Annotated in this window: 53 protein-coding genes and 1 pseudogene (2 of these 54 running past the window's edge); 40 read left to right on the top strand and 14 right to left on the bottom strand. The window is 37.4% G+C overall.

Annotated features, from left to right (window positions below; genetic code table 11):
* On the top strand, positions 1-88 hold the 3' portion of the coding sequence (locus tag ABNX05_RS06515) for a potassium channel family protein (protein WP_079559812.1). Its footprint begins 575 nt before the window's first position; 88 of the gene's 663 nt are visible here — the last part of the coding sequence; its start codon lies beyond the left edge, outside the window; the stop codon is at positions 86-88.
* 5 nt (positions 89-93) lie between these two features.
* Positions 94-573: a hypothetical protein gene (locus ABNX05_RS06510; RefSeq protein WP_349658995.1), complete on the top strand. Its 480-nt coding sequence runs from the start codon at positions 94-96 to the stop codon at positions 571-573.
* 217 nt (positions 574-790) lie between these two features.
* On the opposite strand, the gene ABNX05_RS06505 is transcribed toward ABNX05_RS06510, so the two are convergent.
* Positions 791-2,053 (bottom strand): dicarboxylate/amino acid:cation symporter, encoded by a 1,263-nt coding sequence (locus ABNX05_RS06505; RefSeq protein WP_349658994.1) that lies wholly within the window; start codon positions 2,051-2,053, stop codon positions 791-793.
* Between the two features lie 414 nt (positions 2,054-2,467).
* Between ABNX05_RS06505 and ABNX05_RS06500 the strand changes: the two genes are divergently transcribed.
* From ABNX05_RS06500 to ABNX05_RS06475, 6 genes and pseudogenes are all read left to right on the top strand, one after another.
* Complete coding sequence (locus ABNX05_RS06500) at positions 2,468-4,069, top strand: ATP-binding protein (protein ID WP_349658993.1); 1,602 nt, start codon at positions 2,468-2,470, stop codon at positions 4,067-4,069.
* Positions 4,070-4,774 (top strand): response regulator, encoded by a 705-nt coding sequence (locus tag ABNX05_RS06495; RefSeq protein ID WP_349658992.1) that lies wholly within the window; start codon positions 4,070-4,072, stop codon positions 4,772-4,774.
* A 269-nt stretch (positions 4,775-5,043) separates the two neighbouring features.
* Positions 5,044-5,829: an alpha/beta fold hydrolase gene (locus tag ABNX05_RS06490; protein ID WP_349658991.1), complete on the top strand. Its 786-nt coding sequence runs from the start codon at positions 5,044-5,046 to the stop codon at positions 5,827-5,829.
* A 102-nt stretch (positions 5,830-5,931) separates the two neighbouring features.
* The gene (locus ABNX05_RS06485) at positions 5,932-6,897 is read left to right on the top strand and encodes a S66 family peptidase (protein WP_349658990.1); all 966 of its coding nucleotides are present in this window, start codon (positions 5,932-5,934) and stop codon (positions 6,895-6,897) included.
* Between the two features lie 333 nt (positions 6,898-7,230).
* On the top strand, positions 7,231-7,728 hold the full coding sequence (locus tag ABNX05_RS06480; RefSeq protein WP_349658989.1) for a GNAT family N-acetyltransferase: 498 nt from the start codon (positions 7,231-7,233) through the stop codon (positions 7,726-7,728).
* Between the two features lie 21 nt (positions 7,729-7,749).
* Positions 7,750-8,094, top strand: a pseudogene (locus ABNX05_RS06475) (LD-carboxypeptidase); the annotation flags it as partial.
* Positions 8,095-8,168: 74 nt separating this feature from the next.
* On the opposite strand, the gene ABNX05_RS06470 reads toward ABNX05_RS06475, so the two are convergent.
* Both ABNX05_RS06470 and ABNX05_RS06465 read right to left on the bottom strand, forming a co-directional pair.
* On the bottom strand, positions 8,169-8,729 hold the full coding sequence (locus ABNX05_RS06470) for a GNAT family N-acetyltransferase (protein WP_349658988.1): 561 nt from the start codon (positions 8,727-8,729) through the stop codon (positions 8,169-8,171).
* Between the two features lie 359 nt (positions 8,730-9,088).
* Positions 9,089-12,178, bottom strand: a complete 3,090-nt coding sequence (locus ABNX05_RS06465) for an efflux RND transporter permease subunit (protein WP_349658987.1) — start codon at positions 12,176-12,178, stop codon at positions 9,089-9,091.
* A 99-nt stretch (positions 12,179-12,277) separates the two neighbouring features.
* Here ABNX05_RS06465 and ABNX05_RS06460 point away from each other — a divergent pair, with 99 nt between their 5' ends.
* Positions 12,278-13,111, top strand: a complete 834-nt coding sequence (locus ABNX05_RS06460; RefSeq protein ID WP_349658986.1) for a TetR/AcrR family transcriptional regulator — start codon at positions 12,278-12,280, stop codon at positions 13,109-13,111.
* A gap of 211 nt (positions 13,112-13,322) precedes the next feature.
* Here ABNX05_RS06460 and rnjA read toward each other — a convergent pair whose 3' ends face one another.
* Together rnjA and ABNX05_RS06450 are read right to left on the bottom strand one after the other, a co-directional pair.
* A complete protein-coding gene (gene rnjA / locus ABNX05_RS06455) occupies positions 13,323-14,990 on the bottom strand; it encodes a ribonuclease J1 (RefSeq protein ID WP_349658985.1) in 1,668 nt (555 codons plus the stop codon).
* A 5-nt stretch (positions 14,991-14,995) separates the two neighbouring features.
* Positions 14,996-15,205 carry a DNA-dependent RNA polymerase subunit epsilon gene (locus ABNX05_RS06450; protein ID WP_349658984.1) on the bottom strand — a complete coding sequence of 70 codons (210 nt, stop codon included), beginning with the start codon at positions 15,203-15,205 and terminating at the stop codon, positions 14,996-14,998.
* Positions 15,206-15,653: 448 nt separating this feature from the next.
* On the opposite strand from ABNX05_RS06450, the gene ABNX05_RS06445 reads away from it, so the two are divergent.
* Entirely contained in the window at positions 15,654-16,424 is a 771-nt protein-coding gene (locus ABNX05_RS06445) for a Cof-type HAD-IIB family hydrolase (protein ID WP_349658983.1), read from the top strand.
* A gap of 68 nt (positions 16,425-16,492) precedes the next feature.
* On the opposite strand, the gene ABNX05_RS06440 is transcribed toward ABNX05_RS06445, so the two are convergent.
* Complete coding sequence (locus tag ABNX05_RS06440) at positions 16,493-17,266, bottom strand: DeoR/GlpR family DNA-binding transcription regulator (RefSeq protein ID WP_349658982.1); 774 nt, start codon at positions 17,264-17,266, stop codon at positions 16,493-16,495.
* Between the two features lie 146 nt (positions 17,267-17,412).
* Here ABNX05_RS06440 and ABNX05_RS06435 point away from each other — a divergent pair, with 146 nt between their 5' ends.
* Genes ABNX05_RS06435 through phnX form a run of 5 tightly spaced genes read left to right on the top strand, consistent with a single transcriptional unit; the run spans position 17,413 to position 22,682 of the window.
* A complete protein-coding gene (locus tag ABNX05_RS06435) occupies positions 17,413-18,165 on the top strand; it encodes an ABC transporter ATP-binding protein (RefSeq protein ID WP_349658981.1) in 753 nt (250 codons plus the stop codon).
* Positions 18,158-19,822, top strand: a complete 1,665-nt coding sequence (locus tag ABNX05_RS06430; protein ID WP_349658980.1) for an ABC transporter permease subunit — start codon at positions 18,158-18,160, stop codon at positions 19,820-19,822. The genes ABNX05_RS06435 and ABNX05_RS06430 overlap by 8 nt, the downstream gene beginning before the upstream one ends.
* The gene (locus ABNX05_RS06425; RefSeq protein WP_349658979.1) at positions 19,785-20,768 is read left to right on the top strand and encodes an extracellular solute-binding protein; all 984 of its coding nucleotides are present in this window, start codon (positions 19,785-19,787) and stop codon (positions 20,766-20,768) included. The genes ABNX05_RS06430 and ABNX05_RS06425 overlap by 38 nt, the downstream gene beginning before the upstream one ends.
* A gap of 16 nt (positions 20,769-20,784) precedes the next feature.
* On the top strand, positions 20,785-21,879 hold the full coding sequence (gene phnW / locus ABNX05_RS06420; RefSeq protein WP_349658978.1) for a 2-aminoethylphosphonate--pyruvate transaminase: 1,095 nt from the start codon (positions 20,785-20,787) through the stop codon (positions 21,877-21,879).
* Positions 21,876-22,682: a phosphonoacetaldehyde hydrolase gene (gene phnX, locus ABNX05_RS06415; RefSeq protein WP_349658977.1), complete on the top strand. Its 807-nt coding sequence runs from the start codon at positions 21,876-21,878 to the stop codon at positions 22,680-22,682. The genes phnW and phnX overlap by 4 nt, the downstream gene beginning before the upstream one ends.
* A gap of 124 nt (positions 22,683-22,806) precedes the next feature.
* Here phnX and def read toward each other — a convergent pair whose 3' ends face one another.
* Positions 22,807-23,364 (bottom strand): peptide deformylase, encoded by a 558-nt coding sequence (def, locus tag ABNX05_RS06410; protein ID WP_349658976.1) that lies wholly within the window; start codon positions 23,362-23,364, stop codon positions 22,807-22,809.
* Between the two features lie 393 nt (positions 23,365-23,757).
* Between def and pdhA the strand changes: the two genes are divergently transcribed.
* The 8 genes from pdhA to ABNX05_RS06370 all read left to right on the top strand — a co-directional run bounded on the left by pdhA (position 23,758) and on the right by ABNX05_RS06370 (position 32,929).
* Positions 23,758-24,873: a pyruvate dehydrogenase (acetyl-transferring) E1 component subunit alpha gene (gene pdhA / locus ABNX05_RS06405; protein WP_079559703.1), complete on the top strand. Its 1,116-nt coding sequence runs from the start codon at positions 23,758-23,760 to the stop codon at positions 24,871-24,873.
* Between the two features lie 3 nt (positions 24,874-24,876).
* Positions 24,877-25,854, top strand: a complete 978-nt coding sequence (locus ABNX05_RS06400; protein ID WP_079559704.1) for an alpha-ketoacid dehydrogenase subunit beta — start codon at positions 24,877-24,879, stop codon at positions 25,852-25,854.
* A gap of 47 nt (positions 25,855-25,901) precedes the next feature.
* Positions 25,902-27,245 (top strand): dihydrolipoamide acetyltransferase family protein, encoded by a 1,344-nt coding sequence (locus tag ABNX05_RS06395; protein ID WP_349658975.1) that lies wholly within the window; start codon positions 25,902-25,904, stop codon positions 27,243-27,245.
* A 5-nt stretch (positions 27,246-27,250) separates the two neighbouring features.
* Positions 27,251-28,666 (top strand): dihydrolipoyl dehydrogenase, encoded by a 1,416-nt coding sequence (gene lpdA / locus ABNX05_RS06390; protein ID WP_053483451.1) that lies wholly within the window; start codon positions 27,251-27,253, stop codon positions 28,664-28,666.
* A gap of 236 nt (positions 28,667-28,902) precedes the next feature.
* A complete protein-coding gene (locus ABNX05_RS06385; protein WP_349658974.1) occupies positions 28,903-29,685 on the top strand; it encodes an SDR family NAD(P)-dependent oxidoreductase in 783 nt (260 codons plus the stop codon).
* Positions 29,686-30,091: 406 nt separating this feature from the next.
* The gene (locus ABNX05_RS06380; protein ID WP_349658973.1) at positions 30,092-31,597 is read left to right on the top strand and encodes a DUF3993 domain-containing protein; all 1,506 of its coding nucleotides are present in this window, start codon (positions 30,092-30,094) and stop codon (positions 31,595-31,597) included.
* A 218-nt stretch (positions 31,598-31,815) separates the two neighbouring features.
* Positions 31,816-32,259, top strand: coding sequence for a CidA/LrgA family protein (locus ABNX05_RS06375; RefSeq protein ID WP_349658972.1), 444 nt, complete (start codon positions 31,816-31,818; stop codon positions 32,257-32,259).
* On the top strand, positions 32,252-32,929 hold the full coding sequence (locus ABNX05_RS06370) for an LrgB family protein (RefSeq protein WP_349658971.1): 678 nt from the start codon (positions 32,252-32,254) through the stop codon (positions 32,927-32,929). Before ABNX05_RS06375 ends, ABNX05_RS06370 begins: the two co-directional genes overlap by 8 nt.
* 36 nt (positions 32,930-32,965) lie before the next feature.
* Here ABNX05_RS06370 and ABNX05_RS06365 read toward each other — a convergent pair whose 3' ends face one another.
* Complete coding sequence (locus ABNX05_RS06365; RefSeq protein WP_349658970.1) at positions 32,966-33,562, bottom strand: class I SAM-dependent methyltransferase; 597 nt, start codon at positions 33,560-33,562, stop codon at positions 32,966-32,968.
* 173 nt (positions 33,563-33,735) lie between these two features.
* Here ABNX05_RS06365 and ABNX05_RS06360 point away from each other — a divergent pair, with 173 nt between their 5' ends.
* Positions 33,736-34,071 carry a helix-turn-helix transcriptional regulator gene (locus ABNX05_RS06360; RefSeq protein ID WP_349658969.1) on the top strand — a complete coding sequence of 112 codons (336 nt, stop codon included), beginning with the start codon at positions 33,736-33,738 and terminating at the stop codon, positions 34,069-34,071.
* Between the two features lie 38 nt (positions 34,072-34,109).
* Here the strand turns inward: ABNX05_RS06360 and ABNX05_RS06355 are convergent, their stop codons facing one another.
* Positions 34,110-35,579, bottom strand: coding sequence for an aminotransferase class I/II-fold pyridoxal phosphate-dependent enzyme (locus tag ABNX05_RS06355; RefSeq protein ID WP_349658968.1), 1,470 nt, complete (start codon positions 35,577-35,579; stop codon positions 34,110-34,112).
* A gap of 151 nt (positions 35,580-35,730) precedes the next feature.
* On the opposite strand from ABNX05_RS06355, the gene ABNX05_RS06350 reads away from it, so the two are divergent.
* Together ABNX05_RS06350 and ABNX05_RS06345 are read left to right on the top strand one after the other, a co-directional pair.
* Positions 35,731-36,687, top strand: a complete 957-nt coding sequence (locus tag ABNX05_RS06350) for an NAD(P)H-dependent flavin oxidoreductase (protein ID WP_349658967.1) — start codon at positions 35,731-35,733, stop codon at positions 36,685-36,687.
* A gap of 253 nt (positions 36,688-36,940) precedes the next feature.
* Positions 36,941-37,228, top strand: a complete 288-nt coding sequence (locus ABNX05_RS06345; RefSeq protein ID WP_079559718.1) for a UPF0223 family protein — start codon at positions 36,941-36,943, stop codon at positions 37,226-37,228.
* 803 nt (positions 37,229-38,031) lie between these two features.
* On the opposite strand, the gene ABNX05_RS06340 is transcribed toward ABNX05_RS06345, so the two are convergent.
* Entirely contained in the window at positions 38,032-38,658 is a 627-nt protein-coding gene (locus ABNX05_RS06340; RefSeq protein ID WP_349658966.1) for a YktB family protein, read from the bottom strand.
* Between the two features lie 120 nt (positions 38,659-38,778).
* Here ABNX05_RS06340 and ABNX05_RS06335 point away from each other — a divergent pair, with 120 nt between their 5' ends.
* Positions 38,779-38,976, top strand: coding sequence for a YkzI domain-containing protein (locus ABNX05_RS06335; protein WP_079559720.1), 198 nt, complete (start codon positions 38,779-38,781; stop codon positions 38,974-38,976).
* Positions 38,977-39,204: 228 nt separating this feature from the next.
* On the top strand, positions 39,205-39,999 hold the full coding sequence (locus ABNX05_RS06330; protein WP_349658965.1) for an inositol monophosphatase family protein: 795 nt from the start codon (positions 39,205-39,207) through the stop codon (positions 39,997-39,999).
* A 57-nt stretch (positions 40,000-40,056) separates the two neighbouring features.
* Here the strand turns inward: ABNX05_RS06330 and ABNX05_RS06325 are convergent, their stop codons facing one another.
* Positions 40,057-40,242 (bottom strand): DUF5325 family protein, encoded by a 186-nt coding sequence (locus tag ABNX05_RS06325; protein WP_079559722.1) that lies wholly within the window; start codon positions 40,240-40,242, stop codon positions 40,057-40,059.
* Between the two features lie 138 nt (positions 40,243-40,380).
* On the opposite strand from ABNX05_RS06325, the gene typA reads away from it, so the two are divergent.
* From typA to ABNX05_RS06300, 5 genes are all read left to right on the top strand, one after another.
* Positions 40,381-42,225 (top strand): translational GTPase TypA, encoded by a 1,845-nt coding sequence (gene typA / locus ABNX05_RS06320; RefSeq protein WP_349658964.1) that lies wholly within the window; start codon positions 40,381-40,383, stop codon positions 42,223-42,225.
* A 33-nt stretch (positions 42,226-42,258) separates the two neighbouring features.
* On the top strand, positions 42,259-42,657 hold the full coding sequence (locus tag ABNX05_RS06315; protein ID WP_349658963.1) for a YlaH-like family protein: 399 nt from the start codon (positions 42,259-42,261) through the stop codon (positions 42,655-42,657).
* Between the two features lie 260 nt (positions 42,658-42,917).
* On the top strand, positions 42,918-43,910 hold the full coding sequence (locus ABNX05_RS06310) for an ABC transporter substrate-binding protein (RefSeq protein ID WP_349658962.1): 993 nt from the start codon (positions 42,918-42,920) through the stop codon (positions 43,908-43,910).
* A 1-nt stretch (position 43,911) separates the two neighbouring features.
* Positions 43,912-44,679 carry an ABC transporter ATP-binding protein gene (locus tag ABNX05_RS06305; RefSeq protein WP_349658961.1) on the top strand — a complete coding sequence of 256 codons (768 nt, stop codon included), beginning with the start codon at positions 43,912-43,914 and terminating at the stop codon, positions 44,677-44,679.
* Positions 44,672-45,466: an ABC transporter permease gene (locus ABNX05_RS06300; protein WP_349658960.1), complete on the top strand. Its 795-nt coding sequence runs from the start codon at positions 44,672-44,674 to the stop codon at positions 45,464-45,466. The genes ABNX05_RS06305 and ABNX05_RS06300 overlap by 8 nt, the downstream gene beginning before the upstream one ends.
* A gap of 51 nt (positions 45,467-45,517) precedes the next feature.
* Here the strand turns inward: ABNX05_RS06300 and ABNX05_RS06295 are convergent, their stop codons facing one another.
* Together ABNX05_RS06295 and ABNX05_RS06290 are read right to left on the bottom strand one after the other, a co-directional pair.
* Positions 45,518-45,721 (bottom strand): YlaI family protein, encoded by a 204-nt coding sequence (locus tag ABNX05_RS06295; protein WP_349658959.1) that lies wholly within the window; start codon positions 45,719-45,721, stop codon positions 45,518-45,520.
* An 11-nt stretch (positions 45,722-45,732) separates the two neighbouring features.
* A complete protein-coding gene (locus tag ABNX05_RS06290) occupies positions 45,733-46,233 on the bottom strand; it encodes a peptidyl-prolyl cis-trans isomerase (RefSeq protein WP_349658958.1) in 501 nt (166 codons plus the stop codon).
* A gap of 182 nt (positions 46,234-46,415) precedes the next feature.
* Between ABNX05_RS06290 and ABNX05_RS06285 the strand changes: the two genes are divergently transcribed.
* The 3 genes from ABNX05_RS06285 to pyc are packed head-to-tail and all read left to right on the top strand — an operon-like array spanning position 46,416 to position 51,388.
* Positions 46,416-46,697, top strand: coding sequence for an Fpa/YlaN family protein (locus ABNX05_RS06285; RefSeq protein ID WP_079559730.1), 282 nt, complete (start codon positions 46,416-46,418; stop codon positions 46,695-46,697).
* A 59-nt stretch (positions 46,698-46,756) separates the two neighbouring features.
* Positions 46,757-47,941: an FtsW/RodA/SpoVE family cell cycle protein gene (locus ABNX05_RS06280; RefSeq protein WP_349658957.1), complete on the top strand. Its 1,185-nt coding sequence runs from the start codon at positions 46,757-46,759 to the stop codon at positions 47,939-47,941.
* 12 nt (positions 47,942-47,953) lie between these two features.
* Positions 47,954-51,388, top strand: a complete 3,435-nt coding sequence (gene pyc / locus ABNX05_RS06275; RefSeq protein ID WP_349658956.1) for a pyruvate carboxylase — start codon at positions 47,954-47,956, stop codon at positions 51,386-51,388.
* Positions 51,389-51,638: 250 nt separating this feature from the next.
* On the opposite strand, the gene ABNX05_RS06270 is transcribed toward pyc, so the two are convergent.
* Entirely contained in the window at positions 51,639-52,562 is a 924-nt protein-coding gene (locus tag ABNX05_RS06270; protein ID WP_349658955.1) for a COX15/CtaA family protein, read from the bottom strand.
* A 335-nt stretch (positions 52,563-52,897) separates the two neighbouring features.
* Between ABNX05_RS06270 and cyoE the strand changes: the two genes are divergently transcribed.
* The 4 genes from cyoE to ABNX05_RS06250 form a co-directional block, all read left to right on the top strand.
* Positions 52,898-53,815, top strand: a complete 918-nt coding sequence (cyoE, locus tag ABNX05_RS06265; RefSeq protein ID WP_079559734.1) for a heme o synthase — start codon at positions 52,898-52,900, stop codon at positions 53,813-53,815.
* A 100-nt stretch (positions 53,816-53,915) separates the two neighbouring features.
* Positions 53,916-55,004: a cytochrome c oxidase subunit II gene (gene coxB / locus ABNX05_RS06260; protein ID WP_349658954.1), complete on the top strand. Its 1,089-nt coding sequence runs from the start codon at positions 53,916-53,918 to the stop codon at positions 55,002-55,004.
* Positions 55,005-55,234: 230 nt separating this feature from the next.
* Positions 55,235-57,118 carry a cytochrome c oxidase subunit I gene (gene ctaD, locus ABNX05_RS06255; RefSeq protein WP_197141718.1) on the top strand — a complete coding sequence of 628 codons (1,884 nt, stop codon included), beginning with the start codon at positions 55,235-55,237 and terminating at the stop codon, positions 57,116-57,118.
* Positions 57,118-57,671 carry the 5' portion of a cytochrome c oxidase subunit 3 gene (locus ABNX05_RS06250; RefSeq protein ID WP_197141720.1) on the top strand. 73 nt of this gene lie beyond the right edge of the window, so the window shows 554 of its 627 coding nt (coding positions 1-554); the start codon lies at positions 57,118-57,120; its stop codon lies off the right edge, out of view. Before ctaD ends, ABNX05_RS06250 begins: the two co-directional genes overlap by 1 nt.

The raw sequence follows: 57,671 nt of genomic DNA, 5'->3' as shown, positions 1-57,671 counted from the left end.
TGATAAAATTTTGCTAGGAGATATTATGCTTGTCATTGGGGCTGATGTAGATATTAACCGCTTTGTGAAAAAAGCATTGAATGGGTAATGAACATGAATAAAAGAAGATTGAAACTAGTTATATTTGCTGCAATTATTTTGATTGGCGCTTTTACATTGCAGTCACGCGAAAAAAATGAGAAAGAAGCTATTTCTCACATTTTAGATCATGTAACAGAAATTAATGCAATCGAGCTATTTAAAGGAGAGCAATCTGTTTTTAAAGCAACAGGTCAAGATGCAACAGCCTACATTGAAAACTACCCTCTAAGCCATGTTAAGAAATTAAGCAAAAAAGAACGAGCTGTATTTGAAGAAAAACCACTCTATCATATTGTCTATGAAATAAAAGGAGAGCCATTATATGAGGTGGATATTTTAAAGGTCGCGATTAGCTCTGAGCTAAATGAGGAATTACAGCAAATGGTTTTTAATGTTGGAGATCAGCAATATTTGATCTATTGGGTAAATGAGAAAAAAGCACTTGAGCAATCAACAAATACGCAACGCTTGCTTGAACAATATGTTAAATAAAAGGGGTAGTGAAACAGCAACACGCTGTCATCACTACCCTTTTTTTAGAAACTATAGACTAACTTTGGTTAACCTAGAACATAGTCGGCGTCTAGGCTAAAGCGCTACATCCTCGAGGTCACTTCGATCCAACGGGCAAAAGTGGTGGAGCGTTTACTTTTGCTTCGGGCTCTCCAGCGCTTGTCAGATGTAAACGAGCGCTTTAGCGCATTTGTTCTTAAGACACAATTGTAGTTTTTCCTTGAAGTGCACGTTCTTGCATCTCTACATCAAACTCTTTTTCAGATTTCGATACGACTACACAAGCTACACCGTTACCAATTAAATTTGTTACGGCGCGTGCTTCAGACATGAATCGGTCAACACCAATTAGTAGCGCGATCCCTTCGACTGGAATCATTGGGAAAGCAGCAAGTGTCGCTGCTAATGTAATAAAACCAGAACCTGTTACACCGGCAGCTCCTTTAGATGTAATCATTAAAATTCCGAGTAGTGTAATGATTTGAATCCATGTTAAGTCCATTCCGTATGCTTGTGCAATAAATAATGCAGCCATTGAAAGGTAGATGGAAGTTCCATCAAGATTGAAGGAATAACCGGTTGGTACTACTAATCCAACAACTTGCTTAGAGCAACCAAAGTTCTCCAATTTACGCATCATAGATGGCAAGGCAGATTCAGATGATGAAGTACCAATTACTAAGAAAATTTCTTCTTTAATATAAGCGATAAATTTAAAAATATTAAAGCCGAAGAATTTTGCAATCGCGCCTAAAACAAAGACTACGAATAAGAACATAGTAATATAGACGGCAGCCATTAAAAGACCTAAGTTGCTTAAAGATTTCAAACCAAAATTACCAATCGTATAGGCCATTGCACCAAAGGCACCGATTGGAGAAATTTTCATCACCATACTTACGATTTTGAAGAAAATTTCTGCCACTTGTTCAAAAAATGTAATGACCGGTTTTGCAGGTGCACCAATAGAAGCAGCAGCTAAACCGAATAATATTGCAGAGAATAACACAGGAAGTAATTGCCCTGCTGCAAGTGCACCTACAACGTTTTCAGGAATGATGCTAGAGATGAAAGCACCTAAACCTTGCTCACTTTCTGAAGCAGCAGTTGTAAATTTTGAGATATCAGCTTCGGAAGCACCTGACGTATCTAATCCAGTACCTGGGCTTACGATTAATGCAACAGCAATCCCGATTGCTAAGGCAATCGTAGAGACAATTTCGAAATACAGTAACGCCTTTCCTCCGATTTTTCCGACCTTTTTCATATCTCCCATACTACCGATTCCGATTACAACTGTTAAGAAGATAATAGGGGCGATTAACATTTTAATTAACTTAATGAATAAGTCTGCCAGGATTTTAAGACTTGCACCAAACTCAGGGAAGATGGCTCCAACAATAACCCCCAAAATGATCGCAGCTATAACCTGAACAGTCAAATTTTTCAGTAATTTCATTTTATGCTACCTCGTTTCTTAATTTTCTCTTTGATATCGTTTTCACTAGAATTATCATAACGAATCCTTTTGAAAAAAAGAGATTTAGAAAATAAGAAACATATCGTTCATTAAGTACATTCATCCATATTTTCAATGAAACGTAGTGTTTTCAATGGCTCAACCTGTTATGATACTGTGTGGTTAATTTACCTTTGTTATAATACAATAATAATTAGTGACAGAAAATTTTGTTTTATACCAATTTTTTGTAATTTCGTTCATTAAGTTCATGACTTTCTCCTACGTATGTCAACTAAAGTGTTGTCAAAAGATTTTTTTGAAGATAATCTTAAAAGCATATCATTTGAAGAAGTGAGATTGACTAAAGACTTTTATAGTGCCAATGCAGATTTGGAAAGAGGAGGATTTCAAATGATGAAAATGCCTGTAAACGGCAAAATTTTGTTAGTAACATTTTTAATCATTGCATTCTCCTTTTTACTTGGTGGCATTTTTGTACTCGGTAACCTTTTAACGGAGCAAGAAAAGGAGTTTGGCCAGCGTGCTATGCTCGTTGCACGGACTGTATCAAATGTGCCAGAAATCAGTAAACATTTGAAAGATGACAATATGAAAGATGCTGCGAAAAATGTTAATAAAATTGTAGATGGAATTCGTGTTGTTAATAAAGCAGAGTATATTGTTGTAATGAATAAGGATCGTATTAAACTATCTCACCCAGTCAGTAAAGAAATAGGAAAGCGTAGTGAATCACAGGATTTAAATGCTGCTTTTAGTGAGCATTATTATGTATCGAAGGCGCAAGGGGAAGCCGGTGTAATGATTCGGGCGTTTGTCCCTATTATTGATGAAAAAAAAGAACAAGTAGGCATTGTTGTTGTAGGGTATTCACTGCCCACTTTTATAGAAATGCTGCAAAATTATGAGCATGAAATTTTTATTACGATTCTGATATCACTTGTTTTTAGTATTTGGGGGGCTTATACACTTGGCCGACATATTAAAAAGCAAATGTTTGGGCTTGAACCTCATGAGATTGCGAAGATGTATGTGGAACGAACAGAAACGTTCAATGCTATGCATGAAGGCATTATAGCGGTCGATAAAGAAATGAATATTACAATTTTTAATGAAAAAGCAGCTGATATATTAGGCGTTACTACAAAGATAGAGGATTGTATTGGGGAAAATATTTATGATGTTTTGCCAGACACACGATTGCCTGAAATTGTTGAAACAGCAAATCCTGTATACAATCAAGAGCTCTATATTAATCATCATAGTATTTTGAGTAATCGTGTCCCGATTATAGTAAATGGTGAATTAGTCGGAGCAGTTGCTATGTTTAAAGATTTAACAGCGGTGAAAAAGCTTGCGGAAGAGGTGACGGGTGTTAAAGCTTTTGTTCAAGCACTCCGTGTACAAACACATGAGCATAAAAATAAGCTACATACGATTGCAGGTCTTCTGCAATTGGGACATACAAAGCAAGCGCTTGAATACGTTACAGCTACTACCGAAAATGAAGCCTCTTTAACGAAGTTTTTAAATGAACGCTTTCATAATGAAAATATTTCAGGATTATTGCTAAGTAAAGTTAGCTATGGCAAGGAATTAGGCATACAAGTAGAAATCGATCGAAAAAGTCATTTTAAACGCTTTCCACCATTATTAGATCACCACGATTTTGTTGTCTTATTAGGAAATTTAATTGAAAATGCCTTTGAAGCGCTAAATGTACTTTCAAAAGATGATAAATATGTAGCGATTTCTGTAGATGAGCATGACGGTGTTTTAGCAATTGCTGTTTCTGATAATGGAATTGGGATGTCTGAAGAGGTGCAATCTCGTATGTTTGAAAATGGATTTTCTACAAAGGCAAGCGAGAATCGCGGTATTGGCTTGCATTTAATAGATGAAATTGTAAGAAAAGGTAATGGTGATATTGAAGTTGTGAGTGAATTTATGAAAGGGACAAGTTTCTTAATCTTATTGGAGTTAGGAGAAGAGTAGATGGATGTAATGAACGTGTTATTAATTGAGGACGATCCGATGGTACGAGAAGTGAATAGACAATTTATAGAGCGAATCAGAGGATTCTCGTTAATAGGCTATGCTAGTAATGGGATAGAAGGGATTGAGAGGATTAAACAATTAAACCCCGACCTAGTCTTTATGGATATTTTTATGCCCGAGCAAGATGGCATCATTACGTTAGGAAAAATTCGAGAAGAACATCTTCCCGTTGATGTTATTGCTGTAACTGCTGCGAATGATATGCCTACTGTGCAGCGAATTTTACACTTAGGCGTCTATGATTATATTATGAAACCTTTTACATTTGAACGAATTGAGCAAACTTTAAAGAATTATCAATCCTATAAAAAGAAAATAAGTGGTATGGAAGATCTAACACAGCATGATGTGGATCATCTAATGCAGCAACGTATACCTGAACAAATAGCTGTTCCCCCAATCACTGAGACAATTGTAATAGAAGAGCTACCAAAGGGTTTTAACCGGGCAACATTAGGCAAAGTGCTTGCCTATATTCAAGAAAGTAACGAAGCGGTATCAGCGGAGGAAGTGTCTACATATATTGGGACAGCGCGCGTAACGGCTCGACGTTACTTAGACTTTTTAGAAAAACAAAATTTATTAAAGGTAGATATACAATACGGAAGTGTTGGACGTCCTATCCATCGATATTATATTTAACTTATTTCAGCGAGTGTCCAAACACCCGCTGAAATAGAGGAACTTATGCTAAGAACTTCTCATCCTGTGAAGACGCTATCACAAGACGTGATGCTTTTGCGAATCCCCAAAGTGTCGCCGAGTCGGAACGTGTTTTAACAATTATCATCAATATTTTGGTTATTAGTCATTGATTTTCCATTAATGCTTTGTAATAATAAAGAAAATTTTAGTTGTATAATTACCTGAATTTTTCGAAAAAAGGACGAGCGTTATGATGGTAAAGGATCATGAAAAAATATATTCAATACAATGCATTTCAAAATGAAGAGGTAATAATTGCGATACCTGCGCTTGGTGAACGTAAAGAAATGTTTGCAGCATTAGCCAGCGCCCTTCCAGAAGCCCATGTTGTAGCAATCGATTTACCGGGGCATAATGGTCGACTAGACAGTGATTTTTCATTTCAAACGTTTATCAATACGATAAAGGAAATTATGGAGCATATAAATATTACTAAAGCTCATTTTCTTGGGAATTCAATAGGTACATGGATTGTTCAAAAGTTTTATACAGACTATCCAGATTCGGTTAAATCATTAATATTGTTAGACGGTGGGTATTATTTTATAGGAGAATATCAACTTGATGATAAAGCAGAAATACAATTACCTATCATTGAACGATTAGAAGATTTACAGGAAGCTATTACTGAAGAGGTAAGTAACATGGTGAATTTATCAACTGAAAATAAAGAATATTTGAGTAATTATTTCTTGCATAATTTCGTTGAAAAAAATAATATTTTTTACCATCACAGCGATGTAAGAGCTTTAAATGATTTGTCAAAAGCAATTGAAATAAATAATTACTGTATAGAAAATGAAATTCCATTGTCGGTGTTATTACTGTTGGCTGATGACCATCCAGATAGTTTGTTACATAAGAAGTTAAATGGGTTTCAAGAAAGACAACCAAATGCACAAGTTGAGATTATTCCTAATAGCTATCATTTTTTGCCCCTTACCAATCCTAGTGAGGTAGCTGAGCGGATTAGAAAGGAAATCTTTCATTAATTTGTTCAAACTTTTTCAAAGCCATAAACTGCTTAAAGCACTATAAGAAAAAGGTGAGAGATCAATAATAAAAATTTGAAACTTATTAGAGGAGGGAGCAGTTTGCGTATTCCGAATAAATTGACAGTAGGTGATGAGATACGTGTTATCGCACCTAGTCTTAGTGCGGCAATCATCACAGTAGAAGGCGCTGAACAAACAAAGAAAAAGCTTGAAGAGTTAGGCTTTCGTGTATCTTTTGGTCGACATATTTTTGAATGCGATCTACAGCATTCATCATCAATTGAGCATAGAGTTGCAGACATTCATGATGCCTTTCGTGATGAGGGTGTAAAAGCTGTATTAACAGTTATTGGTGGTTTTAACTGTAATGAAGTATTACCTTATTTAGACTACGACATGATAGCAAATAACCCAAAAATCCTTTGTGGTTTCAGTGATATCACAGCTTTAGCAACAGCTATTACAAAAAAATGTGGATTTGTTACGTATTCTGGTCCTCATTTTTCTAGCTTTCAAATGGAAGAGGCACAAGACTATCAGTTATCCTATTTCCAAAAATGCTTAATGACTAATACATCATATACGATCAAGGCGTCAAGCGTTTGGAGTGATGATGCGTGGTATTTAGATCAACATAATCGTCATTTTGAAGCAGCTAGCTGGAAGGTGTATTCTGACGGAGAAGGAAGTGGACAATTATTTGGTGGGAATTTATGTACGTTAAATTTACTTCAAGGCACACCGTATATGCCTGATTTATCGAACAGTATTTTATTTGTAGAGGATGATGAAATAGTTAATCCAGAAATATTTGCCCGTGATTTCACCTCGTTATTGCAAGCTACTAGCAATATTAAAGGTATTGCGATAGGGCGTTTCCAAAGAGCTTCGAATATGACAGAGGAGCAGTTACATTTTATTTTAGATAAGCATCCCGAGTTAAAAAGCATCCCAGTTATCTATGATGTTGATTTTGGACATACACAGCCAATTTTTACGTTTCCTATCGGAGGTGAAGTTCAAATGGACACGGAAAACTTGATGATACAATTCATTCAATTTTAACTTCTTTCAGCAAATATTTTTTGTAGCGACAGGTACAGATGATGAATACGGTTTTAAGTCACTTTGCAGCAGGTGTCCCAACATCCACTGAAAGAAGTTAAAGCCTCCGGCGGATGTCACGGAATCGGAAAGGAGTTCTTAGGGGATGTTAGCCTAAAAACATCGCATCCATGCGATAACGGCTAACTGACCTGCATCGGTAAAAACGCCACGTCCTGTGGCATTACCGAAATGACCGACATCGTGTCGGCCCTCGTGCAGGCCTAAGCACAAAGCCGATTCCGGACGCAATTATGCCGAGGCATAATTGATAAAGAAAGGGGCTCGATAAAGATGTTAATAAGAGAGGCTGTACGAGAAGATACCGAGCAGGTCATAGCTGTCATAAAAAATGCGGAAGAATCTAATTTTATGTTATTCAAGCCAGGTGAACGAAAGTTAGAGACTGAACAGTTTACTAAATTTATCGAGAATATGAACAATAACAGCCATTCAGCTTTATTTATTGCTGAAATTGAAAAGGCTATAGTTGGTTATTTAATTGTTCAAGGTAATCAAACGCCATCTAGAGTTTCGCATCGAGCCTATATAGTCGTAGGTATCCATAGTGATTATAGAGGACGAAAAATAGGTACTGCATTATTTAGTCACCTCGACGATTGGGCAAAAGAAAAGGGTATGCATCGCCTGGAACTAACAGTAATGGCAAATAACACGGCAGGCATAGCTTTATATAAAAAAATGGGGTTTGAAATTGAGGGGACTAAAAGACATTCTTTATATGTTGATGGGGAATATATAGATGAATATTACATGTCAAAAATATTGTAACAAAAAAGGAGGAGTTCCTATATGAATCCTATAAGCATCAGAAGCGGTATCAATATTGGTGTTTTTTCTCCATTATCGCCAGCATCCGTCAGTTCACTTTCTCGATATAAGCGAGGAAAAGCTTTTTTTGAACAAAGAAATATAAACTTAATTGAAGGAAGTCTAACTGGTAAATCTGATAGTTATCGCTCTGGAACTCCAAAAGAGCGTGCCGAAGAATTAAATGAATTACTACGAAATCCAAACGTCCACATCATAATGTCTACAATCGGTGGTACAAATTCGAATAGTATGCTTCCGTATATCGATTATGAGGCGTTTCAAAGCAATCCAAAAATCGTTGTTGGTTATTCTGATACAACGGCCAAAAAAGTCTATTGTATTGAGGAATGGTTGTAAGTTAAATAAGCCCTGCTGATTTTTGCAGGGCTTAATCCAATTTATGAATTAATATAGTCATCATCTGTAATAGCATACATTTTAATATTTTGGTGAAGTCCTTTAACAAACATACTTTTTCGTAATATACCTTCGAAAAGCATACCCGATTTTTCCATTACTTTTTGGGAAGCGATATTGTCCTCAAAACAGCGTGCTTGTATTCGAATCATTTTTAATTCGTTAAATCCGTAGTCTATTAATTTTTTTACTGCTTCGGTCGTAATCCCTTGATTCCAATATTCTTCAGAAAGAACATAGCCAATTTCCGCACATTTATGCTGGTCATTAACAGAAACAAAGTCGATAGTGCCAATAAATTTCTGCTCATATTCAATGCCCCATAATAGATGATTACCTTGTTCATACCCATTTAAAACTAATTCAACAAACACTTTTGTTTCGTCTAAACTCTTATGAGGACTCCATGTAACAAAGCGTGCAACGTTTTCGCTAGAAGTGTAATTAAACATTGCTTCTAAATCATTTAATGAAATAGGTCGTAATGTTAATCTTGCAGTTTTTAAAACTGGTGGTGCTTGTATAAAAATGTTCTCGCTCATAAAACTCCTCCTTAAAAGCATTTTAATGTATTTAATTATAACAAGATTTTTGAATTTTCATTAAAATTTTTATTTGAGATCGAGAGGGGATGTTATTTTGTTAGAACGTATTTCATGTAGAAAAGTTGATCTTCGTTCCGGCTGGGTGGCTCTTTGCGGCTCATCTGACGCTTTGCTCTGCGCGAAAGTGACGCGGCAGAAACAAATGTTTTCAGTGCGAAAGCGAAGCGGCAGCAAAAAAGCGCCCAGCTGTAACGGAAATCAACCCTACGTTATGCAATGGGTTATAGCCAAAAGGTTTCTTCAAAATATAGAAAAAAGGGCCCCCTTTAAAGGAGAGCCCATTTTACATTTATTTGTTAATTTTCTTCAGTGTCTTTGCGGTTTTTCTTTAACATTTTAGATAGCATTTCATACACGATTGGTACAACTACTAATGTTAATAATGTTGAAGATAGTAAACCACCAATTACGGTAATCGCCAGGTCTTTTGAAATTAAGCCGCTGCCACCGTTACCGATTGCCATTGGAATCATCGCACCGATTGTTGCGATAGCAGTCATTAAGATTGGACGTAAACGAGTTGCCCCTGCCTCTAAAATAGCCTCGCGCATAGCAAGTCCGTCACGTTCCATATGGATAATGCGGTCTACTAATACGATGGCGTTTGTTACAACGATACCTATTAGCATTAATAGTCCCATCATAACAGAAACAGAAATAGTTTGATTTGTGACGTACAAGCCGACAAATGCACCAATTACTGCGAATGGTAGTGAGAACAGAATAGCGAATGGTGCTAAACCTTCACCGAATGTTACTACTAGAATGAAGTAAACGATCGCGATTGCAGCTAACATAGCAATTCCAAGTTGTGTGAATGTTTCTTGCATATCTGCTGCAACACCTGCAACGCCAGTCGTTACACCTTTAGGTAAATCTAATTTATCGATTTCTTTATCAGCAGCAGAAGTTGCTTTTGAAATATCGTCACCGATAAGCGTACCAGAAACTTTTGCGAAATATTCACCTTTTGAGCGAGATAATGTGTTTAACGTAGTGCCTTCTTCTACTTTTACTAACTCACCGATTGTCATTGTTGTGCCTAAAGCTGTTTGGATTTTAGTAGCTAATACATCATCAATTGATTTAGCTGCAGCTTTTTCTTCACGTTGTACAATAACATCGATATCTTCACCATCATACTGAACTTTAGTTAAAACTTCAGGTGATGTATTTTCATTTAAAGCCATTACAATTTGAGCAGTAGTTAAACCGTATTGTAGAACATTCTTTTGATCTACTTTTAAGGTATGCTCAACAAATGGATCTTCATTATCAGACTTAATTTCTTCTAATCCATCAACTTCTTTTAATGCGCCTTCCACTTGTTTCACGGCTTTGCGAAGCTTATCTAGATTTTCACTATATAATGTGTAACTCACTTCATTTGAAGATCCTGACATTGATGAGAAGTTTTGAGATTTCCATTCACCTGATTGACCGATGTTCGTTACATAGTCTTCTACTTCTTCACGTGCTTTAGGGAAGTCCTTCATATCTGGATCGAAGATGAGGTACATTAAGGCACCGCCAGCACCGCCACCCATCATCATTGCTGAAGGATCAACATGTTTAGGGTCATTGATAGAAACTTGCAAAATATCTACGTCTTTGCGTTTCATTAATTCTTTTTCTACTTTTGCGACATTTGCTTCTGTATCTTTCATTAGCTCGCCTGTAGCAGGAGTATACGTTAAGTACATAACCTTTTCTTCTTGAGAGCCCATGAAACTGAAGCCGATAAGTGGTGTTAAAGCAAGAGAACCAACAAGCAATACAATCGCAATAACTGATGTAATGATTTTATGGTTTAATGCTTTCGCTAATACACCTTTATACCAAAGAGCTAGTTTACCAACTTCTTTATGTTGACTTTCTTTTTTCTCACCGTATATTTTTTTACGGAATAGGAAGTGAGATAAAGCTGGAACGATTGTAATCGCCACTATTAATGAAGCACCTAGCGCAAATGACATTGTTAACGCAAATGGCATGAATAATTCACCAACCATACCGCCTACAAACATTAGTGGGGCGAATACGGCCACAGTTACTAATGTAGAAGAAAGTATTGGTTTGAACATTTCAATTGTCGCTTCACGAATAAGAGCACGACCTGTTAGTTTTTCTTCTTTTAAATGGATACGTCTATAAATATTTTCAACAACTACAATGGAGTCATCGATGACACGACCAATTGCTACGGTAATCGCACCGAGAGTCATAATGTTTAATGTGATATCCATCCAGTTTAATAGTAGTAATGCCATGAATACTGAAACTGGGATAGAAATAATCGAAATAATTGTTGATTTGAAATCACGTAAAAATAGTAAAATAATTAATACGGCAATGGCACCACCGAATACTGCTTTTTCAATCATTGTGAAGACTGAATCTTCAATTGGTTTACCTTGGTCAAGTGAAATATCCACTTTTAAGCCGTCTAATGATTTTTCTTCGTCTTTCATTAAATCTTTCACTGCATTTACGACTTTTACCGTATTTGCATCTTGAGCTTTAACGATTTGAATCGCAATCGCATCTTCGCCATTTGTACGGGATACAGATTGTACTTTACCTTCGACCTCAATCGTTGCAATATCGCCTAAGCGAACGAATGGTGAAGGATTTGTAGCTGAAGGTGTAACTGGGATCAATAAGTCTTTTAACTGATCGATAGATTGTACTTTACCATCTACTGATACGGCTTGTTCGCCAACAGTAAATTGATATAAACCAAGTGATAGCGACATATCACTTGCTTGAATCATTTGCTTGACAGAATCCTCTGTTAAGCCGAGAGCAGCCATTTTCGCTTGATCATATTTAAATGATATTTCATTAATGTGCTGGCCGTTAATAGTTGCTGAAGCAACGCCATCAATTTTTTCGATTTTAGGAAGTAAAATGTCTTCTACTGTTGACGTTAAATCAACAATATCTTCCTTAGAGCTACTAATTGATAAAGCGACAACTGGCATCATATTCATGCTAATTGCCATAACTGTCGGCTTTTGAGCACCTTCAGGTAATTTGATAGATTCTAAAGCGGACTCTAATTGGCGTTTTTTCTCATCCATATCAATGCCGTAGTCGTATTCAACTTGAACTTGTGCTACGTTTGAAGAGGAGTTTGAGTAAACAGCCTTTACATCTTCTAAGCTTTCTACTGCCTTTTCAAATGGCATGGAAAGCTCATTCATAACCTGTTCAGGTGTTGCGCCAGGATAAACACCCATTACAATTAAATATGGTATAGAAATATCAGGTATGGATTCCATTTTCATTTTTGTACCTGAATAAATACCAGAGACAGTGATGATAATTGTTAATAACCACACTGCCAATTTGTTTTTCAATACGAAATTAACTAAACCTTTCACCTTCACACCTACCCTTTATTGACTAACTTGATTCAGTTATTTATACTAATGACTAATCGGTCATTTGTCAACGAAATACATTAGGAGAGATTTAAAAGTATGTTAAAAAAGCAACTTATTATGGAGAAAGCGTTGGAACTTTTCTCAGAACAAGGCTTTGAAGCTACATCTGTACAGCAAATTACAGAACGATGTGGGATTTCAAAAGGTGCATTTTATTTATCTTTCAAAACAAAAGACGAGCTTATAATTTCCATGGTAGAGAACTATCTACAACAGTTTGTTATGGATGTTGACCAAGTAGTCAGAAGCTCGCTTAGTAAAGATATCAAATTAGTTGAGTTTTATAAAAGTATTTTTCAAGCATTTAAAAACCATGCTGCACCTGCCCGTGTGTTTTTTAATGAGAAAGTACTTCTTTCAAAAAAAGAGTTGTTTCAGAAAATAATTGCGTATGATGTCGAAATGTCTAAGTCGATTATCTATATGCTGGAGCAGTTATATCAAGATGAACTCCACGAGACAAAATATGATGTCATGTATTGTATTAAAGGGTTTATGAAAAGTTATTCGGAACTTTTTATTTTTTCTGATATATCACTCGATTTAGAGCTATTGGCTAAATCTCTAGCTGAAAAGACGGAAATTATTGCACGGCATACGACGATTCCGTTTATAACCGAAGAGCTTATTCAATTAACAGCAAAACCTTGTAATGAGGAAGTTTCACAGGAATCTTTACTAGAATTAATCGAACAACATCTAGACGGATTAGAAGACTCTATAGAACGCGAGTCTCTTGAGTTATTAAAACTTCAAGTCGAAAATACAACCTATAGTAAAGCGATTTTAAAAGGTTTGATTGAAAATATACGCTTGCAGCCAGACCATAGATGGGTTGCTTATGTAATAGCTAAATACTTTAATGTTTAGGCATGGAATAGGATTGGTCACTTTAAAGTGTGAACAATCCTGTTTTTATTGAAATTAAGTGGTCGTACGAAAAATTGAAGTGTTAGTGGCGCTAATGTAATAGTCTAGGGAGTAAAATTGAGTTGTTATTACTATATACGAAAAAAAAGCAAAGAGGTTTCAGAAAAATGGAAAAAAACTACGCAAATTTGCGTAGTTTTTTGTGAGGAGGTTAAACCTCCATAATAATTGGTAAAATCATAGGTCGACGTTTTGTTTTTTCAAATAAATATGGTCCTAATACGTCAGTAATTTCATTTTTCAGCTCAGTCCATTGAGGAGTTTTGCTTTGAATTGTTTCGTTCAGGTGACGGTTTAGCATTTTTTGTGCTTCATTAATCATCGTACCTGACTCGCGCATGTAAACAAAGCCTCGCGAAATAATGTCTGGGCCAGAAACGATTTTTTGATTTTCCATATCCACACTTACAACAACGATCACTAAACCTTCTTCTGAAAGGATGCGTCGATCACGTAAGACGATATTGCCGATATCTCCAATACCATTGCCATCAATATAAACGTCTCCTGAAGGGATGCGACCTGCTACATGTGCTTCGTTGGCACTTAATGCTAGCACGTCACCATTCTCCATAACGAATGTATTTTCAAGTGGAACATCACAATCTTCTGCTAGATGAGTATGCATTTTCAACATACGGAATTCACCGTGAATCGGCATAAAGAATTTAGGTTTCATTAAGCGTAGCATTAGTTTTTGTTCCTCTTGAGAACCGTGACCAGACGTATGGATATTATTAAGTGCACCATGAATAACTTCTGCACCTGCACGGAAAAGTAAGTTGATAATTTTGTTTACACTTACCGTATTTCCTGGTACTGGCGAAGAAGAGAAGACAACTGTGTCACCAGGTTGGATTTGGATTTGACGATGTGTGCCATTTGCTATACGAGAAAGGGCCGCCATCGGTTCACCTTGAGAGCCTGTACATAATATCATTACTTCATTTGCAGGAAGACGATTAATGCTTTGGGCATCAATAAATGTATCCTTTGGTGCATTAATATAGCCTAGTTCACGACCGATTGTAATGGCATTGTCCATCGAACGTCCGAAGACAGCAATTTTTCTTCCGTATTTTATAGCAGCATCTGTTGCTTGCTGTAAACGGTGAATGTTGGATGCGAAAGTTGCAAAAATGATACGACTATCAACCTTACGGAAAATTTCGTCGATACTTTTTCCAACTGTACGCTCTGACATAGTGAAATTCGGCTTTTCTGCATTTGTACTATCTGAAAGTAAGCATAGTACTCCGTCGCGTCCGATTTCAGCCATTTTTGTTAAGTTGGCTGGCTCGCCTACAGGTGTAAAATCAAACTTAAAGTCACCTGTATGCACGATGTTACCTGGTGGTGTTTTTACAACAATCCCGTAAGCATCTGGAATACTATGTGTTGTTCTAAAGAAGCTAACAGATGTTTTTCTGAACTTAATAACATCTTCTTCTTTAATTTCGATTAGCTTTGTTGTACGTAGTAAGCCATGCTCGTCTAACTTATTGCGAAGTAAGCCAAGTGCAAGCTTACCACCGTAGACAGGGACATTTACTTGACGTAATAAGTAGGGAATACCACCAATATGGTCTTCATGTCCATGGGTAATGAATAATCCTTTAATCTTGTCGACGTTGCGTACTAAATACGTATAGTCCGGAATAACATAGTCAATACCGAGTAAGTCGTCTTCTGGGAATTTAATGCCGGCATCAATTAAAATGATTTCATCTTGAAATTGAACGCCGTAAGTGTTTTTGCCGATTTCGCCCAGTCCGCCGAGCGCGAAAACAGCTGCTTGGTCATTTTTAACAAACTTCATGTTTGTTAAATTTCCTCTAAGACGAAGTTCGGACTTGCTTGTTCGTAAGCTAAATAGTTACCTTCAAGCAGTTGGATGAACTCGATGTTGTAGTTTCGGTCTTTTAGCTTTTCACGTACTTCGCGGTCTGAAGCAGCTTCAAGGTATAGACTTTTAGTATTTTCGCGAACTGGAATTTCATTTGCTTTTTGTTGGTAATAAACTTTGTAAATCATAGTTTGCTCTCCTTTTATTGCGTACATTTTTTTGCAGCTTTGACTAATACCACGCACGTACTACAAGAAAAAACAACGAATTTCTAGTATACTAATGGCGAAATTAGGCGTTTGAAGTTCTTGTATCTCAGTATTTTAATCCAGACGTAATTACAACAAGTTGCAATTGAATAAAGCAATGAGACAGTGGTTGCACATAGCCAAATAAATGCATTTCCTTTATATTATCACGCAGTTACTCTAAAATAAAGAAAAGCCCTTCAAATAATGAAGGGCAAATGTTAGGCAATTGATTTTTTTCCGAGTATGCCGCGAAGTTGCTTCAACAATTTGCGTTTGAGTTTCTTCAGCATGGCACATCACTCCTTAGGATCATTATAATGAAAAATCATACCTCTGTAAAGTCGTTGGCCTTTGCAGAATAATACATAATGAAGGGGACTATAAGATGAAGAAAATATTATTTTTTGATGTAGATGGTACGCTTTATAATAGTGAGAAAATATTACCTGCTTCAGCGAAAGAAGCGCTTTTTGAGGCTCGTCGAAATGGCTATGAGCTAGCGATTGCAACTGGCCGTGCGCCATTTATGATTCAGACCTTACTAGAAGAGTTGGATATTAATACGTATGTGACATTTAATGGGCAATATGTTGTTTATCGTGGTGAGGTTGTCTATACAAATGGTGTTGAGAAAGACGAGCTAGCCAAAATCATTGCCTTTGGTGAAGAACGGAACGAACCTGTAGTATTTTTAGATGACAAGCAAATGATTGCATCTGTTGAAAATAACGATATGGTGGCAGAAAGCTTAAATACTTTAAAATACCAGTATCCAAATTTAGACTCAACTTATTATATGCAGAACGATGTATATCAAACACTTATTTTTATGGAAGAAAAAGATGAACATTTATATCGTGAAGCATTTCCTAACGTGCAGTTTATACGCTGGCATCGCTATTCTTGTGATATTTTACCGAAGGGAGGCTCGAAGGCTACTGGTATTGAAAAGGTTCTTGAGAAAATGGGGCTGACACTAAATGATGCCATTGCTTTTGGAGATGGTATGAATGATATAGAAATGCTACAGGCTGTTGGGACAGGTGTGGCAATGGGGAATGGGCATGAGAGAGTAAAGGCTGTTGCTACCCATATTGCAGAACATGTAGATGAGGATGGCCTTGCTAAAATGATGCGCCAATTAAATATCATCTAAAGAAATTAAAGAGAAGCAACTAGTTGGAGGTATTAACTACAGCTAGTTGCTTTTGTATTTCATAAATTTCATTCAGTATCTATGTTTGTACTTACTATTTTTAACTGTACACCTTTATCCGTGAAATGATTGATCGTTTCTTTAGAGAGTCCACGATCTGTAATAATCATATTTACCGCATCTGCTGGACAAACTTGAATAGCGACATCTTTGTCAAATTTCGAAGAATCAGCTGCTACATACACAGTTTGAGAAATATTAATAATTTGTTTTCGGGTGATAGCCTCTTCTAAATTGAAATCTGAAATTCCTTTTTCAATCGACACCCCACTAGCACAAATAAAAGCTTTATTAATATTTAAATGATCGAAGCGGAAGAGGAAATCATTAGACGTTACAGATTTTTCAGAATGACGAACTTTACCGCCGATAATGATCACTTCAATATTGGAGCCTATTAAATCAAAGGCTACGGGAAGTGAGTTTGTAATAACGGTTAACTTCTCTTTTTCTAATAAAAAAGGTGTCATTTGATATGTGGTCGTTCCACTATCTAAAAAAATACACTCCCCATCTTGTACTAAAGAAGCGCAAGCTTTTGCGATTGCGATCTTTTCTGGTAGCTGTTCATGGAATCGGTTATCCATCAATCCCTCGGCAGGTTCCATATATTTAACACCACCATAAAACTTCTCCATTTTCTTATCTTGCACAAGCTGATGAATATCACGACGTATTGTTTCCATTGATACATTAAACTCTTTTGTTAGCGTTACTAATTTTACTACCTTATGTTTTCGGACAAATTGCAAAATATGCTGTTGCCTTTCTATTGTATACATTGCACATCACCTCTATTAAATGAAATCAAAATGATCGTAACTTTGTCAACAATTAGTCTATATTTACTCAATATTTACACAAATCCGCAATTCGCTTTACAAATTGTCCCTATACTGAGGTTAAGAACTAAAGAGAGGTGACCAATTTGTTAGAACTAAAAGATATCTCGAAAAACTATAAAAATAAAAAAGTTTTGATGAATATAAATTTAAACATTCAATCGGGTGAAATAGTTTCGTTACTAGGGCCGAGTGGTTGTGGAAAAACAACTTTACTCAATATTATTCTAGGTCTTACTCAACAAACGAATGGACAGCTTTTTTACAACGGACAAGATATATCGAAACAATCTATGCAAGATCGAGGGTTTAATATTGTTTTTCAGGACTTTGCGTTGTTTCCTCATTTAAATGCTTATGACAACATCGTCTATGGTTTGAAAAATAAAAAAGAAGGAATGTCAAAAAAAGAGGTTCAGGAATATATAGACTTTTTAGAACTGACCCCACATTTACATAAAAAGATTCATGAGTTATCGGGCGGGCAAAAACAGCGTGTTTCTATAGCTAGAACACTTGTGATGCAGCCTAAAATTTTATTGTTGGATGAACCGTTAAGTGCGCTAGATGGCGTGATAAAGGAATCGATTAAAGAACGGATTCAATCCATTGCTCGCCAATTTAATTTAACGACAATCATTGTCACGCACGATCCAGAGGAAGCTCTTACGCTATCAGATAAAGTGCTAATTATTAATGAGGGAACTGTTTCGCAATTTGGAACGCCGCAAGAAATAGTAAATACACCAGAAAACCAATTTGTTGAAGATTTTATATTAAGACAGCTTCATATAAAACGTCATAACATTTATCAGCTATTTGGAGAATCGTATGCTTAAAACAAATAAAATAATGAAATTGATTTTTCTTCCGATTATTTTCTTTTTTGTTTTCTTTTTAATTGTTCCGTTACTGTATATGTTTTGGCAATCTTTAAAAAAGGGGAAGGCTATCACCATTCAAAACTATGTGGAAACATTGCAAAATGTGGAGATTCGTGATGCGTTTTTCAATAGTTTTCAAGTCTCTTTAATAGCAGCTTTAATCACGACCATTTTGGCTTTTTTATTGGCCTATGCTGTTCATTTTACAACGATGCATCGCTTTACGAAAAAGCTTGTCCAAATGGGTATTACATTACCAATGCTATTACCGACCATAACATATGGCTTTGTACTGATTTATACCTTTGGCAATCAAGGGATTATTACGAAGATACTTGGTCAGCCCTTGTTTACAGTCTATGGATTTAACGGTTTATTAATTGGTTATGTGCTGTATACATTGCCTGTTGCCTTTATATTAATGCAAAATTCTATGCAATATATTGATAAAAGGTTTCTGCTAGTTTCCATGCTGATGCATGATCGACCATACCGAAGATTTTATCATACAGTATTTCGTCCGATGCAAGGGACGATTGGTGGGGCATTCATACTATCGTTTGTGTTAAGTTTTACAGATTTCGGGATACCAGCGTCAGTTGGTGGTAGCTACAAAGTTATTGCTACTGAGCTATATCAAGCGATGCTTGGTTCCATTGTACATTTTGAGAGAGGTGCTGTGATTTCGATTTTAATGTTAGTACCTGCAGTGCTTGGAGTTGTTATGTTAACGATTTTGGAACGATTTAATTTTCAGTATAAGCAAGTTTCTAAAAGTGACCTCGTTGTCCATCGTTTCCGTGATGTAATGTTTACTGTTTTCTCGTTTGTTTGTGTAGGTGCGGTATTAATCATGTTTTCAACAATATTTATAGTACCTTTTACGAAAGGTTATCCATATGATTTCAGTTTTACATTCGAGCATGTGAAAAACGTACTAGCTGAACAGGGCTTGAAGCAAGTCTATATGAACTCGCTAATAGTGGCTGTTTTGACAGCTGTTTTAGGTGTGGCTGTAGCGTTTGTGTCCGCTCTATTAAATGTACGAACACCACTTAAAGGAAGGAAAAGCATAGATTTTGCTTCAATGGTTACGAATACTGTGCCAGGCATGGTACTTGGTCTTTCTTACTTGTTCTTCTTTAATGGGAGTTCCTTAAAAGGGACATTCCTCATCATTATTGCGTGTAATGTCGTTCACTTCTTTACAACACCATATTTAATGGCGAAAAATTCATTGCAAAAAATGGATCCGACATGGGAAGTAACAGCAGAGCTATTAAAAGATTCGTGGTTGAAAACGGTTATTCGCGTTATTTTACCGAATATTAGACCTACGATTTATCAAATGTTCAGCTATTATTTTTTAAACGCCATGGTGACTGTTAGCGGGGTAATTTTCCTTGTTAGCACGAAAACGATGCTTGTATCGACACGTATAAAAGAACTTCAACATTTCGCGAAGTATACAGACATTTTTGTTCTATCGATTTTTATTTTATGTACAAACCTCATTGTGAAATTAGGTTGTGATTATATAGCAATACCTAAAGAAAAAACAAAGGAGCATAAAGATGAAAAAATCAACAGTAATGATGTTAGGTACAGTTAGCTCAGCAATTGTTTTGGCAGCATGTGGAGGAGCGGAAGCAGGTTCGAAAGATCAAGTCATTATTTATTCAAACGCGGATGATGAAGCGATTGACGTTATGGAAGCAACATTAGATAACAAGGGGTATAAAGGTAAATATTTAATCCAATCATTCGGAACGTCTGAACTGGGCGGGAAAATAATGGCGGAGGGGAAAGACATTGAAGCAGATGTCGTAACAACGGCTTCTTATTTTATTGAAAGTGCGCAAAAGTCCAAGTCCATGTTTGTAGATTTATCTTCTGATTTAAAGCCTTTAGATGATGGTTCTACATTTGCATTACCGATTTTAGGGAATATCGGCTCGATTTTTATTAATACGGATTTATTAAAACAAAAAGATTTGCCAGTTCCAACATCTGTTAAGGATTTAACAAACCCTGCCTATAAAGATTTATTGTCGTTTCCTAATATTCATGACTCGTCAACAGCTTGGTTGTTAGTGCAGGCTATTATTAATGAGTATGGAGAAAAAGAGGGCAAACAAATATTAGCTGATTTAATCAAAAATGCTGGACCGCATATCGAAAGCTCAGGCTCTGGGCCTATTAAAAAAGTAAAAACGGGCGAAGTGGCTGTAGGGTTTGGTCTGCGTATTCAGGCTATCAATGCTAAAAAAGAAGGGCTACCGATTGATTATATCGATCCAATAGAAGGTAACTTTACATTAACAGAATCAGTGGCTGTAGTAGATAAAGAGGGGGATGAAGCGTTAGCGCATGAAATAGCCAAAGTAATCGCAACGGAGGCCCGCCCTGATTTATTGAAGCAATATCCTGTAGCTCTTTATGAAGGTGAGCAAGTAAATGATGAGCATGTACCTAAATATTTGAAGAAGTGGGATACGACATTAACGGTAGATCTATTAGAAAAACATCAAGCTTTCTTTAAAGAAGCGCAAAAATAAGGAGATATTAATTTTTATGAACAACTATAAATTGTTAACGCCAGGACCTTTAACGACAACTGCTACCGTAAAACAAGAGATGCTAAAAGATCGTTGCACTTGGGATGATGATTATAAAAGTGTCACACAAACAATACGTAAGCAGCTTTTAGAGTTAGCGCAAGTGACAGAAACAGATTATGCAACTGTTCTTATGCAGGGAAGTGGCAGTTTTGTTGTGGAATCAGTGTTAACAACGGCTGTTGGAGAGGAAGATAAAGTCCTTATTATCACAAATGGTGCTTACGGTGAACGCATTGTTGAAATGGCAAAAGTGCTTAAACTACAGCACGCGGTCTATAGTGTTCCTTATAATGAACCGCCGTCACCACTCGAAGTGAAAGTGCTGTTGGAAAATGATGCAACAATAACACATGTTGCTATTGTACATTGTGAGACGACAACGGGCATTTTAAATCCTATTCACGAAATAGGAAGCGTTGTAAAAGGGTTGGATAAAACGTTTATCGTTGATGCGATGAGTAGCTTCGGTGGCGTACCGATGGATTTAAAAGCATTAGGGATTGATTATTTAATTAGCAGTGCTAATAAATGTATCCAAGGGGTACCTGGGTTTGGGTTTGTTATCGCAAAGATTAAGGAATTAGAAAAGTGTAAAGAGCAAGCTAGAAGTGTTGCATTAGATTTATATAATCAGTGGGAAGTGATGAAACTCGATGGAAAATGGCGTTTTACATCCCCTACACATGTAGTGGCAGCTTTTGCGAAGGCATTAGAGGAACTTGTGGAAGAAGGTGGAATTCGTGCTCGTTACGAACGATATGCGAATAATAATCGTATACTTCGTACTCAATTGCAAGCACTTGGTTTTAACGCTTATATTTCAGAGGGGTTACAATCACCTATTATTACGACATTTTTATTCCCTTATGAAGGGTTCTCCTTCGATCATTTCTATAATGCGATGAAAAAAGCAGGATTTGTCATTTATCCAGGGAAACTAACAGATGTGGATACATTCCGAATTGGCAATATTGGAGACATTCATGAAGATGATATGAAGTCATTGTGTAAGGTTATCGAAAATTATATGGTGGTGATAAAAAAATGAAGATTGAAGCGATTATTTTAGATTGGGCAGGTACAACTGTTGATTTTGGTTGCTTTGCTCCTGTGAATGTTTTTCTTACAGTTTTTGAAGATGCGGGAATCAAAGTTACGCTAGAGGAAGCACGTAAACCGATGGGCATGTTGAAAATAGATCATATTCGTACAATGCTTGAAATGCCAAGAATTCGTGAGGTATGGAACGAAAAGTATGGACGAGATTTTACGGAAGAGGATGTCCACGCTTTATATATGCAGTTTGAATCAAAGTTAATGGAATCTTTAGCGACTTACACGGATCCGATTCAGTATGTGACAGAAACGATACAACAATTAAAAGAAGAGGGTATTCGGATCGGTTCTACGACGGGATATACAGACTCGATGATGGAGGTAGTGACTTCGCATGCAGCGGCTAAAGGATATGAACCTGATTTTTTAGTAACGCCTACTCAATTAGGAGATAAAGGACGCCCTTACCCATATATGATTTTTAAAAATATGGAAGCAATGGGTATTCAGGCGACGAAACAAGTGGTGAAGATTGGTGATACAACTTCAGATATTCAAGAAGCTTTAAATGCAGGTGTATGGGCTGTTGGTGTTATTATTGGAAGCTCTGAAATGGGGTTATCTGAAGAAGAGTATATGGCTTTATCTGAAGAAGAGCAGCAATTTGCTATTGAAAAAACAGCAAGAATATTTAAAGAAACAGGTGCACATTATACGATTCGAACGATAAAAGAGCTCCCAGCATTATTGGAAAAAATTAATGAGCGTTTAGAACGAGGTATCGTACTGGCTTAAAGCCTCAGGTGGATGTTAGACTGATCCCGAAGTTAAAGTGTCAGATGAATTTCATAACGAGGCAAGAAAGAAGTAAACCCCCAGTTTAAAAAAACTGCAGGGGTTTGCTTTCTTTTTCGTGCGCCTAATCGCGCTCATATGGTGTAGAATCTGGAATTTCCGTAAATGGATTTTTTTCATTGATGCGGTCGTAAAACATAACGCCGTTAAGGTGGTCTAATTCGTGTTGGAAGGCTATAGCAGGCATTCCTTTAAGGCGCATTTTTTTCTCCTCACCTTCAATGGTTTTAAATTTAACTGTAACACGAGCATGACGTGGTACATAGCCTGGAACATTGCGATCTACAGAAAGGCAGCCCTCGCCTGTTGCAAGGTACGTGTTTTCTACTGAGTGACTAACGATTTTTGGGTTGATTGCTACAAAACTTAATTGTTCCCCATTCTCATCTGTTAAATGGAGGGCAAACATTCGATGGAGGCTATTTATTTGATTGGCAGCTAATCCAATGCCGCTACGTAAGTTATATTTATCTGCCATTTCGGGATCTTGGCTGTTTATTAAATATTGAAGCATGTCTTCTGCGAGTTGTTTTACTTCATCAGTTAAAGGGAATTTTACCTCCTCGGCTTTTGTGCGTAAAGTCGGATGACCTTCGCGAATAATATCATCCATTAAAATCATATATGAATCTTCCTTTCGACTTTGTAGTGTCTTGCTTATAAGTATACATCACGTCTTAAAACAATCACATGAAAAAAACCTTATTTGAATATACTTAAAAAATTTTTTAATAGCTATTAGATTGTCTGAAACTGGGCATTCTACTATTGGTAATCATGTAGGAGAACGTAATAATTGAGTACCTTTAATACGTTGTTATAATACAGAAAATATTAATTAGTGGTACAGTATGAAACAGAGTTGTTTAATTGTTATGTTAGAAAAAATCTTTGTTTGTACGCGTAATATATGATTGACCGACAGTATTTTATTCAGTATACTGAGTGCAAAGAATAAGTTGTACTAGTTGAAACGGTGATTTATTTTAATACAGCTGAAAGGGAGATGTGACAAATGAGCAAGAAAAACAATAATATTTTTGATGCTAAACAAACGCTAACTGAAATCGAAGATAAGTTTGAAATGTTTCAAATTTTGAATGAAGAAGGCGAAATTATAAATGAAGAGGCAGACCCGAAGCTATCTGATGAGGAACTAGTTGAGTTAATGACGCGTATGGTTTATACACGTATTTTAGACCAACGATCTATCTCTCTTAACCGTCAAGGTCGCTTAGGCTTCTATGCACCAACTGCTGGGCAAGAAGCTTCACAACTTGCGTCGCACTTTGCATTAGAAAAAGAAGATTGGATTTTACCGGGTTACCGTGATGTACCACAAATCGTATGGCACGGTTTACCTTTAGATAAAGCGTTTTTATTCTCACGCGGTCATTTTGCGGGGAACCAAGTTCCTGAGGGCGTAAACGTATTAGCACCTCAAATTATTATCGGTGCACAATATATTCAAGCAGCAGGTGTAGCTCTTGGTATTCAAAAACGTGGTAAAAAGGCAGTGGCAGTAACTTATACAGGTGATGGCGGTTCATCACAAGGGGATTTCTATGAAGGCATTAACTTTGCAGGTGCATTTAAGTCACCAGCAATCTTCATTGTACAAAATAACCAATTCGCCATTTCAACACCTCGCGAATTACAAACTGCTGCAAAAACAATTGCTCAAAAAGGTGTAGCAGCAGGCTTACCAAGTATTTTAGTAGATGGAATGGATGCGCTAGCAGTTTACGTAGCAACACGTGATGCACGTGAGCGTGCAGTAAATGGCGAAGGTCCAACATTAATTGAAACAATGTGCTATCGCTATGGTCCTCATACAATGGCAGGGGATGACCCAACGCGTTACCGTACATCAGATACAGATAATGAATGGGCACAAAAAGACCCTCTTGTACGCTTCCGTAAATACTTAGAAGCAAAAGGTCTGTGGGATGAGCAAAAAGAAGAGGCTGTTATTGAGCGTGCAAAAGAAGAAATTAAAGAAGCAATCAAAAAAGCCGATGCTGCTCCAAAACAAAAAGTAACAGAGTTAATGGAAAACATGTACAAAGGCGAAATGCCATCTAATTTAAAAGAACAGTATGAAATCTACAAAGAGAAGGAGTCGAAATAACCTATGGCACAAATGACGATGATTCAAGCAATTACAGATGCACTTCGCACAGAATTAAAGAATGATGAAAACGTTCTTGTATTCGGGGAAGATGTAGGTGTCAACGGTGGGGTATTCCGCGCAACTGAAGGCCTACAAAAAGAATTTGGGGTTGACCGTGTATTCGATACACCGTTAGCAGAATCAGGTATTGGTGGCTTAGCAGTCGGTCTTTCTCTACAAGGTTTCCGTCCGGTTCCTGAAATCCAGTTCTTCGGTTTCGTATATGAAGTAATGGACTCGATCAGTGGTCAATTAGCACGTATGAGCTATCGTAGCGGTGGTGTCTATAATGCACCAGTAACAATCCGTTCTCCGTTTGGTGGAGGCGTGCATACACCTGAAATGCACTCTGATAGTTTAGAAAGCTTAATGACAGCACAGCCAGGTTTAACGGTTGTTGTCCCATCAACTCCATACGATGCTAAAGGTTTACTTATTTCATCTATTCGAAATGATAATCCAGTCATTTTCTTAGAGCATTTAAAATTATATCGTTCATTCCGTGAAGAGGTACCTGAGGAAGCATACGAAATTCCACTAGGTAAGGCGGATGTAAAACGTGAAGGTAAAGATTTAACAATTATTGCATACGGTTTAATGGTTCACGAAAGCTTAAAGGCAGCAGAGGAGCTAGAAAAAGAAGGTCACTCTGTAGAAGTAATTGATTTACGTACAATCCAACCAATTGATATTGAGACAATTATTGCGTCCGTTGAAAAAACAGGTCGTGCAATCGTTGTACAAGAGGCTCAAAAACAAGCAGGTATTGCTGCAAACGTAGTGGCTGAAATTACAGAGCGCGCGATTTTAAGTTTAGAAGCACCTGTACTTCGTGTGGCTGCACCAGATACTGTGTACCCATTCCCACAAGCTGAAGGTGTTTGGTTACCGAACTATAAAGATGTAATGGAAACAGCTAAAAAAGTTTTAACATTCTAATGTAACTTCTAAACTTGAAGGACAGCAAATAGAAAGGATGGGTACACATGGCATTTGAATTTAGATTACCGGATATTGGCGAGGGTATTCACGAAGGCGAAATCGTTAAGTGGTTCGTTAAAGCTGGAGATACAGTAAAAGAAGACGATATTCTTTGTGAAGTACAAAATGATAAAGCAGTAGTAGAGATTCCGTCTCCAGTTGAAGGGACAGTAGAGGAAGTTTTAGTAGGAGAAGGCACAGTAGCAGTTGTTGGTGATGTCTTAATCCGCCTTGATGCACCTGGATATGAAGATTTAAAGCTAAAAGGTGATGACCATGCTGAAGCGAAAACAGAGGCTCAAGTTCAAGCGACTGCTGAGTATGGTAAGGAAGTAGCAAAGGCACCTGTTGAAGTTGAGCAGGCTCCAGAGAAAACTCCTGAAAAGACTGAAGCTGTTGCGGTAGCTGAAGATAATAAGCGTATCATTGCAATGCCTTCAGTACGTAAATTTGCACGTGACAATGATGTGAATATTCGTGAAGTTAATGGTACAGGCAAAAATGGTCGTATTTTAAAACAAGATATTGAGAATTTCCTAAAAGGTGGAGGCGTTGTAGAGGCTGAAGCAGCAGCACCAGTAGCTAATGAAGAAGCTGTGCAGCAAGAAACAACTACACAAGTAGCACCAGTAGTCCTTGAAGGTGATTTCCCAGAAACACGTGAGAAAATGTCGGGCATTCGAAAAGCGATTGCAAAAGCGATGGTTCACTCGAAACAAACGGCTCCACATGTTACACTAATGGATGAAGTCGATGTAACAGCTCTAGTAGCACATCGCAAAAAATTCAAAGATATCGCTGCTGAAAAAGGTGTTAAATTAACGTACTTACCATATGTAGTTAAAGCGCTAATTTCAACTTTACGCGAATTCCCAGAATTTAACCGCTCATTAGATGATGCAACACAAGAAATTATTCAGAAGCATTATTACAATATTGGTATTGCAGCAGATACAGAAAAAGGCTTGCTAGTACCAGTTATTAAGCACGCTGATCGTAAATCTGTTTTTGCAGTATCAAATGAAATTAATGAATTAGCGACTAAAGCTCGTGAAAGCAAGCTTGCACCACATGAAATGAAGGGCGCTTCGATGTCGATTACGAATATCGGCTCTGCAGGAGGACAGTGGTTTACTCCGGTAATTAATCATCCTGAAGTAGCGATTCTAGGTATTGGTCGAATTTCAGAAAAACCTGTAATAAAAAATGGTGAAATTGTAGCCGCACCTGTGTTAGCATTATCATTGAGCTTTGATCATCGTATGATTGATGGAGCCACTGCGCAAAATGCTTTAAATCACTTAAAGCGTTTGTTAAGTGAACCAGAATTATTATTAATGGAGGCGTAACAAAAATGGTAGTAGGAGATTTTCCAATCGAAACAGATACTCTTGTCATTGGTTCAGGTCCTGGAGGATATGTAGCAGCAATTCGTGCAGCTCAAACTGGCCAAAAAGTAACAATCGTTGAAAAAAATGTACTTGGTGGTGTGTGCTTAAACGTAGGTTGTATCCCATCTAAAGCATTAATTTCAGTAGGTCACCGTTTTGAGCATGCTAAACATTCAGATGACATGGGTATCATCGCTTCTGATGTGAAATTAGACTTCTCAAAAGCACAAGCATTTAAAGACAGCGTTGTTAAAAAATTAACTGGCGGTGTTGAAGGCTTACTTAAAGGTAATAAAGTTGAAATTGTACAAGGTGAAGCTTATTTCGTTGACGCTCATTCAGTGCGTATCATCAATGGTGAATCTGCTCAAACTTACACATTTAACAATGTAATTATCGCAACGGGTTCTCGCCCAGTTGAAATTCCAACATTTAAATTCTCTGATCGCGTACTAAATTCTACTGGCGCACTTTCTTTACAAGAAGTACCAGGTAAATTAGTCGTTATCGGTGGAGGCTATATTGGTACAGAGTTAGGTTCAGCTTACGCTAACCTTGGCTCACAAGTAACAATTATCGAAGGCGGAAAAGATATCTTAGCTGGCTTCGAAAAACAAATGACACAAATCGTGAAAAAAGGCCTTAAAAAGAAAGGCGTTGAAATGGAAGTAAACGCATCTGCAAAAGGCGTTGAAGAAACAGAAAACGGCGTAGTAGTAACATATGAAGTTGGCGGAGAAGAGAAAAAAGTTGAAGCTGACTACGTATTAGTAACTGTAGGTCGTCGTCCAAATACAGATGAAATGGGCCTTGCTGAAATCGGTGTTGAATTCGGTGAACGTGGTCTTATCAATGTTGACAAACAGTGCCGTACAAATATTCCAAACATCTATGCAATTGGTGATATTGTAGCTGGTCCTCAGCTTGCTCATAAAGCATCTTACGAAGGTAAAGTTGCTGCTGAAGCAATCGCTGGTGAAAAATCAATCGTTGATTATTTAGCTATTCCTGCTGTATGCTTCACAGATCCAGAGATGGCAACAGTTGGTTATAACGAAGATGAAGCGAAAGCTGAAGGCATCGAGTACACTGCAGCGAAATTCCCATTCGCAGCAAATGGTCGTGCACTTGCATTAAACCAAACAGAAGGTTTCGTGAAACTTGTTGCGCGTAAAGAAGATGGCTTATTAATTGGTGCTCAAATCGTAGGTGCTGGTGCATCAGATATGATCGCTGAAATGGGCTTAGCTATTGAAGGCGGTATGACTGCTGAAGATATCGCGTTAACAATCCATGCTCACCCAACATTAGGTGAAATTACAATGGAAGCTGCTGAAGTATTACTTGGCAACCCAATCCATATTGTAGCAAAAAAATAATAAAGTTTATGAAAACGGTTATAAAGCATTTGCTTTGTAGCCGTTTTTTTGTATATTACATGTAATTTTGATAAAGTAATTATATCGAATGAATATTCTAAAAATACAGTTCGGTTAGGAACATATTACATACCGGATAGACTTAAAAATCTAGTAATTGAATGCTAGATGTCCGGAAATGATAACGATGTCTTTGAAACAAGGGAAGTTGATCATAAAAACTGGGGTGATAAAAAATGGAACTAGGCTTAAAGGGGAAAGTAGCAGTTATTACAGGTTCAAGTAAGGGAATTGGCTATTATACAGCGATGCAGCTTGTGAAAGAGGGCGTGAAGGTCGTACTTTGTGCTCGTGGTGAAAAACAGCTTCAAGTGGCTGCTGGCTGTATTAAAAATGAAACAGGCGAGGACGTTTTAATTGTACCAACTGATATTACAAAAGAAAAAGATTGTAAGTACTTAATAGAACGAGCAGTAGAGCATTTTGGTCGCCTTGATATTCTTATTAATAATGCAGGCACAGCTTCAGCTAATTCATTTGAATCGGTTAGTAGTGAGCTATGGCAGGCTGATGTAGATTTAAAAGTGTTTGGTGCTGTCAATTGTTCAAAATATGCTGTACCCCATTTGCGTAAGGTTGGTGGCGGTGCAATAGTTAATGTGACTGCGGTAATGGCTAAAACACCACCGGCAAGCTCACTCCCTAGTACTGTAAGTCGTGCTGCAGGTCTGGCATTAACGAAAGCTATGAGCAAAGACTTAGGAAAAGATAATATACGTGTGAACTCTGTTTGTATTGGGCTTATTCGTAGTGATCAAATAGAGAAGACGTGGAAAGAGGCAGAACCCGAGCTATCGTGGGATGAGTATTCCCGTAAAGTAGGTCAAGCAATTCCGCTTGGTCGTGTAGGGGAAACTCAAGAAGCAGCAAATGTCATTACTTTTTTAGTTTCTGATGCTGCTAGTTATGTGACAGGAACTTCTGTAAATATTGATGGTGGTTCCGGGCATGCATTATAGAGTAATATTTTTTGAGAAAAGTATATTTAGCTTTGTCAAAAAATTGATTGTAGATTAGTTTTAAGACAGTTTCTTTATCATATGTATAGAAAAAGGGTAGCTCAAAGGTAGTAACCCCTTAAAGTTAGAGTTTTTATTATGCGGCTAATTGGCTGGTGTGAGTTCGGGATTTTACTGGACTTATGCCAGCCAGTTTTAGTTTAAATACGTTCATTGCTATAGTGGTCGATATAGCGTTCGTTCAATTATCTTCTTCAATTCTTCATACGAGATAAATACGTCACCGTAATACTTCTCTTGATTAAGTATCAAAGAGGTTTTCCATTGACATTAACTTCTGTAAAATTATTCATTTGCTGGTATTGGGGTGATATAATTGTTCGAAACCATTAAAGGAGGATTTTTTTTGAAAAGAAATTTTTTATTTTTTTTAATCATTACTACATTTTTATCAATCATTTTCAGTGGTGTAAATCCACAAGCGGCAAAAGCAGCAACTGTACCAAATCTTAGCCCGAAAAATCTAACAAAAGAAGAAACAAGAGCATTGTTCTTTAGCACCTTAGTTTACTCAGACCTAAGCAAATTTGAAAAAAGAACAAAATTAGTAGATATGAAATTTGATGCATTAAAAGCTAAAAGTGATCCACTGCAAAATTTTAAGGATGAATGGAAGAAAATTCAAAAAGAACATTACTACCCTTCTATGAAAGTAAGTGAGTTTATCGAATATGCTGATTTAGAAAAATGGATTCTAGATGATTATGAAAGTGATGATATAACAGGCTTTTTCGGAGCTGTTTTTAAAAATACAAAAACTGAAGAATATGTAATCGCATTTAGAGGTACTTCTGACAGTGGAGATATCTCTAAAGATCTATCGGGCATTACTTCGGAACTGTATAATACTCAAATGGATAATGCGAGAAAACTATTTGAACAGGTAAATCCAAAATATAAAGTTACTGCTACCGGTCATTCTTTAGGTGGATTTTTAGCAACTTCTATAACTTTGGAAAAAGGAATACCTTCCGTTGTATTCAACGCACCTAGTCCTGACGAATATTCAAATATTGACAATGCAAACAGAAAGTTAGTAAAGACGTTTTCTATAAATCTTGATCCAATTGGTAAATATAACAGCCCTAAAAAAAATTCAAAAACTAATATTTATTATGACAAGAAAGATAATCAACCTTCTACTTCGGTAGGTGGTTACCACGATCTTTCTAATTTTTATCAATATGCAGATAAACCATTATACGATGTGGCAACAGGAGTTATCTCCACTAACTTAAAGGAAGTCGAAGTTTTAGGTGGACCAGGCACTAATTTTGCAAAGTTAGGTTCATTAAAGAACGGCACAAAAATTACGACCTATTCTCATGATATATATGGTTATTCTCTATTCAATTACGAAGGAAAAGAAGGATATGTTTCGAACCAATACATTAAGAATTTTAGTGACTTCGAACTATCTGAAGCTAAGAAAATAGTAGATGGTCTAATCGGAATGCAAGATAAGATACGGCTTGGAGACATCTATTACTTCACAAAGACTCAAATAATTGATATCTTATCTCCTGGATTCACACCTGAATATATTAATAAATACATGAAAGAAGATATGATGCCTTTGGAAAACAAATATATATTTAGAGGCACCGATAACATTGCAGCAAATCCAAACACGATCTTTATTGATTCTTGGGTAGAAAATGAATACGTGAAAAAACCTACTGTAGAATATTACCGTTTTAAAGGAAGTGAATACCTCCTTATTTCTCAATATCGCAAACCTTTCGACAGTATGGTATCTTCACACAATGGTTTTTATGATAACCTGTATCTGATAAAAGAAAGTCCAAATTCTAATTGGAAAGCATATGATATGAAACATCCAAAAAAATAAATTAATAAACAAGCACTTCCTATTTGTTTAAAATCACTTAGGAAGTGCTTTTTTAAAATGAATGTCCAGCAATATGTTTGTCAGAGTAGCTTCTTAAGTAAGTGCACAATAGGAAAGTCTTGAAGTAATCCTTTTTTCTATTGTTTTTCTAAAATTATAATAGACAGAAAATTCCTGCGGTTGTAGAATGGACGTAATGGGGGGTGAAATGTGGCGAAATGATGAACGAGAATTTTGTTGCGATGTTAAAGAGAGTTGTTCGAATTATTGTTCAGATCGGGATACTCAATATCTTTTATTACATGGGCGTCGGTATTGTTGCTTTACTACATGTACCTCTTCCCGGAAGTGTAATTGGTTTGTTATTATTAGCACTTTCACTCCATTTTAAAATAATTAAAGTAGAATACATTCAAGATGGAGCTGGTTTTTTAATTGGCGTATTAACGTTGTTTTTCATTCCTGCAACAGTAGGAGTAGTTGACTACCCTGAACTTGTTTCAACAACTGGTCTATTGATTATGCTAGCCGTTATAGCAAGCACGCTTATCTCTATTTATGTGACAGGATTACTTAGTCAAATGGTTGAGAAAAAAGAGCTGACTAAAAAAGAAACAGTAGCCATTGTAGAAGAAGGAGAGGGGGAATTAACAGTTGATTGAAATTATTGTTGTCGTTGGTACCGTTGTGTTATTCGTATTATTTACTAAACTTTATCAACGTTACCCTCATCCTTTAATGATTCCGCTAGTGACGACAACTATCGTCAGTGCAATTATGTTAGTAGTCTTTAATATTCCATACTCTACATATATGGAGGGTGGAGAATGGCTACAAAAAATGCTAGGTCCAGCAGTTGTAGCACTTGCTTATCCATTATATAACCAGCGTAAGATTATTATGAAATATAAATATGCAATTTTGTCAGGTGTTTTTATCGCCATGGTTACGGGTTTAGTGACAATATTTGTTATGCTGAAATGGATTGGTGTCAATAAAAGCTGGTTGCTGACTGCCTTGCCTAAATCGTTAACGACACCTGTAGGTATGCAGGTGAGTGAGACAATTGGCGGTATTCCACCATTAACAGCTGTGCTTGTCATGTTGGCAGGATTTGTAGGCGCTATTATAGGACCATTAGTCATTAAATACGGCAAAATTGATTCAGCCGTTAGTAGAGGTGTTGCAGTAGGTAGTGCTTCTCATGGCGTTGGACTTGTTAAATTAAGAGAATACGGAGAACAAGAATTATCAGTAGGGTCGTTATCTATGGCCTTAACTGCAATTATAGGCGCATTTTTATGTCCACTATTTGTTTATTTATTTTTGTAAAAAAAGCTATATACAGAAAATCTGTATATAGTCTTTTTAACTTTTTTCGATAATAAATTGAATGGTATGAGCAAGTCCTGTGTGGAGTATACCTTCATTTCGCATTTGTTCACCTGTGAAAAAATGGATGATTTTATAAGGTTGACACCATTTTAGAACATCCAAAGGGTCATATAAAAAATCAAGCTGTCTTGGGCCACCTGAGGCGTAAGGTAGTTGATAAATTGAATAAAGTTCCATCATAATAAGGCCCCCAGGTTTTACAGAATTAACAATCCTCTTAAACACTTCTTGTTGCTGTTCAGCTGGAAAATGTCCAAACACCATAATAGCAGCATCAAACATTTCTTCTGGCAGTTCATCTTGTAGTAAGTCAGTTAGCTTTGTATGGACTGATACATTATGTTTTTCTGCAAGCTGTTCTGTTTTTTTAAGACCACTTTCCGCATAATCAAAGGCAGTTACCGTATGTCCCTGTAAAGCTAAAAATACAGCATTTCGACCTTCACCTTCGGCATATGCAGCCACACTTGGATAATCCTTTAAATAGTGTACGTAGTCTTCTATAAATGTATTTGGCTGCTCACCATAAACATATTCGGCTGTTTTAAATCGTTGATCCCATGTGTTCATTCCATCACTCCTCAATAAATATTGTAAGGAAAGTATGCTCTAGATTCGAATTTTTTGCTCAGTTTCTTTGAAAGCAACTATGCGTTGCGAATTAGCAAATGATAACTTCTAGAATAAAGTGTAATAATCCATTATTATTTGATCAAAATCCTATAAGTTGGAGGTGAAAATCAATGAAGATAGAAAACCGTTTAAAGGAATTGAGAGAACAACATAAATATACACAGGACGATGTCGCGGGTTTTTTAAATATTTCAAGACAATCTGTTTCAAAATGGGAGTTAGGAAAGGGCTATCCTGATATTGATAATTTAAGAAGGTTAAGTGATTTATATAAAATTTCTTTAGACCAGCTTATTACAGGGGAAGAAAAATATCATACACAAGTAGCCTCTGATTCCACTGATTCTAATGAATCGGATCATAAAACTGTTGGGGATTTTTTATGGAGGCATTGGTGGATTCTTTTCCCAATATTAGGTGTGATTTCTACTTGGTTATATTATTAATCGACAAAAAGCTACCTCTCTTTGAGGTAGCTTTGGTATTAAATAATAGGTTTGCGTTCTTTTATGACGCGAATCGTTTTTAATGTTGTATCTTCAGGTCCTTGTACAGGTAAACCAGCTTCAATATTCATTTGTATATAACGAATATTCTCTTGTGTAATTATTTCCCCGGGAATAAAAATCGGAATACCTGGGGGATACACCATAACGAATTCTGCACAAATACAATTATCTGCTTCTGCAAGAGGAACAACTTCAGTATCTGCATAAAATGCATCGCGTGGTGACATGGCAAGTGCAGGAATATCCGGTACATTAACCATCGCCTCAGTAATAGTAGCTTCTGAATCGAATGCTTTTGACATACGACTAAGAGCATTGATGAGGAGATTAATTTCCTTTTTCGTATCACCTAATGTCACTAAACATAAAATATTGTATAGGTCCGATAATTCTACTTCAATATTTGCATTGTGACGAAGCCATTCTTCAGCTTGATGACCAGAGAGGCCTAAATCTTTAACGCTTATTAGTAGCTTTAAAGGATCCATATCATAAGTTGCAGATGAATTTAATTTTTCTTTACCAGCACATTTTATATGTGGAATTTGGTTAATGCGTTTACGCGCATCCTTTGCCAAACGAAGTGCATCGCCAATTAAGTCATAACCATGGATTGCCAGCTGACGTCGTGCTGTGTCAAGAGAAGCAAGTAATGGATAAGATGTCGATGTAGTTGTGAGCATCGACAGAACAGCTTGTACTCGTTTTGCAGAAACAAGACCTTCACGAACGTTTAAAATAGACGTTTGAGTCATAGAGCCACCAAGCTTGTGTACGCTTGTTGCAGCCATATCAGCCCCAGCTTCCATTGCGGAGTAAGGGAGGTCATCATGAAATTTAATGTGTACACCATGTGCTTCATCGACAACTACCGGAATATTACGTGTATGGACTATTTCTACAATACGCTTTAAGTCTGCGGAGAAGCCGAAGTACGTTGGATTAATTACAAGTACTGCTTTTGTATCTGGATAAGCATTTAAAGCTTTTTCAACAGCTTCAGGCGATATTCCATGAGAAATACCGTATTCACTATCTACTTCAGGATGAATAAAAATCGGGATTGCTCCAGCGAAAACAATCGCCGACATAATGGATTTATGAACATTCCGTGGTACTAGAATTTTATCACCTGGACCGACGACGGTCAGAATCATCGCCATAATGGCGCCACTAGTACCTTGAACGGAAAAGAATGTATGATCAGCACCAAAGGCTTGTGCAGCAAGTGCTTGTGCTTCTTTAATGGCGCCCTTTGGTGAATGTAAATCGTCTAGTGGAGCAATATTAATTAAATCAATTGATAAAACGTTGTCGCCGACGAATTCTCGAAACGCAGGATCCATGCCTTGACCTTTCTTATGGCCTGGAATATGGAATTGAATTGGGTGTCTGTTCCGATGTTTTAATAATACGTCGAACAATGGAGTCTCTAGTTGTGACAACGCAGGTACCACCTCACTTTTTAATATCTAACAAAACAAGTGAATTATAGCACCTAATTGCACGAAAAAACAGACTTTACAGAAAAAAATAAAAAATAAAGGTTTTTTTAATAATTTCGAGAAATTAGTATCGTAGGAAAGGGGAGGTACTATGAATTGGAATACACGTGTGACAGAGCTTTTAAATATTAAATATCCAATTATACAAGGGGGATTAGCCTATTTAGCTTATGCTGATTTAGCAGCAGCGGTGTCGAATGCTGGGGGGCTAGGGCAAATTACAGCAATGAGTTTACGTGATCCTGACTTATTGCGCGCAGAGATTCATAAAGTACGAACATTAACGGATAAACCGTTTGGCGTAAATTTTGCAATTGGTATGTATGGTACTGGTTATGAGGAAATGGTGCGTGTTGCGGTGGAAGAAAAGGTACCTGTTGTTACAATGACTGGCGGGAATCCTGCACCTATTTTTGATATTTTGGAAGGAACGGATATTAAAAAATTGGTTCTTGTTGCTGCACGTAGACAAGCTCAAAAGGCGGAAGAACTAGGCGCAGATGCTGTTATGGTTGTTGGACAAGAGGGTGGAGGTCATCTTGGACGCGATGATATTGGGACAATGGTGCTCGTGCCACAGGTTGTAGATAGTGTGAAAATACCTGTCATTGCCTCTGGTGGTATTGGTGATGGTCGTGGCTGGATGGCAGCTCATGCACTTGGAGCAGAGGGAATTGAAATGGGAACTCGTTTTATTGCGACTAAAGAATGTGTTGATGCCTCTGAGGCATATAAAGAAGCGTTACTCGCAAGCACCGAGGCAGATACGACCGTTATAAAACGCTCTATAGGTGCACCAGCAAGAGCGTTACGCAGTGAATTCACGGAAAAGATTTTAGAAATTGAACGCACTACACCTACGTATGAGGCGTTAAAAGATTATATTAGCGGGAAAGCAAATAAACGTTTTATTTATGAGGGCGAAAAAGAAGAAGGCATTGGTTGGGCTGGACAAGTTACAGGAATGATTCATGATATTCCAACTGTCGAGGAGCTGATCACTCGAATGGTTGCAGAAGCAGAGAGTATCCGGGTAAAATGGGTATAACGACATACGAACAAATCATTTACATCAGTGTTCTAATGAGATTGTGAAAACCAAGCTATCTCATATTGTAATCGCCTTTGGAGAGCCATACTAATTGGCAGTAGCTTCGGCGAAACTAGGCTCGGAGAATAAGGAAGACACAAAAGCGAAAGTCAAAAGATATAAGTTGTGTCACTGTAGAGATGTCTACATTTTTTTAAGAAATGTATATGTTTTTTGTATCGGGTCAATAACGTAAAGGTGGTTATGTCCAATGGAATACTCTTATCCGTTTTCGACGGATTGGTCAACGGAGGAAATTGTAGATGTTGTCCAATTTTTTGAAGGAATTGAACAAGCTTATGAAAAAGGCATTAAGCGTGAAGTGATGATGGCGAAATATCGACGTTTTAAAGAAATTGTTCCATCACAGGCCGAGGAAAAAACAATTTTCCGTGAATTTGAAGAAGCGAGTGGCTATGTCAGTTATCCTGTTGTGAAACAAACAAAAGACGCAACTGACGGCACAATTATTAAAGTTGCCCCGAAGCAACGTAGATAAATAAAACGGGTCAAAACTTAAAAAGCGCGAGAAATCAATTTTAAAAACGTTGATTTATTGCGCTTTTCTCATGTGGATTTTTTCAATTTCACTTTAAAAATATACTGTCAGGTGTCGATTCAGATGTCTCTTCGGCACAACGAGGGGGTGATTTCCGTTCCGACTAGGCGCTTTGTTGCTGCCGCTACGCTTTCGCACAGTTAAAACATTTGTAGCTGCCGCTTTGCTTTCGCTACAGAAAACATTTGTTGTTGCTGTCGCTACGCTTTCGCACAGAGCTTCCTAGGGGCGTCCGATGAGCCGCTTGGGCCAACAGATGTTTTTTGCGCGAAAGCGTAGTGCTAACGAAGCGGCAGGATGTTGGTCACGAAGGCGTTATCACAGGACGTGATGGTTTTAGCCTTCGTTCCTCTATTGCTAATCCCCAAGGAGTCGCCTAATCTCCACTCCAATCAACTACTTCACAGGCATGTATTTTGACTACTTTGATTTTAAATACAAAAAATGTGGATGTGAGTATTCCCATCCCATATTTTTTATTTAATCGCTATATACACTATGCCAGTGTTAAAAATAAGCGCGTTTCATATACTACATAAACAAAATCAAGCTTTTTCAAATTTCTTGAAAAATAGAGAAAAAATAATAATTCCCTTCTCTCAATTCAAACCCATAAAAATATTCCTCAAACAAATTTTCGTTTGCTAGGGATAATAACGTAAATTTTCCACAAAATATAAATAAAATCATGAAAATTGTTTTAGTTATTATGCCACAAGGCTTGAAGGACAATCTGTTAAACTTTATTTTCCAACAATGATGTTATAAATCGGGAGTAAACGGTTAAAGGTATCTTCTGTTAATTGATGAAGTTCACTAGCTGACAGCTTGACCGCTTGATCTTTTGGAATATGTCGACCTACTAAAAACTCACCTTTTTTTACATCGCGTAAACGAATAAGTAATTCATCTAGCTTGTCTTCCTTTGCATCTTGCATGGAGATTGCTGCTGGAGACATATGATCTCCAGAGACAATGAGGTCATCAGGAAGTTGCTGTAACATTGCTCTGTTGGCGATTAAACGTTCTGCCATCACATTTTTTTGTGGAGCTTCATAAATAATAGCTAAGACGATGAATAAATGTGTGCTCCAAAGACCAATCTGAAAGTGAGGTAATGATTTATAACCTCTTTTGTACGGAGCGAAGGCAACCCAGCTATCATTCGGAGGATTTACTGTCCTGCGTGCATGCTTTGCAACATGAGGATAAAATTCTTCTCCAAGATGACTCGAAAAGAAGGAAGAAAAATCCTCTCCAAGAGTTTGGAATTTTGGTCTTACACATTCATTTAAGGCATCCATTCTCTGTTCTAATCCGTCTATTTGAAAAACATTGAAGTCTTTATTCGTCCATTTTATTTTCGTCATTTTTTATTTACTCCTTTCGATTTATAAGGTTTATTTTATTACGAAAATGGGAAAAAATCTTATAACAAGAACTTTCTCGAAGTTGTTATTGTGAAAAAATAAAAAAAGGAAGTGATTTTTATGAAACCTATCGTAAAAATTATACGTAAAGTCGACATTGAAAAGCAATATGAACACATTTTACAATTAGAATTAGATTATGAATTAGCCTCACTCTTTTCGGCAATGAATGAAAAAAATGAGTTTGAAATTGAAAAAAGTAAAAAACGTCTGGCTGAAATTCAGCTTGAACTTGAAAGCTTGCACGTCTATGCGTAGTCAATATTTTATACCGATTTGAAAAATCACTTGCTGAATATTCCGACAGCAGGTGATTTTTATTGCTATAAAGGGTAAAATAGACTGTATATCATAATAAGAAGTTTTAATTTCAAGGAAGTACTAGGTGCTACGTATTAACAAAACGTCATGAGAAATCAAGCCTTAAGTAGTGAGAAAGTTAAAAAATGTGTGAGGCCTTTTCTTATAATCGAAGGGTGGGTTTTTATGGATTTACAACAAATTGATCAGTTTGCGAAAAGTATTATAGTTGAAGCGGGGAGACGTATTCGGGAGGCCTTTTCGTACAATCTAATTATTGAGACAAAATCAAGTGCCAATGACCTTGTTACAAATATTGACCGTGAAACAGAATTATTTTTTATCGAAAAAATACGAAGTTTCGATCCAACCCACAAAATTTTAGGGGAAGAGGGAATGGGCGAGAAAGTAGAGTCGTTAGAAGGTGTCGTATGGATTATTGATCCGATCGATGGCACGATGAATTTTGTGAAGCAACATCGTCATTTTATGATTTCTATCGGTATTTTTGTTAATGGGGTAGGCAAGCTAGGTTACATATTCGATGTCATGCGTGAAGATTTATTTTATGCTATTGCAGGTCAAGGGGCATGGTACAATGACTCTCCATTACGTAAGTTGCAGTCAGTCAAAATGGAGGAATCGGTCATTGGTATAAACGCTCATTGGGTAGCACCCAATCGACATATTCACCATGAAAAAGTCATTGAAATGGTTCGGAAAGTACGTGGTACGCGGTCATATGGTTCAGCGGCAATGGAAATAGCGTTTGTTGTCAGTGGTAAACTAGATGCTTATGTATCGATGCGACTATCACCATGGGATATTGCTGGGGGGACTATTATCGCTAAGGAAGTTGGTGCCATCACCACTAATTTACATGGAGAGGCCTTTGACTTTTTGCATCAGGATACTTTTATCATTGCCAATCCTTCTATACACAAAGAGCTATTAGAAAATTATATTGTGCCTTATGAATAAAAAAGGAGCCGTCTATTTTTTAGACAGGCTCCTTCTTACTTAAGCAATCAACTCATATTATAGTAAACCTTGTTCACGTAGTTTACGTTTCATTTTAAAGGCTGTCATGAAGATGACACAAGTAGCCACAATGCCTGCTATTATACCTAATACACTGCTAATTGCTACTGAATACCCGATAGAACACATTGCTAAAACAGCAGCTAATGCGTAAATGGCCATTACGAATTTTGCACGATTCATAGCCGAGCCTCCTATATTAAAAATTTGTAAATTAAATATATTTTTTAGAATGAGGAAAATTCTAATAAGGACATTTCTATCCTTCTTGTGCTATAATATCACAGTTAAACATTCGAAAAAAGAATATGGAGTGGAATAATGACAAACTTACGTCAAGATCTTCGCAATATCGCAATTATCGCACACGTTGACCATGGTAAAACTACTTTAGTCGACCAATTACTAAAACAATCAGGTACATTCCGTTCAAACGAACGTGTTGAAGAACGTGCAATGGACTCTAACGATATTGAACGCGAACGTGGTATTACGATTTTAGCTAAAAATACAGCAGTAAACTATGAAGGAACTCGTATCAACATCCTTGATACGCCTGGACACGCTGACTTCGGTGGTGAGGTAGAACGTATTTTAAAAATGGTAGATGGCGTTGTACTAGTTGTCGATGCGTATGAGGGTTGTATGCCACAAACACGTTTTGTGTTGAAAAAAGCATTAGAACAACGTTTAACACCAATCGTTGTTGTTAATAAAGTGGACAAAGATTCAGCTCGTCCACTAGAAGTAGTAGATGAAGTACTTGAATTATTCATTGAACTAGGTGCAGATGAAGATCAATTAGACTTCCCTGTTGTCTATGCTTCAGGTGTAAATGGTACAGCTTCTTTAGACGCTGATCCATCTAAGCAAGAAGCGGATATGAAATGTCTATTTGAGAAAATTATCGAAGCTATTCCAGCACCAATTGATAACTCAGAAGAGCCATTACAATTCCAAGTAGCTTTACTTGACTATAATGACTTCGTTGGACGTATCGGTATTGGTCGCGTATTCCGCGGAACAATTTCTGTAGGTCAACAAGTATCTCTTATGAAGTTAGACGGAACAGTGAAAAACTTCCGTGTAACGAAAATCTTTGGTTTCTTCGGCTTAAAACGTGAAGAAGTTGAGACAGCAAAAGCTGGTGACTTAATCGCCGTTTCAGGTATGGAAGACATCAACGTTGGTGAAACAGTTTGCCCTGTTGAGCATCCAGACGCGCTAACGCCATTACGTATTGATGAGCCAACTTTACAAATGACTTTCTTAGTAAATAATTCTCCATTCGCAGGTCGTGAAGGGAAATGGGTTACTTCTCGTAAAGTAGAAGAGCGTTTACGTGCTCAATTACAAACAGACGTATCTTTACGTGTTGAAGATACTGATTCTCCAGATGCTTGGACAGTTTCAGGTCGTGGGGAGCTTCACTTATCTATCCTTATCGAAAACATGCGTCGTGAAGGCTTCGAATTACAAGTGTCAAAACCACAAGTAATCGTGCGTGAAATCGACGGCGTGAAATGTGAACCTTTCGAACGCGTTCAAATCGATGTGCCTGAAGAAAATGTTGGTTCAATTATCGAATCAATTGGTACACGTAAAGGTGAAATGCTTGATATGGTGAACAACGGCAGTGGTCAAGTTCGTTTAACGTTCTTAGTACCAGCTCGTGGATTAATCGGTTATACAACTGAATTCATGTCGATGACAAAAGGTTTCGGTATTATCAACCATACGTTCGATTGCTATCAACCATTAATACCAGGAAAAATCGGTGGCCGTCACCAAGGTGTACTAGTTTCAATGGAAACTGGTAAATCAACAACTTATGGTATGATGCAAATTGAAGACCGTGGTACACTGTTCTTGGAGCCAGGTACAGATATTTACGAAGGTATGATCGTTGGAGAAAATACTCGTGACGCTGATATCACTGTAAACATCACAAAAATGAAACAAAAAACAAACATCCGTTCAGCAAACAAAGACCAAACGAATGTTATTAAAAAGCCACGTATTTTATCACTAGAAGAAGCGCTTGAATACTTAGGTGATGACGAGTATTTAGAAATCACACCAGAATCTATTCGCCTTCGTAAACAAATTCTAGATAAAAACGAACGTGAGAAAGCAGCGAAAAAATTACGTAACGCAGAACAATAATAATTTTCCGCTGACATGAAAGGAAGAGGAGTCTTGGATATAAAGTCCGCTTTATTGGGTGAACTAAATGTTATTCAAGTTGCTGCATCAACAAATTCAGAGGAAACAACAAAGGTTTATGAGAGAATGGCAGGTATAACAAGATTTTTATATGAAAATTTACCGAGCTATGAAATTGCAGGCTTCGTTGTATTTCTCCTTGTATTTGTACTTTCTGCAATTGTCTATAAATTAGGCTTTGCAAAGAAGTTAAAGCTATCTCAAACTATTGTCATTTATGTGTTCTTATTCCTAGGATGTATTATGTTGACATTTTTCGCGTTATTCCTACCTATGATTGAGGGTCTCATCGTAGCGGCGTTAATTTTGATTGTATATAAAACACGTATGTGGCGTGAAAAAAGAGAAGAGCAACAAGCTGCCAACCAATGAGAGTAGCTTGGCTCCTATACCGTGAAACTTGTATTGAGTTTTTAAGTAATAAAACAGCCTTAGCATTAATTTGCTAAGGCTGTTTTATTTGGTATAGTAAAAAAATTTATCGCTTTAAGCAATCTACATATAAACGATTGGCTACGGAACCCATTTTCAATCGATTGTTCTCTCAAATCTAAATTGATTGGCACCGAAATCTTCTAGTGTGAATAAGTTAATGTCGATAGGCTTATTTCATTAATTAAGGAGGAAATGGAATGCGTAGGCTTAAAAAAAGTTTACTATTTAGTGTTATTACTTTATTACTCCTTTCTTTAACAGCGTGTAATAAAACGGAACTAGAAAAAGTCAAAGTTGGAGAAGTGACGCGCTCAATTTTCTATGCGCCGCAGTATGTAGCCCTTGAAAAAGGATTCTTCAAGGATGAAGGGCTTTCCGTTGAGCTACAAACAATTGCGGGCGGGGATAAGACAATGACGGCGTTACTATCTGATGGAATTGATATCGCCTTAGTTGGATCGGAAACTTCTATATATGTAACGCTCCAAGGTGCCAATGACCCGATTCAAAATTTTGCGCAGTTAACACAAACAGATGGAACATTTTTAGTGGCACGCGAAAAGGTGGATAATTTTTCATGGGACCAGTTGAAAGGTTCCACATTTTTAGGGCAGCGTAAAGGTGGAATGCCACAAATGGCAGGTGAATTCGTACTGAAAAAGCATGGCATTGACCCTGCCAATGATTTAAAACTTATTCAAAACATTGATTTTGCTAATATTTCTACAGCCTTTGCATCTGGAACGGGGGATTATGTACAGCTATTTGAGCCAACAGCAAGTATGTTTGAGAAAGAAGGTAAAGGCTATATTGTCGCTTCGTTTGGTACAGAATCTGGGCAATTGCCGTATACATCGTTTATGGCGAAAAGCAGCTATTTAAAGGACGAAGAGAAAACAGTTCAAGGCTTTACAAATGCATTGAAGCGAGCACAGGATTTTGTGCAAAAATCGAGTGCGGCGGAAATAGCGAAAATTATTCAGCCATACTTTGAAAATGTAGATATTGAATTAATCGAAACAGTGGTAGAGCGTTATAAATCACAGGGTTCCTATGCTACAGATTCTATTTTGGATAAGGGGGAATGGGATAACTTGCAAACGATTATGGGAGAAGCGGGTGAACTTCCTCAACGGGTGGATTATGAAAAGCTTGTAAATACAACCTTTGCTAAAAAGGCAGCTGAGTAAGATGGAATTTTTAAAAGTAGAAAATATTCACCATAGTTATTTTTCGAAAACGCAGGCAAAGGAAGTTTTACGTGATATTAATTTAGATATTCGAAAAGGTGAGTTTGTTTCTTTTATAGGACCGAGTGGATGTGGGAAAACAACGTTATTATCAATTATTGCGGGCTTATTTTCGTCTACAGAGGGCAAAGTATACATCGATGGTGAGGAAATTTCAACACACAATCAATCTCTCATTGGCTACATGCTTCAGCAAGATTATTTGTTTCCTTGGAAAACCATCGAAGAAAATGTCACGATCGGTTTGAAAATCATGGAGCGAAGCAATAAAACGCATAAAGTAACTGCAAATGCACTTTTGCAAGAAATTGGTTTACCGCATGTAGGGAACAATTATCCGAGAGAGTTATCGGGTGGCATGCGTCAACGAGTAGCACTTGCAAGAACTTTAGCGGTGGATCCTAAAATTTTATTGCTAGATGAACCGTTTTCAGCACTTGATTATCAGTCTAAATTAAAACTGGAGGATTTGGTTGTTGAAACGTTAAAGGCCTATCAAAAAACGGCAATTCTGGTGACACATGATATTGGTGAAGCCATTGCGATGAGTGAACGCGTATTTCTATTTTCTGCAAATCCAGGTACATTGCATAAAGTATTTGATATACCTTCAGAGTTGCAAGAGCTTTCACCTTTTGATGTTCGACAGCATCCAGCATATTCAGACATATTCCAAATTATTTGGAAGGAGCTGGAGAGTCTTGGATAATACAATGTTTAAACAGTATCAGCAAATGCTAAAAAAAGAAAAGCGCTATGTTCGTTTATATCAGCTTATCATCTTACTTGTATTTTTCGGTGGATGGGAGCTTCTTTCAAGATTTGGATGGATTGACCGTTTAATTTTTAGTTCGCCGACGCATGTATGGCGTACATTAGTAGGAAAAGTGAGTGATGGTACGCTAACCCTTCACGTTGGCGTTACTTTAATGGAAACGATTATTGGTTTTATTGCCGGAACACTACTGGGTACATTAATAGCAACCGTATTGTGGTGGTCATCGATGCTATCAAAGGTACTTGATCCATATTTAGTTATTTTAAACGCTATGCCTAAAGTTGCTTTAGGACCCATTTTAATAGTCGCTCTTGGTCCAGGTTATTTTTCGATAATTGCAATGGGTGCGTTGATATCAATCATTATTACAACCATCGTAGTTTATACGGCTTTTAAAGGGGTGGATCCTAACTACAGCAAAGTGTTACAAACTTTTGGGGCAACCCGGTGGCAAATATTTAAAGAAGTTATTTTACCCGCTTCCTTCCCAACGATTATTTCTACTTTGAAAGTAAATGTAGGCCTGTCTTGGGTAGGTGTTATAGTTGGTGAATTTTTAGTTGCCTCAAAAGGGCTTGGTTATTTAATTATTTATGGCTTCCAAGTGTTTAATTTTAATCTTGTGCTTATGTCACTTCTCATCATCGCCTTTTTTGCGACGATTATGTATCAGGTTGTCGAGTTGATTGAGAAGGCGATTATAAAAAATAATGGATAGATGGTTAAAGGAGGTGTCTCAAATAATGAGTCACCTCCTTCGGCTGATCAGTTAAAACTCTTTATCCATCTGTGGTGAAGTACGATAAAAACGGAAATTTCCGGTTTCAATGCGTGCGACGGTATTATCTTCAATACGGTCATGACATGTTTCACACATATACGTATTAATTGGTCGATTGCGTAATTTTTTTGCTAACGGTAAATTATCATCTAAATTGTTAATAGTATCGCAAATAACGCACTTTACGCGCATTGCATTCCCTCCTACTCAGCACGAATAGCTAATACATTTTTGATAGGGTTGTCTACATTTGAACCGTCTCTAAATAGCACATGAACAGGACCATCTTCCATTAATGGCTTCCCATCTTGGCTATATTTTAAAATTAATGTATAAGCTTCTTCGATTGTAAATGGATATTCTTTGCTATCTTCACATTCAATGACGATTGTTGTTGCTTCAGGTTTAATAACAGCATTTTTCAAGAAGTGACTTAATTCGATTCCGAAAGTGCCTGTTTCCATCCCTTTGCGGTCGAATTTTCGTTCTGATTTCAATGTTGGTGGGAAAGTAGCTCCTTCCATAATCTCACGTGACCAGTGAGCACCTACCTCACGCATATATTTAATATCCGAATCTTCTTCAACTTCTTTTGTGTCGAAGTACGTTTTTAAATCTAATTTACGATCATCGAAAATCCAAACAGTGGGATCTAATGTTAATTGGAATGTAACTGCGCCCTTAATAGGAATTATTGTCTCCATTATAGAAATCCTCCTTAAATCTTGTATATCCATGAAATAGTATAACGCTAATGACTAGAGATAATAAAGAAATATAATTCGATTTCTCTATTTTCCAATGTAGACACTTGCATTTTTAACGACTAAAAGATAAACTTTATTAAGATAGAATCGAAGAAATATCAGATAATGGGGGCGTCCTCATGGATACTAAATCACAAACTTCTTTTCAAGAGAAGGCTTTGGAGCTTTTAGTTGCTGATGCAGATAAAATTGCTCGCCTCATTCGAGTACAAATGGATCATTTAACAATGCCACAATGCCCTCTATATGAAGAAGTATTAGATACACAAATGTTCGGCCTTTCACGTGAAATTGAATTTGCTGTGAAGCTGGGACTCATTGAACGCGAAAAAGGCAAAGAAATTCTCGATTCACTCGAGAAAGAACTTTCTGTACTACATGACGCGTATACAGACAAATAAAAAGAAAAAACTCAAACGCATTTGCGATTTGAGTTTTTTTTCTAGAATGAGGTTTTCCGATGAAACAATACTTAAAACGTTATGCACAAAATTTTGATTATCCGTTGTTTTTTACTGTTCTATTATTAAGCTTATTTGGTTTAGTAATGATTTATAGCTCCAGTATGATGGTGGCGATTGCACAAAAAGGAGAAGCTCCAGATTTCTATTATCACAAGCAAGTAATCAATTTAATTGTAGCTTTTCTTGGATTTTTAGTAGCTGCATTTTTCCCGTATAAACATTATGCGAATAAAAATGTTATGTTGTTACTTACGGCTGTGCTAGTTGTTCTATTTACTTGGGTAAAAGTTGCTGGTAACGGTGATACGGAAGGGATAGGTTCTAAAAGTTGGATACATGTCCCGGGTTTTGGTAATTTTCAACCTTCTGAATATGCGAAGCTATTTATAATTTTATATTTTGCTGCAGCTTTTTATCGGAAAGGACAAAAATATACGCTTGAGAAGCTACAACCAAATGAAATATTTTATCCTATATTCCTCTGGATTCTTGTTGTTGCTGGTGTAGCGTTTGAAACCGACTTGGGAGCAAGTATTATTCTATGTGGAATTGCTGTTTGTGTTGTAGCAGCGAGTGGTATTCCATTTAAAACATTTTGGAAGTTTTTTGGAGTGTTGGGCGCGTTTGGAGGAGTCATCTTTGGTATACTAATGCTGTTTAAAGGAAATATGTTAACGACAAACCGTTTGGGACGTCTTAAATCATTCATTAACCCGTTTGAGTATGAGACTGGTAGTGGTCATCAAGTTGTCAATAGTTATTATGCCATTGGCGGAGGCGGTTTAGAAGGAAGAGGTCTCGGTCAATCGATTCAAAAATTGGGGTATTTGCCTGAACCACAAACCGATTTTATTATGGCAATTATTATGGAGGAACTAGGAATTTGGGGAGTTCTTATCGTTTTAGGTGGTTTAGGGTTTATTGTATATAAAGGATTTTCGATTGCGTTGCGCACGAAAGATCCACTAGCACGTATGATTACGGCTGGTATTGCGAGCTGGATTGGCTGGCAAACGTTTATCAATCTTGGGGGTGTAACTGGGTTAATCCCGTTAACCGGTGTCACGCTACCTTTTATTAGCTATGGTGGGACATCTATAATTATTCTATCTTTAGCGATGGGAATATTAATCAATATTTCTATGTTTGAAAAGGTAGAAAGGAGAAAGACACAATCATAAAGGGGGATATCAATGGAATCAATCAACAAAATTCTCGTAGCCAATCGAGGAGAAATTGCAATTCGTATTTTCCGTGCATGTACGGAGTTGAATATCCAAACTGTAGCCATTTATTCGCGGGAGGACAGTGGGGCATTCCATCGTTTTAAAGCAGATGAAGCCTATTTAGTAGGAGCTGGCAAGAAACCAATTGATGCTTATTTAGATATTGAGGGCATTATTACGATCGCGAAAGATGCTAATGTTGATGCGATTCATCCAGGTTATGGCTTTTTATCAGAAAACGTAGAATTTGCACGTCGATGTGAAGAAGAGGGGATTGTTTTCATTGGACCTACTTCCCAGCATTTAGATATGTTTGGGGATAAGGTGAAGGCGCGTGAACAAGCAATTGCTGCAGGTATTCCTGTTATTCCAGGTACAGATGGTCCAGTAGCTAATTTAGCGGAGGTAGAAGCTTTTGCTAGCGCATATGATTATCCAATTATGATTAAGGCAGCACTAGGCGGCGGTGGTCGAGGAATGCGCCTTGTTCATACAAAAGAGGAGCTAGCGTCCTCCTATGAACGTGCAAAATCAGAGGCGAAAGCAGCATTTGGCTCTGATGAGGTGTATGTAGAAAAGGCGATTATTAAGCCAAAGCATATTGAAGTCCAAATTATTGGCGATCAACAGGGCAATATCATTCATTTATATGAACGTGATTGCTCGATTCAACGTCGACATCAAAAGGTTGTAGAAATCGCACCATCTAATTCAATTTCGGAAGATTTAAGAAACCGAATTTGTGATGCTGCGGTTCAATTAATGAAAAATGTCTCATACATAAATGCAGGGACAGTAGAATTTTTAGTTGCAGGCGATGAGTTTTATTTCATCGAGGTCAACCCTCGTATTCAAGTAGAGCATACGATTACTGAAATGATTACGGGTGTCGATATTGTGCACGCCCAAATTAAAGTGGCAGCAGGGTACGGTCTGCATAGTGAGGAAATCCATATTCCACAACAGGCAGATATTCCAATGATTGGCTATGCGATTCAAGCGCGTGTCACAACGGAAGACCCAGCTAATGATTTTATGCCTGATACAGGGAAGCTTATGGTATATCGTTCAAGCGGTGGTTTTGGCGTTCGATTGGATGCCGGCAATGGCTTCCAAGGAGCTGTTGTAACGCCGTACTATGATTCGCTACTAGTTAAAATTTCAACGACAGGGATGACATTTAAAGAAGCGGCAGCAAAAATGGACCGAAACTTAAAAGAGTTCCGTATTCGTGGGGTTAAAACGAATATTCCATTTTTAAATAATGTCGTAACGCACGAGAAATTTTTAACGGGTGCATTTGATACAAGCTTTATCGATTCAACACCTGAACTATTTAATTTCCCTGAGCGTAAGGACCGTGGGACAAAGCTCTTAAGCTATATTGGCAATGTAACGCTAAATGGCTTCCCTAGTGTAGAAAAGAAATCGAAGCCAATTTTTGTACAGCCGAGCATCCCAAAAGTCGATAAATTAATCGTTCCTCCGGCAGGGACAAAGCAAATTTTAGATGCCCAAGGAGCAGACGGGCTTGTGAAATGGATTTTGGAGCAAGAGGATGTGCTATTAACGGATACAACTTTCCGAGATGCACACCAATCACTTCTTGCAACACGTGTGCGTTCACAGGATATGTTCGAAGTTGCAGATGCAACAGCGCGCATGATGCATGATTTCTTCTCACTTGAAATGTGGGGTGGCGCAACGTTTGATGTGGCGTACCGTTTCTTAAAAGAAGATCCGTGGGAGCGACTTGCTAAGCTACGTGAACAAGTACCGAATGTACTATTCCAAATGTTATTGCGTGGTGCGAATGCAGTTGGCTACACAAATTACCCAGACAATTTAATTCGTGAGTTTATCGCTGAATCAGCGGCATCAGGCATTGATGTATTCCGCATTTTCGATAGCTTGAACTGGATTAAAGGAATGGAAGTAGCCATTGATGCAGCACGTCAATCAGGTAAAATTGCTGAAGCTGCGATTTGTTACACAGGAGATATTTTTGATGAATCAAGAGCGAAATATTCAGTTCAATACTACAAGGAAATGGCAAAAGAGTTAGAGGCAGCAGGTGCCCATATTTTAGCGATAAAAGATATGGCTGGATTATTGAAGCCAGAAGCAGCCTATCGTTTAATTTCAGAGTTGAAAGAGACAACAAGTCTTCCAATCCATCTGCATACACATGATACAAGTGGCAATGGTATTTATTTATATGCCAAGGCGATCGAAGCAGGGGTAGATATCATTGATACGGCACTCGGTTCAATGGCAGGTTTAACATCACAGCCAAGTGCAAACTCCTTGTATTATGCAATGAAGGGCGGTAAGCGCGAGGTTCGTGCTGATATCGATGCGCTTGAAAAATTATCGTACTACTGGGAAGATGTGCGTAAATATTATAAGGATTTTGAAAGCGGCATGATTAGCCCGCATTCTGAAATTTATGTCCATGAAATGCCAGGTGGTCAGTACAGTAACTTGCAACAGCAAGCCAAAGCAGTAGGCCTTGGAGATCGATGGGAAGAAGTGAAGCGTATGTATTCCCGCGTAAACCTTCTTTTTGGCGATATTGTCAAAGTAACCCCATCTTCGAAAGTAGTCGGTGATATGGCGTTATTTATGGTGCAAAATGATTTAGATGAAAACTCTGTCCTGACAAGAGGGGAAACAATCGATTTCCCGGATTCTGTGATTGAATTCTTCCAAGGTTATTTAGGACAACCACATGGTGGCTTCCCAGAGGCACTTCAAAAGGTTGTGTTAAAGGATCGTGAAGCAATTACGGTACGTCCTGGCGAGCTATTAGAGCCTGTGAATTTTGAGCAATTAGAGGCGATACTAGAGGGGAAATTAAATCGTCCCGTGACAAAGCAGGATGTGCTAGCATTTGCTTTGTATCCTAAAGTGTTTGAAGAGTATGCAAAAACAGTGAACTCCTTCGGGAATATTTCGGTATTAGATACGCCAACATTCCTTTACGGGTTAAAACTAGGCGAAGAAATCGAAGTCGAGATTGAAAAAGGAAAAACACTAATCATTAAACTTGTTTCTATTGGAGAACCGCAGCACGATGGTACGCGTGTTATATACTTTGAGCTGAACGGTCAATCTCGTGAACTAGTGATTCAAGATATGACTGTCGAAGTAGATGGCAGTCTGGCATTAAAAGCAGACCCAAGCAATCCAAATCAAATTGGCGCAACGATGCCTGGAACGGTCTTAAAAGTAGTCGTATCGAAAGGAAGCCATGTAAAACGTGGGGATCACTTATTAATTACCGAAGCGATGAAAATGGAAACAACCGTCCAAGCGCCGAAAGACGGTATCGTGAAAGAAGTGTACGCTCATGCGGGCGATGCTATTTCAACAGGTGATTTGTTAATTGAAATCGAATAATTGATAATAAAGAAGGTTATTAGATGGCTTTTACAGCATACTAATAACCTTTTTATCTTTATTCAGCAAATGTTTGTTTTGTGTAGCGAAAGCAAAGCGTCAGTTACAAATGTTTTTGTAGAGATAATACGTCAAAATTTGCTATATTGTAATAATAAACTTGTTGATTTTTTTACACATAAATGGTAGAAGTGATTGCCGAAATAAAAAAGATTCACTACTGAAAAATGTAGCGAATCTTTTTCTACTATTATTTGCTTTTTTCATTATAATTGCTACGTGCAACTAGCATTATCATGTAACAAAGTAGACCAAATAGAATTGAAATGAATAATGAATGAAGTAATGCGACTGTTAAATTCAATTTAGTTAGGACTACTAACATACCTGCGATCATTTGTAAAATTACTATAGTAAAGGCAATAATCCAGCCATAGTAAATAACGCGTTGATTTTTATATTCTTTTACAACGTGCCAAGTTATGTATGCAATCCAAATGAAAAAGATAAGAACTGCTAGGCGATGCCCCATTTGCACCCATTCGTACATATTATTAAACGGTGCGAATGGTGTTTCGTTATAGCAAAATGGCCAGTCAGGACATATTAAGCTAGAATCTGTATGGCGAACAAGCGCCCCTGTATAAACGACTAAATAAGAATAAATTGTGACAGCAATTGTATGCCAACGTAACTTTTTACCAATAAATACGTTATCGGCATCAAATTTCCGATCGACTTCAAATACAATCATAGAAAGAAGGAGCACAGCAGCAAAGGAAATAAGAGATATCCCAAAGTGGAGCGCTAATATGAAATCGCCTTGTCCCCACAACACTTGAGCTGCTCCAATAAGAGCTTGTGCGATTAAGAAAAACATCGCTAAGAAACCTAATAATTTTACTTCTCGAATATGACCGAGTTTACGCCATGTCCAAACCGTTAACGCAAGAATCGAAATAGATACAACGCCAGTTACAAGACGATGAGAAAATTCAATTAAGACTTCTGGTGTTATATCTTTTGGAATAAGAGAACCATTACAATCAGGCCAATTTCGACCACAGCCTAAGCCACTATCTGTTTTGGTAACAAGTGCTCCTCCTAATAAAATAAGGAGCATTCCAACTGTAGCGGCAACAGCAAACCATTTCATATACTTGTTGTGTTGCATAAAATGAGTCACCTACTTTATCTATGAACATTACATGAAAGTAATGTTTCTGCTAATAGATGATATCGAAAATACAGGTAAAAAACAACTTGTAAAGAGTAGGGAGTATTAGATGTCGATTCCATTTCACAAATTGTTCATAATTTCGTACTCTATCCTTCACAATTCATTTTGGAAAATGATTTACTATAGATATGTTGTTTTTATTATATTTCTAGACAAAGCTAATTTTTACAACTTCATCTAAATTTCACTTAATGTCTAGAAATCAATCGCAAATTTCGCTATAGTAATTGGTAGCGGAATATGCTTACAAAAATGAAAGGAGAGGTATCATGTCAAACGGTCGTGCACTGACGGCTACTAGAAATGGTGGACCAGCATCAACATCTGTTGTGAAAGATTTTTTAGCACTGATAAAAATTGGAATTGTTAACTCGAATCTTGTCACAACGTTTACAGGGATGTGGCTGGCATTTCAATTTACTAGTAGACACTTCTTGCAAGAGCTTGATGTCATATTGTTCACCATGCTGGGTGCAGCATTGATTATAGGTGGCTCGGGCGCAATGAATAACTTTATTGATCAGGATATTGACCCAATCATGAAAAGAACGAAGGCAAGACCGACAGTAACGGGTAGATTTAAGCCGAATTTTGTACTGACCATTGCCCTCTCATTTTTAATTGTAGGTGAAATTTTGTTATTTGCGGCATCGTTTGCGGCCGGCATGTGGGGACTTGTAGGAATATTTGCTTATGTTGTTCTGTACTCAATGTGGTCAAAGAGGAAGCATGTTAGTAACACGGTTGTAGGAAGTATTTCGGGGGCAATCCCACCAGTTATTGGGTTTGCAGCTGTTGAGCCTACATTAGGTGCTGGAGCACTTGCCTTATTCCTGATCATGTTTGCATGGCAACCACCGCATTTTTATGCACTTGCTATGAAACGTACTGAGGAATATCGTGCAGCTAATATACCAATGCTACCAGTAGTAAAGGGATTTAAACGAACTAAGTACTCAATGTTATTCTGGATTCTTTTATTATTACCGTTACCTTTCCTTTTACCGGAGCTTGGGATTGGCTTCTTGATTCTTGCGACTGCATTGAACTTGGGCTGGTTGATTCTAGCTTTTAAAGGCTTTACGACAAAAGATGATATGAAATGGGCAAATAAAATGTTTATCTATTCTTTGAATCATATGACCATACTATTTGTATCCATCATAATTTTTGCGTTGTTTAGCTAAATGTAGGAATTCTTTCTTTTCTTAAAGAATTCATATAGACAGAACTGATGTCCTAGGTACACATGAAAATACAACAAAGAAAGAGGGGTTTAATTAAGCTATGATGAAAGGCCTTAAAAAGTGGCGTCTTTTTTCACTACTAGCAGTGATGATGGTTTTCCTTTCTGGTTGTGGTGAAGATTATATTTCTGCACTGAAACCGTCTGGCCAAGTAGGTAAAGAACAATTCAATCTATTAATGCTAGCTACTGGAATTATGACGTTAGTTGTAGTAGTAGTATCCGTTGTCTATTTACTTGCATTCTTAAAATTCCGCCGCGCAAAAGTTGGCGAAAATGTTATTCCTAAGCAAGTAGAAGGAAGTCACACACTTGAAGTGATTTGGACAGTTATACCAATTATTTTATTATTAATCTTAGCTGTACCAGTTGTTACGGCTACTTACAAATTTGCAGATGTTGCTGCGATGGACGAAGTAGATGAAAACGGTGACAAAACAGCACTTACAGTAAATGTAACTGCGAAATTATATTGGTGGGAGTTTGAATACCCTAACCAAGGTATTGTAACGGCACAAGAATTAGTAGTACCAACAGGTCAAAAAGTTTACTTTAACTTAAAAGCTGCCGATGTTAAGCACTCATTCTGGATTCCTGCTGTAGGCGGTAAAATGGATACGAACGTAGATAACTTGAACAAGTTCTATCTAGAATTCGATAAAGAATCAAAAGACCTTAAAGACGGCGTATTCTATGGTAAATGTGCTGAGTTATGTGGTCCTTCACATGCATTAATGGACTTCAAAGTTAAAGCATTAAGCCCAGATGCATTCGATACATGGGTAGCTTCAATGAAAGCAACAGACGGGAAAAAGGCTGACAAAGCTTCAACAGATCTAGGGGAAGCAACATTTGCTCAGAGCTGTATGGGTTGTCATGCTGTATCAGGTACAAGTGGTGCAGGCACACCAGGTCCTAACTTAACTACTTTTGGTGACCGTAACCGTGTTGCTGGTTTCTTAGAACACAATGAAGAAAACTTAAAAGATTGGATTAAAGATCCTGGCAAATTCAAACCAGGTAACTTAATGATGAATCCAGAAGGTACTGCGCCAATTTATGGCGACTTAACTGATGAAGAAATTCAAGCTCTTGCAACGTATATCATGGGCTTATCTGTAGAGAAATAATTTTAACTTATTTCAGCAGAATCTCCCACCTCTTTAGTGGTGAGATGAATGCGAATGTAAGTTTTTTTTCAGAGGGTGTCCAAACGCCCGCTGAAAGAAGTTAAAGCCTCCGGCGGATGTCATGGAATCGGAAAGGAGTTTTTTGTGCAAGCACAAAGCCGATTCCAGACGCAATTATGCCAAGGCACAATTGATGTTTTATGTAACAAACTTTGAGGGAGGTAAAAGTTGTGAGCTCATACACACAGAAAAAGGGCTTTGGAGCAACTGTCTGGGACTACATTACAACTGTTGACCATAAAAAGTTAGCAGTAATGTATTTATTAGCCGGTACACTGTTCTTTGCTATCGCTGGTTTTGAAGCGTTATTAATGCGTATTCAATTAATGAAACCAAATAACGACTTCGTATCAGCTGGTTTTTTCAATGAATTATTAACAATGCACGGAACAACAATGTTATTCCTAGCTGCGACTCCATTACTATTCGCATTTATGAACATGCTTGTACCATTACAAATTGGTGCACGTGACGTAGCATTCCCGTTCCTTAACTCTTTAGGGTTCTGGTTATTCTTCCTAGGTGCAGTATTCCTTCACCTATCATTCTTTATGGGTGGCGCTCCTGATGCGGGTTGGACGTCTTATGCATCATTATCTTTATATTCTCCTGGACATGGTATTGACTTCTATGTTCTCGGTTTACAAATATCAGGTGCAGGTACGTTAATTTCAGGTCTTAACTTTATCGTTACGATTATTACAATGCGTGCTCCAGGTATGACATTTATGCGTATGCCATTATTCACTTGGACTTCTCTAGTATCAAGTGCATTAATCCTATTCGCATTCCCTCCATTAACAATTGGTTTATTAATGATGTTATTTGACCGTATGTTCGGTGGTAACTTCTTTGACCATTTAATGGGTGGTAACACAATTATTTGGGAACACTTATTCTGGATCTTTGGACACCCAGAAGTTTATATCTTAGTATTACCAGCGTTCGGTTTATTCTCTGAGATTATTCCAGCGTTCTCTCGTAAGCGTTTATTCGGATACTCTTCAATGGTATTCGCAACAATTTTAATCGGTTTCTTAGGGTTCATGGTTTGGGCTCACCACATGTTTACAGTTGGTCTTGGGCCAACAGCTAACGCAATCTTTGCTGTTGCAACAATGGCGATTGCGGTTCCAACAGGTATGAAAGTATTCAACTGGATCTTAACTATTTGGGGCGGATCTATTAAAGTTACAACACCAATGCTTTATGCACTTGGTTTCATCCCGTCATTCGTTGCGGGTGGTGTTACAGGGGTAATGCAAGCATCTGCACCTCTTGACTACCAATTACACGATTCTTACTTTATCGTTGCTCACTTCCACTACGTAATCGTTGGTGGTATCGTAACAGCGTTATTTGGTTCAGCGCACTTCTACTGGCCAATTTTCTTCAACCGTATGTTAAACGAAACACTTGGTAAAATTACTTTCTGGGTATTCTTTATCGGATTCCATTTAACGTTCTTCGTTCAACACTTCTTAGGTTTAATGGGTATGCCACGTCGCGTATTCACTTACATGGAAGGTCAAGGTTGGGATCAGTTCAACTATATCTCTACAATCGGTGCATTAATGATGGGTGTAGGGGTTATCTTAATGGTAATCAACTGCTTAATGTCAATCAAAGGCAAACCAGCAGGTCGCGATCCATGGGGCGATGGACGTACTTTAGAATGGTCAATTCCACAACCAATCCCATTCTATAACTTCCGTCAAACACCTCTTGTTCGTGGTTTAGATCCTTGGTGGATTGAAAAGCAAGAAGGTAATAAAGAAGTTACATTTGCTGAGCCAATCGGTGATATTCATATGCCAAACAACTCAGCTATCCCATTTGTTATTTCGATGGGTATGTTTATCGCAGCATTCGGTGCTCTTTACAATCCAGATGCAGATAAACCATGGTCAATTTATATTTTAATTGCTGGTCTTGCAATTACATTTGGTGCTATGATTTTCCGTTCTGTTAAGGACGATCACGGCTTCCACTTACACAAAGAAGAAATTCTTGAAATTGAAGAACATCTTTACGGCAAAGGAGGAAATAAATAATGGATTTCAATACTAAATTTACTCCTCATACTTGGCCAGATCATCCTGAACAAGCTACGATGGAAGGGAAAAATAAAGTTGTTGGTTTCTGGATTTTCCTTGCCTGTGAAGTTGTGCTTTTCGCAAGTTTATTCGCTACTTACTTAGCGCTTAAGAACAAAGGGCCAGCTGGCATGGAGTTCACAACACAAAGTTTATTTGAATTACCTTTAGCTTTCGCTATGACGATGTTATTATTAACATCTTCACTAACGTCTGTTTATGCCATTTACCACATGCGTAACTTTAACTTTAAGGCAATGCAAACTTGGCTTGGTATAACATTACTTTTAGGTCTTGGATTCTTAGGTCTTGAAATTTATGAATTCAATCATTATGTAGGTCTTGGTTTTACATTTGACCAATCTGCATTCTCAACTGCGTTTTATTCATTAGTTGGTACACATGGTTTCCACGTAACATTAGGTCTTGTGTGGATTGCTACGTTAATGCTTCGTAATGCTAAGCGTGGTCTTAACTTATACAATGCACCTAAATTCTTCGTGGCTGCATT

The organism is Lysinibacillus zambalensis, assembly GCF_040183165.1.
Classification (GTDB): Bacteria; Bacillota; Bacilli; order Bacillales_A; family Planococcaceae; genus Lysinibacillus; species Lysinibacillus zambalensis.
This window is presented reverse-complemented; position numbering and strand designations above follow the sequence as displayed.

What these genes read in the sequence shown, in the direction of transcription:
- ABNX05_RS06495 (WP_349658992.1), top strand. Translation starts at nt 4,070, where the DNA reads ATGGATGTAATGAACGTGTTATTAATTGAGGACGATCCGATGGTACGA.
- ABNX05_RS06330 (WP_349658965.1), top strand. Translation starts at nt 39,205, where the DNA reads ATGGATTTACAACAAATTGATCAGTTTGCGAAAAGTATTATAGTTGAA.
- ABNX05_RS06290 (WP_349658958.1), bottom strand. Translation starts at nt 46,233, where the DNA reads ATGGAGACAATAATTCCTATTAAGGGCGCAGTTACATTCCAATTAACA.
- ABNX05_RS06285 (WP_079559730.1), top strand. Translation starts at nt 46,416, where the DNA reads ATGGATACTAAATCACAAACTTCTTTTCAAGAGAAGGCTTTGGAGCTT.
- pdhA (WP_079559703.1), top strand. Translation starts at nt 23,758, where the DNA reads ATGAGCAAGAAAAACAATAATATTTTTGATGCTAAACAAACGCTAACT.
- pyc (WP_349658956.1), top strand. Translation starts at nt 47,954, where the DNA reads ATGGAATCAATCAACAAAATTCTCGTAGCCAATCGAGGAGAAATTGCA.
- ABNX05_RS06460 (WP_349658986.1), top strand. Translation starts at nt 12,278, where the DNA reads ATGTTAAAAAAGCAACTTATTATGGAGAAAGCGTTGGAACTTTTCTCA.
- coxB (WP_349658954.1), top strand. Translation starts at nt 53,916, where the DNA reads ATGATGAAAGGCCTTAAAAAGTGGCGTCTTTTTTCACTACTAGCAGTG.
- ABNX05_RS06470 (WP_349658988.1), bottom strand. Translation starts at nt 8,729, where the DNA reads ATGAGCGAGAACATTTTTATACAAGCACCACCAGTTTTAAAAACTGCA.
- phnW (WP_349658978.1), top strand. Translation starts at nt 20,785, where the DNA reads ATGAACAACTATAAATTGTTAACGCCAGGACCTTTAACGACAACTGCT.
- ABNX05_RS06270 (WP_349658955.1), bottom strand. Translation starts at nt 52,562, where the DNA reads ATGCAACACAACAAGTATATGAAATGGTTTGCTGTTGCCGCTACAGTT.
- ABNX05_RS06395 (WP_349658975.1), top strand. Translation starts at nt 25,902, where the DNA reads ATGGCATTTGAATTTAGATTACCGGATATTGGCGAGGGTATTCACGAA.
- ABNX05_RS06385 (WP_349658974.1), top strand. Translation starts at nt 28,903, where the DNA reads ATGGAACTAGGCTTAAAGGGGAAAGTAGCAGTTATTACAGGTTCAAGT.
- ABNX05_RS06295 (WP_349658959.1), bottom strand. Translation starts at nt 45,721, where the DNA reads ATGCGCGTAAAGTGCGTTATTTGCGATACTATTAACAATTTAGATGAT.
- ABNX05_RS06480 (WP_349658989.1), top strand. Translation starts at nt 7,231, where the DNA reads ATGTTAATAAGAGAGGCTGTACGAGAAGATACCGAGCAGGTCATAGCT.
- ABNX05_RS06445 (WP_349658983.1), top strand. Translation starts at nt 15,654, where the DNA reads ATGAAGAAAATATTATTTTTTGATGTAGATGGTACGCTTTATAATAGT.
- ABNX05_RS06510 (WP_349658995.1), top strand. Translation starts at nt 94, where the DNA reads ATGAATAAAAGAAGATTGAAACTAGTTATATTTGCTGCAATTATTTTG.
- ABNX05_RS06335 (WP_079559720.1), top strand. Translation starts at nt 38,779, where the DNA reads ATGAAACCTATCGTAAAAATTATACGTAAAGTCGACATTGAAAAGCAA.
- cyoE (WP_079559734.1), top strand. Translation starts at nt 52,898, where the DNA reads ATGTCAAACGGTCGTGCACTGACGGCTACTAGAAATGGTGGACCAGCA.
- ABNX05_RS06500 (WP_349658993.1), top strand. Translation starts at nt 2,468, where the DNA reads ATGATGAAAATGCCTGTAAACGGCAAAATTTTGTTAGTAACATTTTTA.
- phnX (WP_349658977.1), top strand. Translation starts at nt 21,876, where the DNA reads ATGAAGATTGAAGCGATTATTTTAGATTGGGCAGGTACAACTGTTGAT.
- ABNX05_RS06340 (WP_349658966.1), bottom strand. Translation starts at nt 38,658, where the DNA reads ATGACGAAAATAAAATGGACGAATAAAGACTTCAATGTTTTTCAAATA.
- ABNX05_RS06490 (WP_349658991.1), top strand. Translation starts at nt 5,044, where the DNA reads ATGAAAAAATATATTCAATACAATGCATTTCAAAATGAAGAGGTAATA.
- ABNX05_RS06450 (WP_349658984.1), bottom strand. Translation starts at nt 15,205, where the DNA reads ATGATTTACAAAGTTTATTACCAACAAAAAGCAAATGAAATTCCAGTT.
- ABNX05_RS06440 (WP_349658982.1), bottom strand. Translation starts at nt 17,266, where the DNA reads ATGTATACAATAGAAAGGCAACAGCATATTTTGCAATTTGTCCGAAAA.
- ABNX05_RS06360 (WP_349658969.1), top strand. Translation starts at nt 33,736, where the DNA reads ATGAAGATAGAAAACCGTTTAAAGGAATTGAGAGAACAACATAAATAT.
- ABNX05_RS06325 (WP_079559722.1), bottom strand. Translation starts at nt 40,242, where the DNA reads ATGAATCGTGCAAAATTCGTAATGGCCATTTACGCATTAGCTGCTGTT.
- ABNX05_RS06305 (WP_349658961.1), top strand. Translation starts at nt 43,912, where the DNA reads ATGGAATTTTTAAAAGTAGAAAATATTCACCATAGTTATTTTTCGAAA.
- ABNX05_RS06430 (WP_349658980.1), top strand. Translation starts at nt 18,158, where the DNA reads ATGCTTAAAACAAATAAAATAATGAAATTGATTTTTCTTCCGATTATT.
- ABNX05_RS06365 (WP_349658970.1), bottom strand. Translation starts at nt 33,562, where the DNA reads ATGAACACATGGGATCAACGATTTAAAACAGCCGAATATGTTTATGGT.
- ABNX05_RS06425 (WP_349658979.1), top strand. Translation starts at nt 19,785, where the DNA reads ATGAAAAAATCAACAGTAATGATGTTAGGTACAGTTAGCTCAGCAATT.
- ABNX05_RS06400 (WP_079559704.1), top strand. Translation starts at nt 24,877, where the DNA reads ATGGCACAAATGACGATGATTCAAGCAATTACAGATGCACTTCGCACA.
- typA (WP_349658964.1), top strand. Translation starts at nt 40,381, where the DNA reads ATGACAAACTTACGTCAAGATCTTCGCAATATCGCAATTATCGCACAC.
- def (WP_349658976.1), bottom strand. Translation starts at nt 23,364, where the DNA reads ATGATTTTAATGGATGATATTATTCGCGAAGGTCATCCGACTTTACGC.
- lpdA (WP_053483451.1), top strand. Translation starts at nt 27,251, where the DNA reads ATGGTAGTAGGAGATTTTCCAATCGAAACAGATACTCTTGTCATTGGT.
- ABNX05_RS06375 (WP_349658972.1), top strand. Translation starts at nt 31,816, where the DNA reads ATGATGAACGAGAATTTTGTTGCGATGTTAAAGAGAGTTGTTCGAATT.
- ABNX05_RS06345 (WP_079559718.1), top strand. Translation starts at nt 36,941, where the DNA reads ATGGAATACTCTTATCCGTTTTCGACGGATTGGTCAACGGAGGAAATT.
- ABNX05_RS06505 (WP_349658994.1), bottom strand. Translation starts at nt 2,053, where the DNA reads ATGAAATTACTGAAAAATTTGACTGTTCAGGTTATAGCTGCGATCATT.
- ABNX05_RS06310 (WP_349658962.1), top strand. Translation starts at nt 42,918, where the DNA reads ATGCGTAGGCTTAAAAAAAGTTTACTATTTAGTGTTATTACTTTATTA.
- rnjA (WP_349658985.1), bottom strand. Translation starts at nt 14,990, where the DNA reads ATGAAGTTTGTTAAAAATGACCAAGCAGCTGTTTTCGCGCTCGGCGGA.
- ABNX05_RS06350 (WP_349658967.1), top strand. Translation starts at nt 35,731, where the DNA reads ATGAATTGGAATACACGTGTGACAGAGCTTTTAAATATTAAATATCCA.
- ABNX05_RS06280 (WP_349658957.1), top strand. Translation starts at nt 46,757, where the DNA reads ATGAAACAATACTTAAAACGTTATGCACAAAATTTTGATTATCCGTTG.